This is a genomic window from Streptomyces sp. SM18 (assembly GCF_002910775.2).
Classification (GTDB): domain Bacteria; phylum Actinomycetota; class Actinomycetes; order Streptomycetales; family Streptomycetaceae; genus Streptomyces; species Streptomyces halstedii.
Genome location: NZ_CP029342.1, coordinates 6,004,308 through 6,061,978 on the forward strand (window position 1 = coordinate 6,004,308; position 57,671 = coordinate 6,061,978).

Below are 57,671 nucleotides of genomic sequence, written 5' to 3' on the forward strand. Positions count from 1 at the left end.
GCGGGACTGCGCGCTGGCGATGGACCACGTCGTCGCCGCCGCCGACCGGCTGTTTCGGTCGGCGGGCACCGGGGCCCACTCGGTCTCCGCCCCGATGCAGCGTTACTGGCGGGATATCCACTCGATGGCCTCGCACGTCGTGCTGCAGTTCGACGCCGCCGCCGGGACCTATGCCAGAGAGATCTGGTAAATCCGGCGGCACCATCCTCGATACCCAGATCCGGCGCCTCGGGGCGCCCCGGTCGAGAATACTTTGTTCGCGTTGAAGACGGGGATTCATGCAACATCCAGCGGAAATCAATGTCCTAGGGTCGATGTCCATTCGTCTGAATGGCAAATCGATCGTGCCGACGGCCGGAAAGCCGAGGCAGCTGCTCGCCCTCCTCTCTCTGCACTGCGGCCGGATTCTGCCCGTCTCCACGCTGATGGAGGAACTCTGGGGCGACGCCATCCCGCGCAGTGCGTCGACCACCCTGCAGACCTACATCCTCCAGCTGCGCAGACTGATCGCCGAGACATTGCCTCACGGGTCACAGCAGTCCGCGAAGGACCTGCTGGCGACCCACTTCAACGGTTACCAGCTGACATTGGCCCCCGCCGCGTTCGACCTCCGGGAGTTCGAGCGGCTCGCGCTCCTCGGTGACGCCGCGCTCGAACTCGACAATCCCCGGGACGCGTCGGTGTACCTGAACGAGGCGCTCGCGCTCTGGCGCGGCCCCGCGCTCATGGACGTGCCGAGCGGCCGGGTGCTGGCCATGGAGGTGATCGGCATGGAGGAGGCCAGGATGCGCGTGCAGGAGCAGCGGATCATGGCCGACTTACACCTCGGCAAGAACAGCGTGCTGATCCCCGAGCTCTGCCGGCTCGTCGCCCAGCACCCGATGCACGAGACGTTCAGTGCCCTCCTGATGATCGCCTTCCAGCGTTCCGGCGCCGGCTGGCGCGCGCTGCAGGCCTTCCAGCAGCTGCGCAGGACCCTGATCCGAGAGCTGGGCGTAGAGCCTTCCGGCCGTCTGCAAAGGCTCCACCAGGCGGTGCTGTCCAACACCTTGGACGTGTCGTTGCAGGACTTCCGTGCGGCCTGAACACCCACACGGACAGTACGACGAGAAGCCGAGATCCCAGGAGACGAGGAGAGTCTTGTGCCTTCCACATCAGAGACGACCGCTGCCGATCCCGAGCTGACGGAGGTGGCGGACGGTGTGCTTGCCTATGTCCAGCCCGGCGGCGGTTGGTGTGTCAACAACGCGGGTGTGCTCGCCTCCGGCAACGCGGTCGCGCTGATCGACACGGCGGCGACCGAGGCCCGGGCCCGCCGACTGCGGGCGCATGTGGTCACGGACGGCCGGGCCGCGCCCTTCGCGCTGATCAACACCCATTCCCACGGCGACCACACCTTCGGCAACTTCGTGTTCCCCGAGGCGACGGTGTTCGCGCACACCGGGACCAGACGGGAGATGGCCGATGTCGGGCTCCATCTCACCCAGCTCTGGCCGGACGTGGTGTGGGGTGACATCGAGCTAACGCTGCCCCAGGTCACGTACGAGGAGTCGATGACGCTGCACGTGGGGGAGCTGACCGCCGAGCTGCTGCATCCCGGCCCTGCCCACTCCATAAATGACAGCGTTGTCTGGGTGCCGGAGCGACGGGTGCTCTTCACCGGGGACATCGTCATGTCCGGTATCACCCCGTTCTTTCCGCTGGGTTCGGTCGCCGGCTCCCTGCGGACCCTGGACCGGCTCCGTGAGTTCGGGGCGACCACCGTCGTCACCGGGCACGGTCCGGTCTGCGGACCGGAGGTGTTCGACGTGACCGAGGACTATCTGCGCTGGGTGCAGGACCTGGCCCGGCAGGGCGTGGCCGCGGGCGTCGCGCCGAAGGACGTGGCGCGCGAGGCCGACCTCGGCCCGTTCGTGGAGCTGGCGGAACCCGCCCGGCTCATCCCCAACCTGCACCGCGCCTACGTCGAGGAACTCGACGCGGCACGCGGCGGTGCGGCGGACGTCAAGGCGATGGTCGACCGCATGGGCGAGATCTTCCAGGAGATGATCGACTACAACGGCGGCCCGCTCGTCTGCCACGCCTGACCGCCGGCCTCCGGCGCGGCTTACGCGCACGGCCCGTCCACGCCGGTGGACGGGCCGTGCGGCGTCGGGTCAGCAGGTACGGCGCCAGTAGACGCTGTACGCGTCGATCTCCACCAGCGGGTCCGCCTCCAGGCCCTCCTTGGCCCGGAACGCGTGCACCGCCTCCTTGCAGGACGGGATCATGTAGTCGTCGATGATGACGTATCCGCCCACCGAGAGCTTCGGGTACAGGTGGGTCAGCGCGTCCATGGTCGACTCGTAGAGGTCGCCGTCGAGCCGCAGCACGGCCAGCCGTTCGACCGGCGCGCCCGGCAGCGAGTCGCGGAACCAGCCGGGCAGGAACTCCACCTGGTCGTCGAGGAGCCCGTACCGGCGGAAGTTCTCGCGCACCGTCTCCTCGGAGACACCGAGCACCTCGTTGAACGCGTGCAGGTTCAGGTCCCGGTCCAGCGGGTGGCTCCCCTCGCCCACCTCGGGAATCCCCTCGAAGGAGTCGGCGACCCAGACCTTGCGGTCCGCGACGCCGTACGCCTTGAGCAGCCCACGGGCGAAGACGCACACCCCGCCGCGCCAGACACCGGTCTCGATGAAGTCGCCGGGGACGCCGTCCGCGATGACCTGCTTGAGGCACATCTCGACGTTGTCCAGCCGGGGCATCCCGACCATGGTGTGCGCGACGCTCGGCCAGTCCACCCCCGCGTTGCGCGCCTCCCGGTCGTGGCCATCCCCGCTGACCAGCGGGTTGGGGATGGCGGGGTCCTCATAGATGACGTTGACGAGAATCCTCTTGAGCAGGGACAGGTACAGGTCAGCGGTGTCGGGCACGGTCGGAGTCTCCACGGATGGCATCCCCTGGGATCGGCGGTCGGGTCGGGTGGTGTGGGTCATGGACGGCGGGCCGGCCGCCGGGCGAGGTCCGCGACGACCCGCTCGACGATCGCGGCCGGACTCGGCTGGGCGGCCATCTCGTCCCGTACCGCCGCGGCGGTACGGGCGAACGCCTCCTCGTCGAGCAGGCGTTCGGCCAGGGCGCGCAGAGAAGGGACGTCCGCTGTCCCGGGGGCGAGGGAGAGGCCGACCTTGCGGTCGACGACCCGCCGGGCGCACAGCGCGTTGTCCGCGCCCTCGGGAACGATGAGTTGCGGTACCCCGTGGTGCAGGGCTGCCGCCGTGGTGCCCGAGCCGCCGTGGTGCACGACCAGCGAGCAGTCCCGGAGGATCCCCGACAGCGGGACGAACCCGGCCGGGTGGACGTTCTCGGGCAGCGGGCCGAGCAGGCTTAGATCCGTCTCGCTGTCGGCGAGCACGACGTCGGCGTCCAGGCCGGACAGCGCCTCGATCAACGGGCCGAGACCGCCACCGCCCGGCAGCAGGGGGGCGATCGTGCCGAGGGTCAGACAGATCCGCGGCCGGGCCGGCCGGAGCATGGCCCAGGAAGGCAGCGTCGCACCGCCGTTGTACGGCACGTACCGCATCGGCAGCCATGGGACGCCGTCCTCGGCGTCCGGCTCCTCGCCGGCGAGGCCGCCCATGCTCGGGGCGCGCGGATCGATCCGAGCGAGCAGCTCGGGTTCGCGGTCGCCGAGCCCCAGTCGTGCGCGCAGGGCGGTCACCACGGGGGAGTCGTCGGGCACGAGTCCGGTGCGCGCGCCGTGGTTCCCGCCATGCCGGAACCCCTCGTCACGCGTCGACCAGGAGACCCGGTTGCCGACCTCAAGTGCCGGTGTGTCCAGCGCCACCGCGGCGAGCCGGCCCGCGACGTGGTCCGAGCAGTGGACGACGAGATCGGGGCGGAACGCACGACCCGCGGCGACCGTGCCCTCGGTCATGGCCAGGACGAAGAGCTCGAACGGCCGCATCGCGTCGACCAGTTCCCAGTACCCCTCCGGGGTGTCTCTGGCCTCCGGTCGCCGGCCGGCCGCACCTGCCACCAGGTCCTCGCCCACGTCCCGCTCCGGGAAGACGTCCGCGACCAGCAGACCCGACTCGGCGGCGACCTTGGTCATGTAGGCGGTGGTGGCGAGCAGGATCTCGTGGCCGGCCGCTCTGGCCGCCCAGGCCAGCGGGACGATCGGCAGCATGAGCCCGTATCCGGGCGCGGCCGTGAAAAGGATGCGCATGTCCGAAACCCTTCGGCGCGTTTGACGGGGAATCTTCTGGAATTCGACAGGGGGCCGGTGGTGGGCCGGGCGGCGCAGAATTGTGCCGGGCCTTCAGACCCCGGCTCCGGTGCTGCGGTAAACGGCCTCGACGAGCCGGGAAGCCCTCTCGTCCATGCGCCCGATCTCTGCGGATCCCGCGTTCTGGACGTACGCGAAGGCCAGGTCCCGCTCCGGGTCGGCGAACGTGAAGTTGCCGTTCGCGCCGCCGAGGCCGAACGCGGTGCCCAGGCCGGCGGACGCCGGGAACAGCGGACCGTCGGGCAACATGACCCCCAGTCCCCAGGTGGTGGGCAGCAGCGTCGTACGACAGGTGCCGCTGGAATGGACCGTGCGAAGCTCGCGGGCGACCTCGCGGCTGGTCAGCCGGAACCCGTCGACCTCGCCGACGAACGAGGCGAGGAACCGGGCGAGCGAACGCGCGCTCGCCAGCCCGTCGTACGACGGGTTCTCCGTGACGGGGTCGGGCGCGAGATCCAGCGCCATGCTGCCGATGGTTGCGCGGTGGCTCAACGAGGCCGGGTCGCCCAGGGCGGTCAGGAAGGCGATCTCGTCTCCCGGGTCGGCCCCGGCCATGACCGCCTCCGCCTTGGACTCCAGCATGGTCGCCAGATGGGCGGCGTCGGGATCCGGCAGCCCGATGTAGCAGTCAAGACCGAGCGGGGCGGCGATCTCGCGGGCGAAGAACGCGCCCACGGTGAGGCTCGTCGTGCGCCGGACCAGCTCGCTCACGAGATGCCCGATGGTGGTGGCGTGGTAGCCGTGGGCGGTGTCCGGCTCCCACTCGGGCCGGGCCGCGGCCAGCGCCTCGGCGACCGGGGTGTGGGCCCGCAACGATGCCTCGGTCAGCGGGGCGTGGTCGAGGCAGACAACCCCGGACCGGTGGCTGAGCACCATGCGCAGGGTGATCCCGGCCTTGCCCTCGGCGGCGAACTCCGGCCAGTGGTCGGCCACCGGCGTGTCCAGGTCCAGTACCCCACGGTCGACGAGCAGCAGGGCCGCCCCCGTGACCAGCGCCTTGGTGGGCGAGGCCAGGATGGCCAGGGTGTCCGGCCGCCACGGGTCCGTACGTGCCTCGTCGGCGAAGCCGCCCCTGAGATCGACCACCGGCCTGCCCCGGTGGTACACGCATACGCCGGCCCCCACCTCGGCGCCCGCGGCGAAATTCGCCAGGAACGCGTCGCCGACCTCGGCGAAGGACGGCTCGACCGTCCCGGCCCACGGGAAATCCTGCACGGGTGCCCAACCTTCCGAGTCCACGACGTCTCTCCCCCCGATCATGTGGGCGCCGCTCGCTGCTCACTCGAATATGGGTAACGGCGCGCTCGCGGGAAAGGGGAACACCGCATGAGGGGGCAGAAAGGGGCGGGATGCTTCTGGCAGTATCGGTCCCCTGTCGGTTTGTCGGCAGTACGTATGCCCGAAAGGGAATAGCGCACACTTTCCGCCGCAGGAGGTGACCGATTGTTCTCCGAGATAGCGGAATTCCATGCCTGGTACCGAGACCGGCGCCTGGCACAGGATTACCGGACGAGCAAGATCCCTATCGATGAGATCGACGGCTGGCTGACCGATCCGGACTCGGGGAACCTTGTCCACCGCACCGGCCGGTTCTTCACCATCGAGGGCCTCGACGTGACCCGCTCGGGGCGCGCCGTGGAAGCCTGGCAGCAGCCCATCCTCGTCCAGCCGGAGCGAGGCGTACTGGGCATCCTCGTCAAGGAGTTCGACGGCGTCCCGCACTGCCTGCTCCAGATCAAGATGGAACCGGGAAACGTCAACGGGCTCCAGATGTCCCCCACCGTGCAGGCCACACGGAGCAACTTCACCGGCGTGCACGGCGGCAAGCCGGTGCCGTACCTGGAGTACTTCACCGCACCCCGGCGCGGCAGGATCCTCTCCGACGTCCTCCAGTCCGAACAGGCCTCGTGGTTCCTCGCCAAACGCAACCGCAACATGATCGTGCAGGTCGTCGAGGACGTCCCCGTCCTCGACGACTTCTGCTGGCTCAGCTTCGAACAGATCGACCAGCTGCTGCGGGAGCCCAACCTCGTCAACATGGACACCCGCACGGTCCTGGCAGGCGCCGCCTCGCAGCGGTTCCGACGGACCGACCTGACCGCCGACACCTTCCGCGGCGCGATGGCCCGCTCCTGGTCCCCTCGGGAACGTTCCCTGCACGCCACCGTCGAACTGCTCAGCTGGTTCACCGAGGCGAAGGGCCGCTGCACGCTTACCCGGCAGCGCATGCCGCTCGCGAAGCTGAGCGGCTGGTCCCGGGTGGACGGCGAACTCGTCCACGACCGCGGCCAGCACTTCGCGGTGGTCGGCGTGGACGTACAGGCCAGCCACCGGGAGGTGACCGGCTGGCAGCAGCCGATGTTCCAGCCCCGCAGCCAGGGCGTCATCGGCTTCCTCACCCGGCGGGTCGAGGGAGTCCTGCACCTGCTGGTGCAGGCCCGGACCGAGACCGGGGCGCTCGACAGCGTCGAGATGGCCCCGACTGTCCAGTGCCAACCGGACAACTACCGCCTGCTCCCGGACGCCCGCCGGCCGCTCTTCCTCGACGAGGTCCTCGGCGCGCCGCCCGAGCGGGTCCGCTTCGACTGCGTCCACTCCGAGGAGGGCGGCCGCTTCTACCACGCCGAGAACCGCTACCTGCTGGTCGAGGTGGCCGACACGTTCCCCATGGAGGTCCCGCAGGACTTCGCCTGGGTGACGCTGCGCCAGCTCACCGAGTTCGTGCGGTACGGCAACCATCTGAACGTGGAGGCCAGGAGCCTGCTGACGTTCTTCGGCTTCTACAAGGAGGACGAGCGTTGACCACCTACGTCTGGGACTACCTCGCCGAGTACGACGCCGAGCGCGGCGACATCCTCGACGCGGTCCAGCAGGTCTTCGGATCCGGCCGGCTGGTGCTCGGCGAGAGCGTGCACGGCTTCGAGGCCGAGTACGCCGCCTATCACGGGCTGCCGCACTGCGTCGGCGTCGACAACGGCACCAACGCCGTCCAACTCGCCCTGGAGGCTCTCGGCATCGGCCGCGGCGACGAGGTGATCACCGTCTCCAACACCGCCGCACCCACGGTCGTCGCCATCGACGCCGCCGGAGCCACCCCCGTCTTCGTCGACGTCCGGGCCGAGGACCACCTCATGGACACCCGCCTCGTCGAGGCCGCGATCACCCCGCGCGCCAAGGCCGTCCTGCCGGTCCATCTCTACGGCCAGTGCGTGGACATGGAGCCGCTGCGGCGGATCGCCGACGCCCACGGACTGAGCGTCGTGGAGGACTGCGCGCAGGCCCACGGCGCGCGCCACCGCGGCCGCCTCGCCGGGACGATGAGCGAGGCCGCCGCCTTCTCCTTCTACCCGACGAAGGTGCTCGGCGCCTACGGGGACGGCGGCGCTGTGGTCACCGCCTCCTCCGACATCGACGGCGCCCTGCGCAGACTGCGCTACTACGGCATGGAGGACGTGTACCACGTCGAGCGGACCCCCGGGCACAACAGCCGCCTCGACGAGGTGCAGGCCGAGATCCTGCGGCGCAAGCTGACCCGGCTGGACACCTACATCGCCCGGCGCCGCGAGATCGCCGACCGCTACGCCGAAGGACTCGCCGACCTCTGCGAGCCGAGCGGCCTGGAACTGCCGGCGGTGGCGGAGGGCAACGACCACGTCTACTACGTGTACGTCGTCCGGCACCCGCGCCGCGGCGAGATCATCAGGCAGCTCGCCGAGCGGCACGACATCTCGCTGAACATCAGCTATCCCTGGCCGGTGCACACCATGCGCGGCTTCGCGCACCTGGGCGTGCCACCGGGCTCCCTCCCGGTGACCGAGCGGCTCGCGCGGCGGATCTTCTCCCTCCCGATGTACCCGTCCCTGTCGGAGGGGCTCCAGGAGAAGGTGATCGCCGCGCTCCGCGACGTCCTGCGCTCCCTGTGACCCCCCGAGTGAAAGGCCATCCCATGCCCACCGTCGCGGACACTGTGATCTACGCGCGAGCGGACATCTACCACGACTTCTACCAGGGCCGAGGCAAGGACTACCGCGGCGAGGCCGCCCGCGTGGTCGACCTTGTCAGGGCCCGCAGGCCGGACTCCGCATCCGTGCTCGACGTCGCCTGCGGCACCGGCGCTCACCTGCGCGAACTGGCCGGCTCCTTCGACGAGGCGGTCGGCGTGGACCTCTCCGAGGAGATGCTCGCCGTCGCGGCGCGCCACGCCCCCGGCCTGTCCTTCCACCAGGGCGACATGCGCGATTTCCGGCTCGGCCGCCGCTTCGCCGCGGTCACCTGCATGTTCAGCTCGGTCGGCTATCTCGCCACCGTCGAGGACCTCCGCCGTGCGGTACGCAACCTCGCCGACCACCTGGAGCCCGGAGGCGTGCTGATCGTGGAACCCTGGTGGTTCCCCGACGACTTCCTTTCCGGCTGGGTGGCCGGCGACGTCGTCACCGTGAGTGGACGGACCATCTCCCGCGTCTCCCACTCGGTGCGCGACGGATCGACCAGCAGGATGGAGGTGCACTACACCGTGGCGGCCACCGGGATGGGCGTCGAGCACTTCACGGATGCCCATGTGATGACGCTGTTCGACCGCGAGACCTACGAGGCTGCCTTCCACGGGGCGGGTCTGCGGACCGAGTTCCTGAGGCCCGAGCCGCACACGACCGGCCTCTTCGTCGCCACGCAGCGGGGCGGCACGCCGTGAAGGTGCGCGAGCTGGGCATCGCGGGCGCCTACGCGTTCACACCCGAGGTCTTCCATGACGAACGGGGGTCGTTCTGCTCACCGCTCCAGGAGATCCCCCTCGGGGACGCGGTCGGCCGGGCGCCGTTCCCGGTCGCCCAGGCCAGCACCAGCCGGTCACGGCGCGGTGTGGTGCGCGGGGTGCACTTCACCGCCCTGCCCCGTTCGATGGCCAAGTACGTCCAGTGCGTCGCCGGCCGGGCGCTCGACCTTGTGGTCGACGTCCGGGTCGGTTCGCCGACGTTCGGACGCTCCGAGGCGGTGGAACTGTCCCCGTCCGAGCCCACGGCGCTGTACCTGCCCGTGGGGGTGGGCCACCTGTTCGTCGCGCTGGAGGAGGACACGGTGATGGTGTACCTGCTGTCGACGAGCTACCGGGCAGACAGGGAACGCGCGCTGCACCCGCTCGACCCCGACCTCGGCCTGGCACTCCCCGCGGGACTCGACCCGCTGATGTCCGCACGCGACCGCGAGGCGCCCTCGCTCGCCGCCGCGCTGGCCGCGGGGCTGCTGCCGGAGTACACCGCCTGCCGAGCTGAGGAGGCCCGCCATGACCGGAGCTGACCGACCGCTCGTCGTCGTGCTCGGCGCGTCCGGGTTCGTCGGCTCCGCCGTCACCAAGGTCCTGTCCGAACTGCCGGTGCGGGTCCGGGCCGTGGCCCGCCGCCCGATGACCATGCCCGAAGGGGTCGAGGCCCACCAGGCCGATCTCACCCGGCCGGGCATGCTCGCCGAGGCGGTGGCGGACGCCGACGCGGTCCTTCCGTTCGCTGCCCGGATCCGCGGCGCCGCCGGCTGGCGCGTCGCCGAGGACGACGACCTCGCCGAGCGGACGCACGTCGGCCTGATCCGCGACCTCGTCGCCGCGCTGTCCCCCCACCGCGGCGTCCCGCCCGTCGTGGTCTTCCCCGGCAGCAACACCCAGGTCGGAAAAGTCGCCGGGGATCGCGTCGACGGCACGGAGGAAGACCACCCGGAGGGGGTGTACGACCGGCAGAAGCTCACCGCGGAGCGGCTGTTGAAGGACGCCAACCGGCAGGGCAGGCTGCGGGCGACGAGCCTGCGGCTGCCACCCGTGTTCGGCGCCCCGGCCGCCCCCACCACCGACGACCGAGGCGTGGTCTCCACCATGATCCGCCGCGCGCTCGCCGGTGAGCCCCTCACCATGTGGCATGACGGAACCGTCCGCCGCGACCTGCTGTATGTCGAGGACGCGGCGCGGGCCTTCGTCGCCGCGCTGGACCACGTCGACCGGCTCGCCGGCCGGCACTACCCGGTGGGCTCGGGACAGGCCGCGCCCCTGGTCGATGTGTTCGGCGACATCGCCGAGGCCGTCGCACGGGCCACCGGGGCGCCACCGGTACCCGTCGTCTCCGTTCCGCCGCCCCCGCAGGCCGATGGGACGGACTTCCGCAGCGTGCGGGTCGACCCGTTCGCGTTCGTCGCGGCGACCGGGTGGCGGCCCCTGGTGCCGTGGGGCGAGGCGCTGGCGCGGACGGTGGCCGCGCTGGCCACCGTGCGGTGAGCCGATGCCCGCGCTGAGGATGGCTGTGATGGGCTGCGCGGACATCGCGGTGCGCAGGGTGATGCCCGCGATGGCCGGCTCCGCCCGGGTGGAGCTGGTGGCCCTGGCCAGCCGGGACGCGGACAAGGCCACGGCCGCCGCCCGCCCGTACGGCTGCCGCGCGGTCCACGGCTACCAGGGGCTGCTCGACGATCCCGGTGTCGAGGCGGTGTACGTGCCGCTGCCCTGCGCGCTGCACGCGGACTGGGTGGAGGCCGCCCTGAGGGCCGGGAAGCACGTCCTGGCGGAGAAGCCACTGACCCCCGCCCCGGAACGGGCGGCGGAGTTGTTCGCGCTGGCACGCCGGCACGGTCTTGCCCTCATGGAGAACATCATGTTCCTCCACCACCCCTTGCACGTGGCCGTGCGTGACCTGCTGGAACAGGGGACCATCGGTGAACCCCGGTCGTTCCGGGCCGAGTTCACTGTCCCCCGCCGGGCGCCGGACGACATCCGCTACCAGTCGGCCCTCGGCGGTGGCGCCCTGTTCGACACCGGGGTGTACCCGGCGAGAGCCGCACTGCTCCTGGTGAGTCCGGAGTTGACGCCGGTGGCGGCCGCACTGGTGCGCGGCCCCGGATTCGCCGTCGACACCGCGGGAGCGGCGATCCTGCGCTCGCCGGCAGGCGTTCTCGTCCAGCTTGCCTTCGGGCTCGACCACGCCTACCGCTCTGCGTACGAGCTGACTGGCACCCGGGGACGGATCGTCGTCGATCGCGCCTTCACCCCGCCCGCGGACCACGCGCCCGTCCTGCGCCTCGAAACCAGGATCGGAGTGGAGGAACGGCGGCTGGCGCCGTACGACCAGGTGGCGGCGACGCTGGTGGCCTTCGCCGACGCGGCCGCGGCCGGGCGGTCGCCGGACGCCCACGACAGTGTGCGGATGGCCGGGCTGCTCCACGACATCCGGGAGCGCGCGGGGAGCACGCCCTGATCGGGCGTGCTCCCCGGCCCCGCGTCATCCCTCGTCGGTCGCCCGCAGGCCGTCCCCACCCCAGTCCACCCGTGTCATCTCCTCGTGGCTCATCAGCGTCCGGGGGATCCACGAGGGGCTGGGGCCCTCTGCGTTCACCCCCTTGTCGAAGACCGCCATGCTGCGGTAGAAGTGCGCGCCCGTGAGGGTGCGGGTCACCTCGTCCGGTGCGACGCCGCCTTCCTCTTGGTCCTCGTACGTGAGTCCGTCCACGAGCCGCTTCAGGTAGCCCAAGCTGGTGGCTGGATCGTCGCGGCGGCGCGAGCTGCCGCCGTACCCGGCCCAGTACGAGGTCTGGAGGTCCTCCACCACGTAAAGACCGCCGGGCCGCACCAGGGGGAAGAGCGTACGGAAGGTGGTGATGACGTCGGGGCAGTAGTGGCTGCCGTCGTCGATCACGATGTCGATGGGTCCGATCCGCTCGCCGAGGGACGTCAGGAACTCCGGGTCGGAAAGGTCGCCCTGGATGGTGTGGATGCGCGGTTCGCGCAGCGCGGACTTGTCGAAGACGTCCACGCCGTGGACGAGCGCCCGGGGGAAGTAGCGCTTCCACATCCGGAGCGAGGCACCGCCCGCTGCCGGATCGCCGTACCCGCCGATGCCGAGTTCGACGATGGTCAGCGGACGGTCCCGCAGCGGGGCGAAGTGCCGTTCGTAGTGGGGGGTGTAGTAGTGGAGGCCCCACTTGTCCGAGCCGTTGCGCAGGGACAGGTCGGCCAGGTCCGCGGGTTGCTCGGTGGTGCCGCGCACGAGGCGCCGCACCACGTCGAAGACGTGCATGGAGGAGCTGAGCGCCTCGACGTCCTCCAGGTCGTTCCAGACGATGCTCAGGTTCTGGCAGCCGGCGGAGCGCCACCCGCCGAAGACGGCGCGCACCAGTTCCAGGAGGTCGACCTTGACGGTTGCGTGCGCGGCCTTCGGCGCACCGGGGTGGTGACCGGTGGTCTTGCCGGCCACCACGTGATGCGCCACGACATCGCCCTCGAAGGCGAGGTCGAACCGTACGGTGACCGGAGTGCGTTCCGCCCCCGGCACCTCGTCGAGGTCCGCCCGGTCGACGAGTTCGCCGACGACCAGGCCGGCCGCCCGTACCACGCCCAGCTCGTGGAGGATGGGACCGGCGTCACCCTCCGCGGCGAGGATGAGCCGACGCAGATCGTGTAGTTCCCGATTGGCAGTCATACCGGCCGATGCTGGTGGCCCGCGCTATAACCCGCCTTGAGCCGTCGCGTACGACGGCTCGCCCGCTCAGGGGCGCCGGGCCAGCACGATGTGCACACTGCCGCCGCTGTAGACCTCCTGCTGCGACCGGCTCACCCGGAAGCCCTTCTCCTCCAGCAGGTTCACCACCTCGGTCAGCCGCCCGTGGACGTCGTGCACCTCGACCGCGATGTTCCGGACCTTCGGCCAGTCGTCCTCTCCGATGCCCCGCAGTACGGCGAGCTCGGACCGCTCGACGTCGATCTTGAGCAGGTCCACCGAGGCGAGGCCGTGCTCCGCGATCAGCTCGGACACCGTCGTCACGGGTACCTGGTACGTCTCCACCCGGCTGCGGAAGCCGTCCCAGTAGGCATCCCGCTCCTCCTGCGGCAGACCGAGGTTGGTGAGCACGGCGTCGATGTTGCGCCGGTCGTCCTTCTCGTCGACCTCCAGGGTCGCCATGGTCTCGTCGGCCGGGTAGAAGGTGAACTCGGCCGTGCCCGGGACGTCCGCGACCGCCTTGTTGACCGCGATGCCGTCCGGCAGGTGATCGGCGAAGTTGCGCGCCAGACAGGCGAAGGTGGGGGCTGCGGGCTCACAGGCGACGACCCGCACTCCGGGCACCTGGTCGGCGACGAACAGCGAGCTCAGACCGACGTGGGCACCGATGTCGACCAGCGTGTCGCCCGCCCGCAGGTTCTGCAGCTCGTTGAGGTAGATGCTGGTGGAGACCTCGTACCAGACGATCTTCGTGGTCTCCTCGCTAAGGCAGTGCAGCACGCGCCCGTCCGGCAGGATGTACGTCTCGGGGGCATGCTGTCCGGAGCCCGGGACCGTGTCCGTCATCGTGCGTCACCTTTCGTCGAGGACCGCTTCCGCCCGCCGACTGTGCCCCCCCGCGCTATCGAGCGACTCGATCACGCCTCGCGGCCCTCCTCGCCGACGCCTCCACAGAGCGTCGAGCGGTCTTCGAGCCCACGCGCACATCCTCGGGTGCGGATGCCCCGGTGGAGTACTCGGCGCTGACAGCACGTCAAGGTTGTGGAGGACACGACACATGCATCTGGCTTTCCTTACCCCGAACGCCTACGGACACGTCCTGCCCCCGTTGCCGCTGGTGCGGGAACTGGTCCGGCGAGGGCACCGCGTCAGCTTCGCGGTCGGGCCGGGCCTCGCGCACCTCGTCAAGGAGACCGGCGCCGACCCGATCGTGCTGCCCACGGACCTCCAGGACCCCCCGATGACCGAGCACTTCACCACCGAGAACCTGACGCAGGTGCTCCGGATCGGGCTCGACGAGCGCCGCGCGTCCATGCCGGTCCTGATGGAGTACTTCCGGGGCGACGAGCCCGACCTCGTCTGCACCGACCAGCTCGACTACAACGGGCGGCTGCTCGCCGAGACGCTGTCGGTGCCGTACGCCTACCTCATCCCCACGATGGCGACGAGCGACGAGTCGTCCCTGTACGACCTCCTGATGTCGGAGCCCCTCGACCCCACCTATCCGCCGCTAGTCCGGGCCCAGCGGGAGTCCATGGACTTCTTCGCCTCCTACGGCGTGTACGAGGAGCTGAACGCCGCCGAACCGGCCCCGCTGAACCTGGCCTTCGTCCCGGCGGAGTTCCAGACCGGCGCCGACGGGTTCGACGAGACCTTCCACTTCATCGGCCCCGGCATCGGCGATCGTGCCCATGAGGGCGCGTACCGGTCGAAGGACCCCGACGCCCCCCTGCTGTACATCGCGCTCGGTACGATCTGGAACGACCGGCCGGAGTTCTTCGGCCACTGCATGGACGCGTTCTCGGGCACCGACTGGCACGTCGCGATGGCTGTCGGCGGCAAGGTCGACCTCGGGAGGCGGCCCGTACCGCCGAACTTCGACATCCACCGCCACCTGGCCCAGCTCGCCGTCCTGCGGCAGGCCGAGGTCTTCCTCACCCACAACGGCATGGGCTCCACGATGGGAGCTGTGTACTGCGGGGTCCCGATGGTCTCCGCCGCACAGGTGCCGGAGCAGCTGGCCAACGCCCGGCGCGTCGAGGAACTCGGTCTGGGCAGGATCCTCACCGACATGTCGGCGGACGGCATCCTCGCCGCCGTCACCTCGGTCGCCGGCGATGCAAGGATCCGCCGGGCAGTGGACGACCTGTCCCGTCGGGTGAACGAGGGTCCCGACGGCGCGGCGCGCGGCGCCGACCTCCTGGAAGCGTACGTGCGATGAGGATTCTGTTCGTCACTGGCGGAAGCCCCGCGACGGTCTTCGCCGTCGCGCCGCTCGCCGTGCAGGCCCGGCTGTCCGGCTACGACGTCCTGGTCGCCACCACCGAGGAGATGTCACCGTTCGTCACCTCCGTGGGCCTGCCCGCGGTGCCCGTCACCGACGGCACCATGCTCCGGTTCATGTTCCATGACCGCGACGGGCAGCCGCTCACATTGCCGGCGGACCCCGCGGAGCGGCTCTTCTTCAACGGCCGCGGCTTCGGCAGGCTCGCCACCGCGAGCCTGCCCGGCCTGCGCGCACTCGCCGCCGACTGGCCGCCCGACCTGGTCGTCGGCGGCTCCCTCTGCTACGCGGCTCCGCTGCTCGCCGCGGAACTCGGCATCCCGTCGGTCCGGCACACCTGGGACCTGGGAGAGCCGCCCGGCATCGACCGGGGTGCCGACGCCGAACTCGCCCCCGAACTGGCGCTCCTGGGCCTGGACGGCATCCCGTCGACCGACCTGTGGGTCGACATCTGCCCGCCCAGCCTGCGCGACCCCGCGCCGGGGCCGCGTCAGGACATGAGGTTCGTCCCCTACAACGAACAACGGGCACTGGAGCCGTGGACGTACCGCCGGGGGCCGCGACCACGGGTCTGTGTGACCGCCGGCAGCCGGGTCTCCCAGGACGACGAGGTCGCCTACCTACGGGAACTCGTCGACAGCATCGCCGGCCTGGACGTGGAGGTGGCCGTCGCCGCCCCGCACGCCGTCGCCGAGCGTCTGCGCGCCGACGCGCCCGGCGTCAGGGCCGGCTGGCTGCCGCTGGACACCCTGCTCACCACCTGTGACCTCATCGTGCACCACGGTGGAGGGCAGACCGCGCTCAGCGCCCTGAACGCGGGCGTTCCCCAGCTGCTCATCCCGAACATCCCCAAGATGTTCCCGCCCTGCGACCGCATCGCCGCGCACGGCTCGGCGATCACCCTGACGCTGGGCGAGCAGCACCGTGACCGGCTCCGCGAGGCCGCGGAGGAGCTGCTGTACACCCCCTCCTACCGCGACCGGTCCCGATCGGTGCGGGCGGAGATCGCCGCCCAGCCCTCCCCGGCCGAGGTCGTCGGTGCGCTCCAGGGCCTGGTGGACACGCACGCCGTAGCCGGGCGGAACGGCGGGGTGCGGCCGTGAAGGCACTCGTGCTCGCCGGGGGCGCCGGCACCCGACTGCGGCCGATCACCCACACATCGGCGAAGCAACTGGTGCCGGTGGCGAACAAACCGGTGCTCTTCTACGGCCTTGAGGCGATCGCCGACGCCGGGATCACCGAGGTCGGCATCATCGTGGGGGACACGGCCCAGGAGATCCACGAGGCCGTCGGCGACGGCGCCAAGCTCGGGCTGGACGTCACGTACATCCCGCAGCGAGCCCCGCTCGGCCTGGCTCACGCGGTGCTCATCGCCCGCGAGTTCCTCGGCGACGACGACTTCGTGATGTACCTCGGGGACAACTTCATCGTCGGTGGCATCAGCGAACTGGTCGAGGAGTTCCGCACCGAACGGCCGGACGCCCGCATCCTCCTCACCCATGTCCCGAACCCGGGCGCCTTCGGCGTCGCCGAACTCGACGCGGACGGCCGGGTGATCGGTCTGGAGGAGAAGCCGGCCCGGCCCAAGAGCGATCTGGCCCTGGTCGGTGTGTACCTGTTCACGGCCGCCGTCCACGAGGCGGTCCGCGCCATCGAGCCCTCCTGGCGCGACGAACTGGAGATCACCCACGCCATCCAGTGGCTGATCGACACCGGTCGTGACGTCCAGGCCACCACCATCTCCGGGTACTGGAAGGACACCGGCAACGTCACCGACATGCTGGAGGTGAACCGCTCCGTCCTGGAACGCGTCGACCCGCTCGTCGAGGGCTCCGTGGACGAGGCCAGCGAGGTCATCGGACGGGTGCGCGTCGACGCCGGGGCGCGGGTGACCCGCAGCCGCATCGTGGGCCCGGCGATCATCGGCCCGGGGGCCGTGATCACCGACTCCTACGTCGGCCCCTTTACCTCCGTCTCGGAGAACTGCCTCATCGAGGACTGCGAGATCGAGTACTCGATCGTCCTTCAGTCCGCCTCCGTGAAGGGCGTGCGCCGAGTCGAGGCGTCACTGATCGGCCGCCACGTCGAGGTCACCCCCGCGCCCCGTAACCCCGCCGCCCACCGCCTCGTGCTGGGCGACCACAGCAAGGTGCAGATATCCTCATGACCCCTCCCACGAACATCCTGGTGACCGGCGGTGCCGGCTTCATCGGCTCCCACTACGTCCGTACGCTGCTCGGCCCGCCGATGCTCCCGGAGAGCCGGGACGACGTACGGATAACCGTGCTGGACAAGCTGACCTACGCGGGCAACCCGGCCAACCTCGACTCCGTGCGCGACAGCGGCCGCTTCGCGTTCGTCCACGGCGACATCTGCGACACCGGACTCGTCGACGAACTCGTCGCCGCCCACGACCAGGTGGTCCACTTCGCCGCCGAGTCGCATGTCGACCGTTCCATCGTGGGAGGGGGCGAGTTCGTCAGGACCAACGTCGTCGGAACCCAGACCCTCCTTGACGCGGCCCTGTGCCATGGGATCGAGACCTTCGTGCATGTCTCCACCGACGAGGTCTATGGCTCCGCCGACGCAGGCTCCTGGACGGAGAGGGAACCGCTCAGGCCGAGCTCACCGTACTCGGCGACCAAGGCGTCCAGCGACCTCATCGCCCTCGCCCACCACCGCACCCACGGCCTGGACGTGAGAGTGACCCGCTGCTCCAACAACTACGGGCACCACCAGTTCCCCGAGAAGCTCATCCCGCTGTTCATCACGAACCTGATGTCGGGCCGGAAGGTCCCGCTGTACGGCGACGGGCGCAACGTCCGGGACTGGCTGCACATCGACGACCACGTCCAGGGCATCGAACTGGTGCGCACCCAGGGCTGTCCGGGCGAGGTCTACAACATCGGTGGCGGCACCGAACTGTCCAACAGGGAACTCACCGAGCGGCTCCTCGACGAGTGCGGTGCGGGCCCGGACAGCGTGGAACACGTCGCCGACCGCAAGGGGCACGACCACCGCTACTCGGTGGACTGCACCAAGATCCGCGCCCAGCTCGGCTACGCACCCCGCAGGGACTTCGCCGAGGCGCTCGCCGAAACCGTCCGCTGGTACCACGACAACCGCGCCTGGTGGGAATCCTTCCGCGTCTGATCCCCCGCCCTGCTTCCCCTGCTTCCCGGAAGGCTTCCCAAGAGGTGGTCATCACCCAGTCCGTCCCACCCGCCGCCGGGAGCGGGGGTGGGCAGACGACCGTCGTCGTCATCGGAGCGAACGGCCTGCTCGGCCAGGACATGGTGCGCGTGCTGCGCGCGGCGGGACACCGGGTCCTCGCCCCGCCCCGGCCCGTCCTCGACATCACCCGGCGTCGGTCGGTTCACGACGCCCTCCGCACCCATCGGCCGGATGCCGTCGTCAACTGCGCCGCCTACACGGCGGTCGACCGGGCGGAGACGGACGAGGAGCACGCGTACCTGTTGAACGCGGAAGGCCCCGCCCTGCTGGCCGAGCAGTGTGCCGACGCCGGCAGCAGGCTGATCCACATCTCCACCGACTACGTCTTCGACGGCGCCACCGAGACGCCCTACCCGGAGAGTGCGGAGACCGGCCCGGTCAACGCCTACGGACGCGGCAAACTCGCCGGAGAGCGAGCGGTGCTCGACGTGCTTCCCGACAGTGGCTGCGTCCTGCGCTGCAGCTGGCTCTACGGCGCGGGCGGCCCGAATTTCGTCCGCACCATGATCCGGCTCGCCCGCGGGAAGGACCCGGTCGACGTGGTGGACGACCAGTACGGACAGCCGACGTGGACGTCGGACGTCGCAGACGGGGTCGAGGGCCTGCTGTCCCGGCCGTCCGTGTCCGGGATCCTGCATGCCAGCAACGCGGGCGAGACCACCTGGTACGGGCTGGCCCGCGAGGTGTTCCTCCTGCTGGGTGAGGACGCCGACCGGGTACGTCCGATCCGGACCTCGGACCTGGCCCGCCCAGCCTCCCGCCCCGGGCGGTCCACCCTCGCGCACCATCGGTGGTCGGCGGCTGGCCTGCCCGGCAGACGCCACTGGAGGGAGGCGCTGCACACCGCCTGGCCCGTTCTGAATGGCTCGGGAGATTGACGATGCAGAGACTCACCATAGCCGGAGCCTGGCTCCATGTTCCGGTGGTGCACGCGGATGAGCGAGGCAGTTTCCATGAGGCCTTCCGCGCGGAGGAGTTCGCGCGATCGGTGGGCCACACGCTCGAACTCGCTCAGGTCAACGTCTCCGTCTCGCGGCGGGGCACGGTACGGGGCATCCACTTCGCCGACGTGCCTCCGGGGCAGGCCAAGTACGTGACGTGTGTGCGCGGGGCGGTGCTCGACGTAGCCGTGGACCTCCGGGTCGGCTCCCCCGGATTCGGCACCTGGGAGGCCGTCGAGCTGACTCAGGACAACAGGCGCTCCCTCTATCTGTCCGAAGGACTGGGGCACGGCTTCATGGCACTCACCGACGACGCGACGGTGATGTACGTCTGCTCCCAGGGCTACGCGCCGCGCCGCGAGCACTCCGTCAATCCTCTGGACCCGGCCCTCGCCATCGGCTGGCCGACCGGCCCCTACCCGCTGCTCTCCCCGAGGGACGCGTCGGCGCCGACCCTCGCGGAGGCCCTGGAGTCCGGCATTCTCCCCAGGTACGAGGACTGCGCGTCGCTGTCCCTGGGGGCGTAGGCGCCCGATCGGTCTCCCGGAGGGGTGGGTCACGCCCGCGACGAGGCCGACGGGCCGGTTGCGGCTCCCCCTTTTTCAGGCGGACGTGAGAGCAGTCCACGCACGCGGGACCAGTCGAGTGCGCCAGCCGCGTTCAGCTTCGCGAGCAGGATCCGGTGCAGTTGCTTGAAGAGTCCCGCCTGTTGCCATCGGTCCAGGCGCCGCCAGCAGGTCTGTCCAGAGCCGAATCTCAGCTCTGGGGACAGGAGTTGCTACGCGATGTCTTGGCGCAGGACGTACAGAATGCCTTGCAGGCACAGCCGGTCCGGGATGGGCTTGAGCCCCGGAGACCGCTTCGGCCAGGGTGGCAGCAACGGTTCGATCAAAGCCCACAAGTCGTCGTCCACGATCCACGGCGAGTCGTCACACCCCCCGAACGATCACATCGTCACAGCGGTCCGCCCGGCCAGGGCACTTCAACGAGATCCTGTTACGAGCTCTTGACGAGCTCGTGCACGGTAGGCGGTGAGACGTCGAGTCCTGGATTGTTGATCATGGTCGGGTGGCAGGGAACGTGTCTCGTGCAGTGATCATCAGCAACCGCCGGATCACGGGCTTGTCGGCCGAGTGATCGCTGAACTTGGCGCTGAGCTGGGTCCGTTGTGGCATGAGCGTCACCGGACCATGCTGACCTCTCGACCGCGGAAGCGGGCCGTAGGCGCCGGTGCTAAGCACCAGTTGGTGTTCGTCGACCGGCTCCTGGCCACTCTCGTCCATCTCCGTCACGGTGTCACTCATGATGTGCTGGCCTGCTGGTTCGGCGTGGACCGCTCCACCATCACCCGGGCCATCGGGGAGGTGCGGCCTCTGCTTGCCGAGCGGGGATGCACTGTCAGCCCTGACGTGCGACTGCGGACCCTGGCTGAGGTAGTCGACAACCTCGGCGCCGGTGGGAGGACCGGGATCATCGATGGCACGGAGATTCGGGTTCGGCGGCCCACCACCGGACGCAGGGACCGGGGCGCGGTCCTCGGTCCGCTGGAGCAGCAGATCGAGCATCTTGTAGTTCGTGATGAGCAGGTCGGGCGGCGACTGCCGCATCTCCTCGCGCCGCGTCATCACCCGGCGGAAGTCGGTGTCCGGCCGGTCGCCGATGTAGAGCCCCGCGGTCACCTGGGCCAGGTCCGGCTGTGCGAGGTACTTCCCGATGCGGCCGGCCTGATCGGTGGCGAGCGCGTTCATCGGATAGAGGAGCACGGCCTTGACCCCGCGCCGGCCGAGTGCCTTCTCACGTCGGCAGTGGTCGAGGACGGGGACGAGGAACGACTCGGTCTTCCCGGAACCCGTCCCCGTCGTGACCAGCGTCGGCAGGGCGGGCCCGTGGAGTGTGCTCAGCCGCTCGTACGCCTTCGCCTGATGCCGGTACGGGGTGAATCCCGGGTTCCACTCCAGGTGCTTCTCCCAGCCGTCAACGGCCTTGTGGAAGGGGGTCCTGATCCGTAGATAGGGGCCACGGAACATCCCGGTCTCGGGATGTTCGAGGAACCGCTCCAGCGCCCGACGGGTGTCCTCGTCGGTGAGCGCGTACGTCGTCGTGAGGTACTGCGTGAGACCGCCGCGCAGTTGCGCGGCGGCCAGCGTGGGCCTCACGGCGGTCTCCTTCGCTTCGTGCCAGGGCGGTGAGCTGCGTCAACGGTATATGCCGCCTCGGACAGGCGGTTCCGCAGTCCGGTTGACTAAGACCGGGACATGGCCGAATAGGAACCGATCCGAGTCTCGAACCCTTCCATTCCCGCCGTGGAGGCCACGGCTTTCGCGTAAAGGGAGGTCCGGGACCTCCGCAAGATCTACCATTCGCGAGCCGATGAGGGGGAGTTTTGGGCTGGCGCGAGGAGATCACCACGGCGATCGACGAATGGATCGCCGTGGAAGGGGGAGCAGGTCAGCGCCCGCGGTGGCGAAGGATCGGCCGCGCGGCCCGGGCCGGTGAACCGGGCCGCTATGCAGTGGATCTGCGCGGCACCGAACTCAACCCCGACCAGCTCGAAAGCCTGCGCCTCGCCGGGCCCGAGGAATCAGGTGTGGAAGCCGGCTTCGCCGTCACCGAAACCATGCAGAGCGGTTCGTCGCTGACCGTCGCAGTCGCCGAGTTCGCGGACCCGGTCGACCCCTTCCTCTAGGTTCTGCAACAGCCCCCCACCTTTCTGCTGGAAACCCTGAGGGACGGCATCGCCAGGTTGGGGGACACTCCGCTCGGCAGCCTACTTGCTTCCGGCAGTCCCGCCGGAGAGCCCGCCCGGACCGAGGTGCCGGCCGGCCTCTTCCCCGAGCAGCAGGATGCGTATCTGGCCTGCCTGGGAACCGGCGTACGCCTCGTGTGGGGCCCACCCGGCACAGGGAAGACGATGGTGCTCACACTGGCCATCAGCGATTTGATCGCCGCAGGCAAGAGGGTCCTGCTCGTCTCCGCGACCAACATCGCCGTGGACAACGCCCTGAAGGGCGTCCTGAGGGGACACCGCCACAACAGCGGGGAAATCGTCCGCGTGGGACCGCCTCAGCTGAAGGAGATCGCCGACGACCCGCACGTGTCCCTGCCTCTCATGGTCCGGGCCCGGCTGGCCGACGTCGAGGGCCGGCGAGCCCAGGTGTCGGCCGACTTGCTGGGGATCCGCAGTCGCGCGGAGGATCTGGCGGAGCTGGAAGCGGGCCTCGTACGGTTCGACGCGGAGGCTTACGTACAAGCGAGGGACATGGTGGCCGAGCCGTTCGGTGATGCGGCGTCACGCGATCAACGGGTGTCGGAACTGAAGAAGGCCGCCCGGGAGGTCGGCCAGAGCCTGGCAGCGGCCGAGCAGGACCTGACCAGGGCGCTGAAGGACCGGGACGACGCCGCGGACTCCCGCCACCTCTGGAAGCAGGTCGACGCCCTCCTCGACGAGGCCGACGGCGTAGAACACGCTGCCACGGCAGCCGAGTCCGCCGCTCTTCAGAACCAGGAGCGGCTGCGCGAGACGCAGCGCACCCTGCGCGAGGTCGAGAACCGGACAGGGCTCGCCAAGCTGCGTTCACGAGCTGAGCGAACCGAGGCCCAGGCCGCGTGCGGTGACGCGGGAGTCCAGTTCCGAGAGGCGCACCACCATGCCCTCAAGGCCCGCGACATCGCGGATCGCCGCCGGGCCCAGATCGCGGTCCGGGCCGAGGAGATGACTCGGGCGATCCCCTTCTCCGACACCGAGATCGACCGACGTGACAAGGCGGCGCGCGCCGCCGCCGCCCGCCACCGCACCCTGACCCGGTCGCTGGGCGAATTTCGTACGGCTCTCGCCACGGCTGAGGACGAAGCCGGGCGCGCGCACCTCGCCGAGACGCTCATCGCCACCGCCGAGGGACAGGGCTGGCCGGCCCGGCATCGGAAGGCCGCGGCCCTGCGCCCCGTCGTCGCGTCCGAAGCGGCTCGGAAAGGTTCGCTGGAGGAGCGGTACAAGCAGATTCAGGAGGAGTACGAGCGCCTCGCCCGCGACGCGCAGGGCGAGATCATCAATAACGCCCGTCTCGTCGCCACGACCCTGGCCCGCTTCCGTACCAACCGGCATGTCTTCTCCGGCCACTACGACGTGGTCCTCATCGACGAGGTCGGAGCCGCCTCCCTGCCCGAGGTCCTGCTCGCCGTCTCCCACGCCCAGCAGGCGGCCGTGCTCCTCGGCGACTTCATGCAGTTGGGCCCGGTTGTCCCCCGAGTGCTGAAGGACAAGAGGCGCCCCGACATCCAGCGCTGGCTGGTTCCGGACGTGTTCCAGCACTGCGGTATCACCGACCCGGCGGCAGCGCAGACACACCCGGCCTGTACGACTCTGGTGACCCAGAACCGGTTCGGTCGTGCCGTGATGGGCCTCGTGAACGGCCTGGCCTACGGCGGTGTGCTCCAGGCCGGCCCCGTCGTACCGAGTTCCAGGAGCCCTGAGGACCCGGAGATCGTCCTCATCGACACCGACGGGCTCCACGAACTCGCCCATGTCCATCTCACGGGCCCGAGCAAGGGCTGGTGGCCCGCGGGCCCACTCATCTCCCGGGCCCTGATCGATCTGCACGGCGGGGACGGCGAGACGACGGGCGTCGTGACCCCGTACGGAGACCAGGCCGAGGCCACGCTGGAGGCGCTTCGCGACGTCGAACGGGATGGTGGTCCGAGCGCCGAGGTCGGCACCGCGCACCGGTTCCAGGGCCGGGAGTTCCCCATCGTCGTCTTCGACACCGTCGAGGGCGAACACAGCCGGCCGCTGTGGATGGCGAAGGCTTCGCGCGCACCGGAGGCGAGCGACTGGATGCGCAGCGGGATCAGGCTGTTCAACGTGGCCATGACCCGTGTACAGACTCGCGTGTACGTCATCGCGAGCGCCACACGCATCCAGGAGGTGGCACGGAAGGCGCCGGACTCCCCGTTCGGACAGCTGGACGCCCTCATCGGCTCGTCCGGAGTGCGGGTTCTCCCCGCCAAGTCCCTGATTACGCCGCCCGAGCTGAACGTGCCACGCGGGGAGTTCGGCGACCGTCTGGCGGAGGTCCTCTCACGGCACGTGGAGGTCAGTGACGTCGACGACGAGACGACGTTCTACGCGTCCTTCGTCGCCGCCATCAGAAGCGCGCGGACATCCCTGTGGCTGTGGACCCCCTGGGTGGCCAGGCGCGTCCGGATGATCCTCCCGGAGCTGCGCGCGGCGGTCGACCGAGGTGTACGGGTGACCGTTTTCGTCCGCGACCCCAGTGACCAGCTTCAGAAGAAGCCGGCGAACCTGTCTCTCGTCGAGGACCTGCGTGCGGTCGTCCATACGGTCGTCCCGATGCATGTCATGCACCAGAAGATCGTGGTCGTGGATGAAAAGACCGTGATGCTCGGCAGTCTCAACGCCCTGTCGCAGAGCTGGACCCGCGAGGTGATGGTCACGATGCGCGGCGCCTACTTCGCCCGCAAGATCCTCACTCACGAGCATGCCGAGGTCTTCGCCCGCCCGCCGAAGTGCCCCCGGTGTGGGCAGGACGACATCGAGATCAGGCGCGGTGCGAAGGAGAACTGGTATTGGCGCTGCTACAACAGCCGGTGCCCGACGGGTGGCGGCAACAAGGCATGGAAGAAGGACATCGAGCTCTGGCACCGGCCGAGGGGGTAAGGGGCCCGCCGTCAGCAGCGGATCAGCGGCAGGGTTCGCAGGCGCTCGTCGATCGACCCCGCGACGAAATCGGGTACGGGGCACTCTCGTTTGACCTCCGGCCAGGTGGTGGCCAGAGCGTCGACCGTCTCGCGTACCGTTGCGGTGATGAGTTCCGCGGGCAGCTTGAGGGCCGACGACATCGCACGGAAACTCTCAAGTGTGATGAGGGCGGAATTCGTGGTGCCGCTCAGAGGGAAGGCGAGCTTTTGGTCCGCCTTCGGGTACGCGCCGACGCATACCAGATCGTAGGCCGGTGAGAGCCGAGCCGACCGGCCGTCCGGATAGCGCAGCGTCCAGTTCTTCAGATGCGCGTCGGCGTTCCCCATCGCGATCATGGCGACGAGCCGCCTGAGATACTCGACGACGTCATCCGGCGGGCATACCGCGCTGACCACGCGACCGAGGCCCTCGTAGTTGGCCCGGTCGTACTTGGACTCGATGGCCACTTCGCGTACCTGGGCGAAGTCCTCCTGGTGTACGCGGCCCCCAGTGGTTCGGTCGAAGCGGCGGACTGCGAGGACGGGCTCTGCGGGGTCGACAAGACGCTCCGGCAGGTTCCTCACCTTCGAGCCCTGTACGAGATCTACCTCGGGCACGTCGATGCCGGACAAGCCTGCCCAGCGCAGCATGGCGTACTCGTTGGCGGGTACGGCCGGGAAGCGCTCGTCCGGGAGTTTGACGATCCAGTCGCCGCCGCTTCCCGTGGCGGGAAGCACCAGCGCCTTGTCCTCGAAGCGCATCGAGAACTTGGGCTGGACGCCGGCCAGAGAGAAGCGCAAGGCGTGGTCGTGGCTGCAGACCTCGGGCTGATCGTGATCGGGGAGTTCGTCGAGCGCAGCATCCGGAATCACGCGTACCGCCCCCGGCAGGTCCTCGCCCAGGTGGTTCAGCAGCACGAAGTCGTGGATCCGCTGCTTGCCGAGGTCAGCGGCCACCAGCCGCCGGAGGCCGCTGCCCTGCTCGGGGAGTAGGTTCGCGAACCATTCGGGCACGCTGCCGCTGGCTGTGCGACGTTTGCGTGGATCGCGTTCGAACCCCTGTCCAAGCACTGGGTGGGCGGCTGACAGGTCCGAATACTCGAACCAGGTGTTTCCCTTGTGATAGCCCAGCACCCCGACACGGCGGTCGTTCAAGAAGACGGTGGCGGTCACATCAGGCTGCATCGGTACTGTCTCCCCACAGGTCCTCGCCCGAGAAAAGCATCTCGGCCTCCGGCCCATCGGCAAAGCCGAACAGGGCCATACGCTGCACGTGCTCAGAGATGGTGGCGCTGGCGATCTGCGCACGGCGAGCGAGGAACGCGTCGTAGTCGGCGGAGCCCAGCAACTCCACGCATCGCTCGTCCATGCAGTGTGAGCGCAGCACCGAATGGTCCCACTTCTCCTCGAACAGTTGCCAGAGATTGATCTTCGACGACGGATGCAGCAACTTCCCGGCCATGGTTCGGTCGTGGGGCAGGATGGACAGCAGGGGGGATCCTCCGCTGTCGAGCATGGCCGTCAGCAGGCGCGAGTCGTCGAGCCGGGTCCCCGCCGGGTAGTAGTTGCCGTCCGGGTCCGTCGCCCCGTCAAGGAGGACAGGATGCGCTGAAAGCAGTCCGAGTACGTTGATTTTAGCCTGCGCCCGGTTCAGGGCCGTCTGGGTCAGGTCCGGCTTCCACAACTCTCCGCCGATCGGCAGTAGTTCCAGCATCCGCGTGGCACTCGCGACCGGGTCGTGATCCACAGCGCTGGCATTGCGTCGCAGCGCGACAGTGTTGCCCTGTGGGGCTGCGCCGACCACGGCGCCTCGCCAGATCCAGCGGCGCAGGAGTTCGGCTCCGCGCCCCTCTGGGCGCTGGAACAGGGCGGTGAAGCGGGCGAGTACGGGAATGTAAAGGGCGTAGGGAAGCAGCCGGAGATGCGGGATTCCGGCGTCGTTCCGCAGGAAGTCGACTACCAGACGTAGGGACTTCTCGGTCTGGGCGAAGGCCTGGAGCCGGTCCTCGTCGTTCTCGAACTCCTGTCGGAAGTCCCGGTCCACCTTCCCGCCACGCACTGCCATGACGCTCTGCATCAGTATCTGCGGGCTGAACGCACCGAAGTCGAGCGCCGCTACGCGTTCGCGGAGGGCATCGAGGTCGGACGGTTGCACATCCAGTGGAGCGGAGTGCAGGGCCTGAAAGATCTCGGCTCTCTTGAGAGTCTTCCCGAAGGTGTTCATGCGGTCGAAGATCTCGCGCAGGGCTTGCTCGTCGTCGCCCTCGATTTCGTACATCGGGATCTCGTAGGTGCGGATGGCGGTGGCCACCGCATCGCACAAGTCGTACTCCTCGTCTGTGAGCCAAGGGCGTTCCCGCTGCCAGGCGATCAGGCGCCGGTTGTCGCTCGCGACCCACACCGGCAGCCAGTGATCCCGCGGAGGCTGGGAGTGCGGCGCTGACAGGAAGCGCTTGTGCTGGTCCTTTTCGCGGAGATCGTAGAAGATCCGGAACCGCCGGTCCACCGTCTCCTCTGAGGCCGTGAGCGCACCGATGAGTGTCGTCAGCCGCTGTTGCCCGTCGACCACCCATAGGGCGTCGGATCGTTCCGGTGCGTTGAACCGGAGTTCTCCCAAGGTGATCTCTGCCGCCGCCGCGGGCTTGCGCCACATCAGCAGGTTTCCGATGGGATAACCGCGCAGGATGCTGTCGAAGAGCCGCTCGGAGTCGGAGGCCTCCCAGCGGTACGAGCGCTGGAAGCGCGGGATCCGGATTCGCCCGCTCTGCGCCCACTCGACAAGTGTCGGCGGGTCTACGCGACCGACCTTCGGCTTGGTCACTCCTGCCATGATCCTCCTCCTGCAACGGTCACATCGTAGGCTGGGCGCGCGGCGCGGCCCGTACTCATCGCAGGTCGTCCAACGGGATTCCGTCTTCCGTGGTGAAGGCCTTCCAGCCGTTCTGCGCGTTACCCGCGAGGCTGGTGGCCGCCCCCGAGGGGGTGTCGTGGACGGATCCGTCCTCCAGTCGGAGAGCGCCCGTCTCCAGGAGCTCCGCGTAGTGCACCCGGTTGAGATTGCGTCGCCGCCACACCAGCCGCTGCCCGGGCCGGAGTCGTCCGTCCGCCAGGAGGGGGCCGAGCGTGTGCTCGCGTGATGGGGACTCAGGAGCACTGCCGCCCGCAGGCCCCGGCTTTTCCGGGAGGCCCAGGATCCGCCGCAGGGTGCTGTTCGGAGTGTCCACGAAGGGCTTTGCCCGATTCTGCAGCTCTTCGTAGACCTGGTCGTCCACCCGGATCGTGGGACTCAATTGAATTTTCCTTTCACTGGTGACACTGTGACAGTGAAAGGCTAGCGGGCTCGACCTCGCCCTGCAACCGGTTTGATCGCATATGCCGTCGAAGGCCGACGAGGGGTGGAAAAATGCGGTACGACCAGCGTGTGCTGGTACTTGTCGAGGTACGCGGGGAGCAACGCGACTGGGACGAGGCGGAGCGGGTGTTCGACCAGCGAGGATGGCCGGTCGTGACTGCGTTCGCCCGTGGTGAGGGCCCGTCGCGAAGTGTGCTGCGCGAGTCCGGCTCGGCACGGTTGTACTCCGTCGAGGTGCGGTTCTTCGGAGCCCGGAACCGGCGCACCGAGCTGGCGACCGCCTGGCGGGTGGAGAAGCTGGCAAGGGTGGCCGGTCTGGAGATGTACGCCCGGCGCTGCGGGCTGGTGGACCGGCCCCGGGAGCGGCTGACCGGCTGGCGGGTGCATACGGTTGATCACAGGCCACCGCGCGCACCCGCCCCGGGGCCGCTGACGCGCACAGCGAGACTGCGCCGAGCGGTCGCAGTGTCACGCGCGCATTTCGGAGAGGTGCTGCTATCACGACACCGGAATGGTGGTCACGGGTACGGCATCGGAAGCCCGTCGGCTCTCCCTGATGAACCTGCCCGGAGGCTCCGCTCCCGGGGCTGCCATCGATGTACGGCCGTTTTACGGCCGGGAGCGAAGCCACATCGTTCCGCGCCGAGAGGAGGACGGGTGGCACCGTACGTTCCGCATAGTGGCCTGGCTGCTCGCGATGGTCTTCTGCGCGGCGGTCGCCCGGCAGCACAGCGGTGTGCGGACATGGGTGTGAGCCGGCGTCGCGGTGCTGTGCTTCGTCGGGGGAGCCCGGGCAGCTCATGGCCTGTTCGCGGCCGGCGGCCGTGTGGGGAGTCTCCTCGTGTGCGGTGCGCTGTACGTGTGTATTCAGTTGACGGTGGTGGTGGTGTGTGGGTTGGGTGCGCTGGACTCGGCTCGGGAGGCGGTGGAGGACTTCCGTACGGTTGCGGTCCGAGGGACGGCGCCACTTTCGTACTTCGGGATGGAACCGGAGTGGATATGCGTCGAGCCGACGGTTAGGGGAGCGGGTCGAGGAGAAAGCTGTCGGCGAGGGCCAGGCCGCGCTCGGCCTGGGGCAGTGGGGTTTTGCGCAGGATCGCTTCGAGGAAGAGCCGGCTGCGGCGGAAGTTCGGTGAGTCGTCGCTGATCAGCGTGGTCTTGGCGGGGTCCATCAGCTCGATACCGGGCGCGCCGTCGCGGGTGCGCTCCAGGCCGGTAAAGAAGACGGCCTCCTGATCGCGGACGAACTCGGAGATCCCGACGGCCTCGATGCGGTCGCCGTCGTGATCGGTCCGGGTGACGTTCTTGACCAGCCATTCCTCGTCGCGCACGACGATCTGGGCGCCGGGCGGGAGACTTGTACCGGTGCCCGGGGCGGGCTGCCCACCGGACGGCCGACTGGACTGCTGGGCGGTCACCCGCGGTACCTCCTGATAGCTGCTGAACTGTGTAGATCTTCGTGCGGGCCACGGCTCCGGACAAGGGGCCAGGGCCATCTCGGTCCGGCGCGCCCTGGAGCCTCGCGGCCTGCTGCCCCGCTCAGAACGGCGCCGTCGACGCGTACGTCTCCCGCAACCGTGCCGCGATCCGGAGCGCGGCGGCGGAACGGCGGGGGCCGGGAGGCGGCGGAGGCGTGGGCTGTGGTGCGGCTTCGGCCGTGGGCTCGGCGTCGGGGGCGGTCACCGCTGCCGTCGGGGTGTAGCCCGGCGGGTGGGTACGGGTGGCGGACGGCTGCGACAGTGGGACGGACGGCGCCGTGGCCGCCGGTTTCGGGGCGAGGAGAGTCCACGCCTCGGCGAAGGTCTCGGCGTCGGTGGGCCGCAGAGCCGGGGCCGGTACGGGGGAGGGTGCCGGCGGTGCGTACGCGACCTGGGCGAGGGAGGCCAGCTGCCGTCGGGCCTGGGCCACGGTCGCCCCGTGCGCCTTGATGACCGCCACGCACCGGGTGACGACCTCGTCCATCGTCGGACGGTCGTGCTGCGCGTACCGGAGCATGGACGACAGGAGACCGACCAGTTCTCCGGGTGCTCCCGACAGGTCGGGGGCCTTGTCGGGGTTGATGATGTGGCTGAACAGCACCTGCACGTTGTCGGCCTGGTACGGATAGTGGCCCGTGCTCATGAAGAGCAGGACCGCCCCGAGCGCATACACGTCCACCGGGGCCGTCAGCGGCTTCTCCCCGTTCGGCCGAGCAGGATGTTCGCCGGCTTGAGGTCCCTGTGCAGCAGCCCTTGGCTGTGGACTCCGGCCAGAGCTCGGCAAGGGTCGCTCCGAGCGAAGCGGCTGCCAGGGGCGACAGAGCACCCCGGGTGTCGAGGAGCCGACGCAGGTCGGGTCCCTCCACATACTCGGTCGCGAGCTACGGCTGCTCCGACTCCGTGTCGGCCTTCACGAACGCGGCGACGCGCGGTCCCCAGACCGTCTTGAGGACCTCGATCTCCTGGGCGAACCGCTGCCGGGTCTCCGAATTGACGACCGTGGGTTTGATCACCTTCACCGCGACGGCTTCCCCGGCGGCGGACTCGCCGAGGTAGACCTGGCCCATGCCGCCGTGGCCGATCTGTCCCAGCAGCGTGAACCTGCCCAGCTCGGCCGGATCGTCCGGGCTCAGCGGCGTTGCGTTCACTCTGGTCCCCACCTCGAAGGTCTGCCGAAGGCTGTGCGATGGCCGCGCGCGTACGGTCGCGCGCCTGCAGCCAAGGGTATCGGCGGTATCCGACAGAAGGTCCCGTTCGGGGCAGGCCACCCTTGCCCCGAACGGATACAGCCTGCGGGCGGTCGGGAGACGCCCCTTCTCCGGCTTCGTCCTGACATCCTGAACCGGTCAGAACGGGGTAAATCGGCCGGATATTTCGGTCTCTTTCCGAGGTTGCCGCGCCTCAGGGACAATGGCGGCGATGACTGTCACCGCCTCCAGTGCTTCCGCCGGCCCCCTTCCCGAGCCGTCGGGCTTCGGCCCCTTCGCTCATCTCACGGTGCCGAACACCCCGCTCTACCGCCACGTGATGCGGGCGTTCCTGACGGCCAAGGAGCGGTTTGCGGTCCACCTGCGGCCCGAGGACGTGCACACCACGCTGCCGGCGGATGTCCGTCCTGCCGAGCCGGACGCCGTCGTCGGCGCGCTCGACAGGCTCGTCGGCTGGGGCAATCTGCGGGCCGATCCCGATACCGCCCGGGTGACCGCGGTCGAGGACTTCTACCGGAAGCGGTTCATCTACCAGCTCACGAGGGAGGGGGAGGCCGCCGAGGAGGCGCTGTCCGCCTATGACGAGGCGCTCGGGCGGCGCGGTGCCCTCCAGGCCGTGGCCCTGCACGACATCGTCACCCAGCTTCGCGCCCTTCTCGTCCTGGCTGCCGAGGAGCAGCCGGATCCGGCCAAAGCGCATCTGGCGCTCGACGCGCTGGCCAGCCGGTTCGCCGCGCTCGCCGACAACGCCCGGGCCTTCATGGGATCGCTCCAGCAGACCATCGACCTGCACGATGTCGAAGAGGCGGTCTTCCTCGCGTACAAGGATCGGCTCATCCAGTACCTGGAGCGGTTCATCCAGGACCTGATCACGCTGGGCGGACGGATCGCGCGGCTGATCCTGGAGCTGGAAGAGGACGGGAGGGTGGAGCCCCTGCTTCGCGCAGCCGCCGGACGGGAAGCCGTCGACGCCTCGCCCGAGGAGGCCGCGAACGCGGAGCGGGAGATGTACGAGCGGTGGGCCGCCCGCTGGTCGGGGCTCGGCGCGTGGTTCATCAGCAGGGACGGGCGCGAATCGCAGGCCAGGCTCCTGCGCGGCCGGGCACTGGGCGCGATTCCCCAGCTCCTCGCCGTCGTACGAGCGCTGAACGAGCGCCGGGCCGGGCGCTCCGACCGGTCGGCCGACTTCCGTACGCTGGCGCGCTGGTTCGCCGAGGCGCCCGACGACGATGCCCGGCACCGGCTGTGGCGGGCCGCTTTCGGCCTCTATACGGCCCGGCACCTCACCGTCGACGCCGACACCCTCGCCGCCCGGGCGGCGAGGCCCGTCCCGGCCGCCACTCCGTGGGCCGCGGCCGAGCCGTTGCGCATCAGCCCGCAGCTGCGCCGCACCGGCAGCTACGAGCGACGCGGCAAGCCCCGCAAGGTCGAGGACCGGGAGGAGCTGCGGCGCTCGCTCGCCGAGACCGCCGCCAAGCAGGCCGCCGAGACGGCCGCCGCCCGTGCCCGGCTCGTCACCGAAGGCGTCACGCGTCTGTCCGCCCTCGGCGACCTCGACCCGGCCTCCTTCGGGCTGTTCCTCCAACTGCTCGGGGACGCCCTGGCCACATGGCGGCCCGGCATGCGGCACACCACAGCCACCAGCAACGACGGCTCCATGGAGATCAGACTCACCGCACTCGCCGACGGTACGACCGCCGAGGTCCGTACCCCCGGCGGAGTCTTCAGCGGCCCGGACCACCTCATCGAAATCCTCGACCTGACGGACGGAGACGGCCTGGTGGGCGGAGACCGTCCGACGGACGGAGAACCCCGGCGATGACCACACCACTCGCCGAAGTCCTGGACGGCCAGCACGCCGCCGAGCTGCGCAAGGCCGCCCGCGCCCTGCTCAAGCAGCCACTTCTGCTCGCGCGCGGCCGCTACGCAGACGATTTCCGCCTCGCCCGCCGGCACACGTCGGAGCTACGGGAGTGGTTCGACCGCAACACCGGCTGGGCGCTCCAGACGGACACGGAAGCCGTGCGGCTGCGCAAGAGTCCCGGTGTCCTGACCGACCCCACCCACCCCGCACGGGACACGACCCACGGTGCTGCCCCCTTCACCCGACGCCGCTACGTCCTGCTCTGCCTCGCGCTCGCCGCCCTCGAACGCGGCGAGGCACAGATCGCCCTGGGGCGCCTCGCCGACCAGATCGTCCTCGACGCCGCCGATCCCCGACTCGCCGCGACGGGTATCGAGTTCGCCCTGGAACGCCGAGACGAGCGCCTCGATCTCGCCGCCGTCGTACGGCTGCTGCTCGGCCTCGGCGTGCTGAGGCGGGTCGCGGGCGAGGAAGAGGCATATGTCAGAGGGGCGGGCGATGTCCTGTACGACGTCGAACGCCGGGTCCTCGCCGGGCTTCTGGCGTCCCGCCGCGGGCCCTCCACCGTCCACGCCGAAGCCTTCGACGACCGGCTCGCCGAGCTCGTCGCCGAAACGGCCATGGACAGCGACGAGCTGCGCTTCCGCGCGGTGCGCCGCTCGCTCACCCGCAGGCTCCTCGACGATCCGGTGCTCTACTACGACGACCTGAGCGACGCCGAACTCGGCTACCTCACCCGGCAGCGCGGCTTCCTCACCGCCCGGATCACCGAGCTGACCGGACTGGTCGCCGAGGTGCGGGCCGAGGGGATCGCCATGGTCGACCCCGAAGACGACCTCACTGACCTCCGCATGCCCGAACAGGGCACCTACGGCCATGTCACCCTGCTGCTCGCCGAGCACCTGGCCGCCGCCGACGGCCCCGTCGCTCTCGACGAGCTTGCCCTCCGAGTCCGTGAACTCGCCTCCCAGCATGGCGGATTCTGGTCGAAGTCCGCCCGGGAGCCAGGCATGGAGACCGAGCTCGTTGAACAGGCCGTCGCCCGGCTGGCCGCGCTCGGCCTGGTCTCCCGTACCCCCTACGCGGTCGTGGTGCGACCCGCCCTAGCCCGGTACGCGGTCGGCGAGACCGTCATCCGCGAACCCGGCTCCGCCCCCGTGCCTCCGCAGCGAAAGGCCACCTCGTGACCCGCCTCCCCACCCCGCGGCGTTCCCGCTGGCAACCCCTGCGCATCGGGCTCGTCGACCTGTTCCACTACGACGTGGAGGAGTTCCGCTTCCGGGACGGGCGCCTGCTGCTGCGCGGCAACAACGGCACCGGTAAGTCCAAAGTGCTCGCCCTGACCCTGCCGTTCCTGCTCGACGGCGACCTCAGTCCGCGTCGTGTCGAACCCGACGGCGACCCGGGCAAGCGGATGGAGTGGAACCTGCTCCTCGGTGGCGAGCACCCGCACACCGAACGACTCGGCTACACCTGGATCGAATTCGGCAGGCTCGACGACGCGACCGGCGAGCAGCACTTCCGCACGCTGCTGTGCGGGCTCAAGGCCGTCAGCGGGCGGGGCATCGCCCGACACTGGTACGCCGTCACCCGCCAGCGCGTCGACCACGGCTCGACCGAACGAACGGAGGAGAGCTTCCGGCTCCTCGACGCCACCGGCACGGCCCTGTCCAGGGACCGTCTTGCCGAGGCCGTCGCCGGGCACGGCATGGTGTACGACCAGGCCAAGGCGTACCGCAGGGCCGTCGACGAAGCGCTCTTCGGCCTCGGAGAGCAGCGCTACGCGGCCCTGGTCGACCTGCTCATCCAGCTGCGCCAGCCTCAGCTCTCCAAGCGGCCCAACGAAGCCGCTCTCTCCCGCGCCCTCACCGAGGCGCTGCCGCCCGTGGACCAGGCCGTCATCGCCGACGTGGCCGAGGCTTTCCGCTCCCTGGACGAGGAGAAGGACGAGCTGGCCGCCGCGTCCGCCGCCGAGCGCGCCGCCTCCGCCTTCCTGGAGTACTACCGGCGGTACGCCCGGATCGCCACCCGGCGCCGCGCCCGGCTCCCTCGCACCGAGCACTCCCGCTACGAGCGCGTGCAGCGAGATCTGGCCGAGGACCAGGAGCGCCGAACCCGGGCAGAGGAGAAGCGAGCGGCGGCCGAAGAGGAGATCAGCTCCCTGGCCGAGACCGGTGAACGTCTGCGGGCCCAGGAGGCAGCGCTGCGCGAGGCGCCCGAGATGCGCGACGCCCGAGAGCTGGAGCACGCCGCCCAGGCCGCGACGCGAACCGGGCAGACGGCGAACCGGGCGCGGGAGGACCAGCAGCAGGCGGACGCCCTTTACACCAAGGCCCTCGGGCGGCTCGGCACCGCCGACAACCGGCTGCGTGCGGCGCGGGGTCGCGCTGAAGAGACCTGTGCCCACGTGCGGGAGCAGGCAGCCGCCGCGCATGTCGCCCTGCCGGCGGACGACCCGCTGCCCGAGCCCGAATCGCGGCGGGCCGTCGAGGAGGCCACGGACCGCGCCCGGCGGGCGCTCGGACACATCGAGGGCCGTCTCGAAGTGTCCGAGCAGGCCGCCGCCGAGCACCGCCGGGCATCGGGCCGTCTCGACGAGGCGGAGACCGACCTCGCGCTGGCTGCCGAGACGCACGGCGAGGCGGAGGAGAACGCGGCGCGGGCGGGCCGGGCCCTCCTGGACGACGTACGCGAACGCGCCCGCGCCTGGAAGGAGCTGTCCTACGCCGACGCGACGGGCCTCCTGGACGAACTCCAGGAGTGGACCCGCCACCTCGACGGCCCCTACCCGGCGCGGGTCTCGGCCACCCGGGCGCACACCGCCCGCTCGGTGGACCTCGCCGACCAGGCGGCCGAAGCCGCCCGCGCGACCACGGAGCTGGCAGAGCGCACCGCCGAGGCCCGTCGCGAGCTGACCGCACTCGAAGCCGGCGCCGGACGCGAACCCCGGCCCCCGGCGACGCGCACCCCCGGCCTGCGCGAAACGCTGCCGGGCGCGCCGCTCTGGCGCCTGGTCGACTTCCGTGACGAACTGCCCGAAGCCGGCCGTGCCGGGCTCGAAGCGGCGCTCGAAGCCTCCGGCCTCCTCGACGCCTGGGTGCTGCCCGACGGCTCCGCCCTCGCCGTGGACGGACACGATGTCCTTCTCTCCCCGTCGAACGGACCGGTGAGGGGCCCTTCACTGGCAGACGTTCTGGGCCCCGCCGTGGAGTACGGCGATAGGCGGGCCGCTGTCCTGGACGAGACGACGGTGACCCGACTGCTGGCCGCCATCGGCCTCGACGGCGGGGGAGGAGCCACGACTTGGGCTGCACCCGACGGGCGCTTTCGGGTCGGTGCGCTCACCGGTACGTGGGCCAAGCCCGCCGCCACGTACATCGGCGAGGGCGCACGCGAAGCAGCGCGCCGGGCCCGGGTCGCGGCGCTCGGCATTGAGCTCATCTCTCTGCGCGAGGAGTCGGAGAACCTCGCGGCTCGGTCCGCGGCGATCGCGGCACGCCGGCGCACGCTCGACGCCGAGCTCGCAGACGTCCCCGACGAGTCGCCGCTCACCAGGGCACACGCGCTCGTCAGCGCCGCCGCCGAGACCGTACGCAAGGCCCGTACCCGGTACGAGGGGCGGGCCGCCGAAGGCATCGAGGCGGGCGAGCTCGCCGAGCGGGCTGCCGCCGAGCTCACCGAGGCTGCCGCTGATCTGGGGCTGCCCGCCGAACGGGCCGGGCTCACCGCCGTGCGTCACGCCCTCGGCTCCCTCGCCACCGCGCTGGCGGCTCTGTGGCCCGCGCTGCGCGAACAAGGGGAGGCCGCACGACAGGTGGACGACGAGCGTGCCGAGGCGGCCGAGGCGGAGCAGCGGGTCGTCGACCTCGCCCAGCGGGCGGAAGAGGCGGCGCGCGAGGCGGCGGCGGCCGATGAGCGGCACCGGACTCTGCGTTCCACCGTCGGCGCCGCCGTCGCCGAACTCCAACGGCGCCTCGCCGAGACCATCCAGGCACAGCGGATCTGTGAGACCGACCGGAAGAACGCCGGGCAGCGTCACGCTCAGGCGGACCGGGAGGCGAGCCGGGCCGAGGGGCGGATCGAGCAGCTGGAGAAGGACCTCGCCGAAGTCGTTGACGCGCGGGCGGAGGCCATTGCCGCGCTCCGGCGCTTCACGGCCACCGGCCTGATCGCGGTCGCGCTGGCCGAGGTCACCGTCCCCGCCTCGGACGACGGCCACTGGGCCGCGACCCCGGCCATCGCGTTCGCCCGGGCCATCGACTCCGGCCTGTCGTCCGTCGACGACACGGACGCGGCCTGGGAACGCGTCCAGCGCCGACTCAGCGAGGAACTCAAGGCCCTTCAGGACACCCTGTCCCGGCACGGACACAGCGCGTCCGCCCGCATGGTCGAGGACGGCATGGTCGTCGACATCGTCTACCAGGGCCGTGAGCGCGCCGTGCCCGAACTCGCCGAAGCACTCGCCACGGAGGTTGGCGAGCTCACCCGCATCCTGTCCGCGCACGAACGCGAGATCCTCGAAACCCACCTGATCACCGAGGTCGCCGGCACCCTCCAGGAACTCATCGGTGCCGCCGAACGACAGGTGCGGGACATGAACACCGAATTGGAGGATCGCCCCACCTCCACCGGGATGAGACTCCGGCTGGTGTGGCGGGCCTCGCGCAAGGCCCCGTCCGGACTGGCCCAAGCCCGCGAGAGGCTGCGCCAGTCCGCGGACGCCTGGACGTCGGAGGATCGCGCGGCGGTGGGCGAGTTCCTCCAGGCCCAGATCGCCCGCCAGCAGTCCGACGACGGCCCGGGCAGCTGGCTCGAGCACCTCACTGCCGCGCTCGACTACCGCTCCTGGCACGAATTCGGCGTCGAACGCCACCAACACGGGCGCTGGGTACCCGCCACCGGCCCCGCCTCCGGCGGTGAACGCGTCCTCGCCGTGTCCGTACCGCTGTTCGCCGCCGCCTCCTCCCACTACGCCAGCGCGGGCAGCCCGCACGCGCCCCGCTTGGTCACCCTGGACGAGGCGTTCGCCGGCGTGGACGACGACTCCCGAGCCAAGTGCCTCGGCCTCCTGAGCGCCTTTGACCTCGATGTGGTCATGACCAGCGAACGGGAGTGGGCCTGCTACCCGCAGGTGCCCGGCATCGCCATCGCTCAACTGTCCCGGATCGACGAGGTGGCGGCGGTCCTCGTCACCCGGTGGGAATGGGACGGCACGCGACGGCAGCGCCGCGAGGACCCCGTACGTGAGGCCCTCCAGGACGCGCCCGGCGTTGAGGAGCCCGAGTCGCTGTGGGGCTGACCCACGGGCCTGAGCCCGGCACCGAAGCAGTCGACAGCCCGCGGCTGGCCAGGCTGCTCGGCACGCCGGACCTCTCCTGGCTCGTCGAACGAGCACGCCGACGACTGGTGGCCGGGCAGCCCATGACTGGTTCCGTGTCCCTGGCCGATCCCACCCCGGCCCAGCGAGCAGCGGCCGAACGACTTCTCGCCCGGGCCCCCGGTGGCGGCAGGTCTCTGACCGTACGGCTGGAAGCGGTCGACGCTGTACTGCGTCGTTCGGGCGCCAGCCCGAACGGCCTCGCCGCCGCGGTCGCGGCGCTCACCGGGCCTGTCACATCGCTCGTCCAAGCCCGCCAAGAGGAGGAGGAAGCCTGGGGGAGGGCGCACACGCCGCTCGACCAGCTCGTCGCTACGGTCCCCGCGCTTGCGGAGTGGGCGGCCCGGATACGGGCCGACGGCCTGGCGCGGCGTCTGGGGCGCACACCAGAGGTCACGTTCGACCTGCTCACCGGTGTGTGTACCGCCCTGTACGCACTCCCCGCCGTCCCGGTCGTTTCGCTACCCGCCTTCGCTGCCCGGGTCCTCGGCTGGGCTCACGCCCTTGACGACGGCACACCGCTGGCCACCCTCACCCTGTCCGGGGCACGTGCGCTGACCGGTTTCCACGATGGTCAGGGCGCCGAATGGCGACGTGAGGCCTGGGCCTCGGTGGGGTTGTTGCGGGACGAGCTGTCCTCGACCGTCCTGACCCTGAACCTGCGCGGCACCCCGGCCCTGGACCGCCTGGCCGAAGACGGCGAACCCTGTGTGCTCACCCTTCGCCAGCTCACCCGCAGACCTCCGGCCGTCGCCGATTCCGTGGTGTGGATCTGCGAGAACCCGACCGTCCTCGCGGCGGCGGCCGACATGCTCGGCCCTGCCTGCCCGCCCCTGGTCTGCCTCCAAGGCCAGCCTTCCGCCGCCGCCCTCACACTGCTCCGGGGGTTGCACGACCACGGAGCGACCCTGTACTACCACGGGGACTTCGACTGGGGAGGGCTCCGGATCGCCGGCGTCCTTCGCCGCCGCGTCCCCTGGCTGCCCTGGCGCTACACGGCCGCGGACTACCGTGCCGCCGTGCTCCGCTGTGCCCAACCTCCGTTGTCACCGCTCGTCAGCACCCCGACGGAGACCCCCTGGGAGCCCGCACTCGCTACGGCCGTCGCCGAACTCGGTGTTCGTGTCGAGGAGGAGAGGGAGCTGGAGCTGCTGTTGTCCGATCTCACGTGAGGATCGTGACCGTCCGGCAGGGGCAGGGGCAGGGGCAGGGGCAGTTGAGAGTGAACCGTTCCGGGTTCGGCGGCCTGTTCACCGGCTATCAGCCATGACGCTCGTTTGACGCTCCAGGCCGCCACACGCAGCACGGCGAGCCGAGAAATGGCCTCTGAACTCGGCTTTTCCGCCACCTGCTCAGGCCGACATCTTTCGATGACTCATCGCCTGAAGAGCGCGGTAGACGGAAGCCGTCGCTCCTGGTTCACAGTCCCAGAAAAGTCCCAGGGACTCCGCCACACCCCGCCTCGACCCGCATGTGTGCAGGTCAGAAGGGGTGTGGCGGTGCCATTTTTGCGGGCTTTCAGATGTCCCGGAAGATCTCGATCTGCGCCCCCACCGAGTTCAGCCGCTCCGCCAGCTCCTCGTACCCCCGGTTGATCACGTACACGTTCCGCAGCACCGACGTGCCCTCGGCCGCCATCATCGCCAGCAGGACCACCACCGCCGGGCGCAGGGCGGGCGGGCACATCATCTCGGCGGCGCGCCAGCGGGTCGGGCCTTCCACCAGGACGCGGTGGGGGTCCAGGAGTTGGAGCCTGCCGCCGAGGCGGTTGAGGTCGGTGAGGTAGATGGCGCGGTTGTCGTAGACCCAGTCGTGGATCAGGGTCTGGCCGTGCGCGGCGGCGGCGATGGCCGCGAAGAAGGGCACGTTGTCGATGTTCAGGCCCGGGAACGGCATCGGGTGGATCTTGTCGATGGGCGCCTCCAGTTTGGAGGGCCGGACCGTCAGGTCCACCAGGCGGGTGCGGCCGTTGTCGGCGGCGTACTCCGTGGTGCGGTCGCAGTCGACGCCCATCTCCTCCAGGACCGCCAGCTCGATCTCCAGGAACTCGATCGGCACCCGGCGGATCGTCAGCTCCGACTCCGTCACGACGGCGGCGGCCAGCAGGCTCATCGCCTCGACCGGGTCCTCGGAGGGGGAGTAGTCGACGTCCACGTCGATCTCCGGCACACCGTGCACGGTCAGCGTCGTCGTGCCGACGCCGTCCACGCGTACGCCGAGCGCTTCCAGGAAGAAGCAGAGGTCCTGGACCATGTAGTTGGAGGAGGCGTTGCGGATGACGGTCGTGCCGTCGTGCCGGGCGGCGGCCAGCAGCGCGTTCTCGGTCACCGTGTCGCCCCGCTCGGTCAGGACGATGGGGCGGTCCGGCCGGACCGTGTGGTCCACCTGCGCGTGGTAGAGCCCGTCGGTGGCCGCGATGTCCAGGCCGAAGCGGCGCAGGGCGATCATGTGCGGCTCGATGGTCCGGGTGCCGAGGTCGCAGCCGCCGGCGTACGGCAGCGTGAAGCGGTCCGTGCGGTGCAGCAGCGGGCCCAGGAACATGATGATGGAGCGGGTCCGGCGCGCGGCGTCCGCATCGATGGACTCCAACTCCAGTTCCGCGGGCGGCAGGATCTCCAGGTCCACGCCGTCGTTGATCCAACGGGTGCGCACCCCGATGGAGTTGAGGACCTCCAGCAGCCGGAAGACCTCCTCGATACGGGCGACCCGGCGCAGCACGGTGCGGCCCTTGTTGAGCAGGGACCCGCAGAGCAGGGCGACACAGGCGTTCTTGCTCGTCTTGACGTCGATGGCGCCCGAGAGCCGCCGGCCGCCGACGACCCGCAGATGCATCGGCCCGGCGTAACCGAGCGACACGATCTCGCTGTCGAGGGCTTCACCGATGCGGGCGATCATCTCAAGGCTGATGTTCTGGTTGCCGCGCTCGATGCGGTTGACGGCGCTCTGGCTGGTGGCGAGCGCCTCGGCGAGCTGTGTCTGTGTCCAGCCCCGGTGCTGACGGGCGTCACGGATGAGCTTGCCGATACGTACGAGGTAGTCGTCTTCCATACCTGAACGCTATCTCAGATATGAGATGAAGGCTCAGCCGGGGGTGTGTAGTTCGGGTGGGCGTCGGGCGGCCCGGCCGTGCGGGGGCGCTGTCTCGACGGTCGTTCAGGCCGAACGCCGCCGCGTGCGGGGCTCGGCCGAACGGGTGATGCCCGGCGGGCCCTCGTCGCGGGCGGGGCGCGGCCGCTCGCCGCGTTCGCGTCGGCCGGCGCGCGGATCTCCTGGTGCCGCCTTTCCCTGGGAGGGGGACAGTGGGTGAGGGTTCCGCGGTGCGGAGATGTCCGGTCCCCGGGCATGACCGTGCCGCGGTGATGTACTAGAGTTATCTCGACATCGAGATATCTGCCGAGGCGCACCGCAGCCGCCGCTCGGTAAGGGTTACCTAACTAATCCTTACCTTAGCGGATGGTGGGGGCCGCAGGCGGCACCGAGCGGCGCCGGCCGCCTATGAGGCGCGGCGCGGTTGAACGCGCACATTGAAGAAGGAGACTGTCGTGTCGGCGAACAGCTTCGACGCCCGCAGCACGCTGCGCGTGGGCGACGAGTCGTACGAGATCTTCAGGCTGGACAAGGTCGAGGGCTCCGCGCGCCTCCCATACAGCCTGAAGGTGCTGCTGGAGAACCTGCTCCGCACCGAGGACGGCGCGAACATCACCGCCGACCACATCCGTGCGCTGGGCGGATGGGACTCCCAGGCCCAGCCCAGTCAGGAGATCCAGTTCACGCCGGCCCGCGTGATCATGCAGGACTTCACGGGCGTTCCGTGCGTGGTGGACCTCGCCACCATGCGTGAGGCCGTCAAGGAGCTCGGCGGCGACCCGGCGAAGATCAACCCGCTGGCCCCGGCCGAGCTGGTCATCGACCACTCCGTCATCGCCGACAAGTTCGGCACCAACGAGGCGTTCGCGCAGAACGTCGAGCTGGAGTACGGTCGCAACCGGGAGCGCTACCAGTTCCTGCGCTGGGGCCAGACCGCCTTCGACGAGTTCAAGGTCGTCCCCCCGGGCACCGGCATCGTCCACCAGGTGAACATCGAGCACCTGGCCCGCACGGTCATGGTCCGGGGCGGCCAGGCCTACCCCGACACCCTCGTCGGCACCGACTCGCACACCACCATGGTCAACGGCCTCGGTGTGCTGGGCTGGGGCGTCGGCGGCATCGAGGCCGAGGCCGCGATGCTCGGCCAGCCGGTCTCCATGCTCATCCCGCGCGTCGTCGGCTTCAAGCTGACCGGCGAGCTGCCGGCCGGCACCACCGCCACCGACCTCGTGCTGACCATCACCGAGATGCTCCGCAAGCACGGCGTCGTCGGCAAGTTCGTCGAGTTCTACGGTGAGGGCGTCGCCGCCACCTCCCTCGCCAACCGCGCCACCATCGGCAACATGTCGCCCGAGTTCGGCTCCACCGCCGCGATCTTCCCGATCGACGACGAGACCCTGAACTACCTGCGCCTGACCGGCCGCGACGCCCAGCAGGTCGCCCTGGTCGAGGCGTACGCCAAGGAGCAGGGCCTCTGGCTGGACCCGGCCGCCGAGCCGGACTTCTCCGAGAAGCTGGAGCTCGACCTCTCCACGGTCGTCCCCTCCATCGCCGGCCCGAAGCGTCCGCAGGACCGCATCGTCCTGGCCAACGCCTCCCAGCAGTTCGCCCAGGACGTGCGCAACTACGTGGACTGCGTCGACGAGGCGGGCAAGGAGTCCTTCCCGGCCTCCGACTCCCCGGCGATCGCTCCCGGCGGCCCGTCGAACCCGGTCCCCGTCACCGCCCCCGACGGCACCACGTACGAGCTGGACCACGGCGCGGTCACCGTCGCCGCGATCACCTCCTGCACCAACACCTCGAACCCGTACGTCATGGTCGCCGCCGCCCTCGTGGCGAAGAAGGCGGTCGAGAAGGGCCTGACCCGCAAGCCGTGGGTCAAGACCACCCTCGCCCCGGGCTCCAAGGTCGTCACCGACTACTTCGACAAGGCAGGCCTGACCCCGTACCTCGACAAGGTCGGCTTCAACCTCGTCGGCTACGGCTGCACCACCTGCATCGGCAACTCCGGCCCGCTGCCGGACGAGGTCTCCAAGGCGGTCAACGAGCACGACCTGGCCGTGACCTCGGTGCTCTCCGGCAACCGTAACTTCGAGGGCCGGATCAACCCGGACGTCAAGATGAACTACCTGGCGTCCCCGCCGCTGGTCGTCGCGTACGCCCTGGCCGGTTCGATGAAGGTGGACATCACCAAGGACGCCCTCGGCGTCGACCAGGACGGCAAGCCCGTCCACCTCGCGGACATCTGGCCCACCGAGGCCGAGGTCAACGACGTCGTGGCGAACGCCATCGGCGAGGACATGTTCAACAAGTCCTACCAGGACGTCTTCGCGGGCGACGCCCAGTGGCAGGCGCTGCCGATCCCCACCGGCAACACCTTCGAGTGGGACTCCGAGTCCACCTACGTGCGCAAGCCCCCGTACTTCGAGGGCATGACCATGGAGACGAGCCCGGTCGAGGACATCGCCGGCGCCCGTGTCCTGGCCAAGCTCGGCGACTCGGTCACCACCGACCACATCTCCCCGGCCGGTGCGATCAAGGCCGACACCCCGGCCGGCACGTACCTCACGGAGCACGGCATCGAGCGCCGCGACTTCAACTCCTACGGCTCGCGCCGTGGCAACCACGAGGTCATGATCCGCGGGACCTTCGCCAACATCCGCCTGCGCAACCAGATCGCGCCGGGTACCGAGGGCGGCTACACCCGCGACTTCACCCAGGCCGGCGGTCCGGTGTCGTTCATCTACGACGCCTCGCGGAACTACCAGGCCGCGGGCACCCCGCTGGTGATCCTGGCGGGCAAGGAGTACGGCTCCGGCTCGTCCCGCGACTGGGCCGCCAAGGGCACCGCGCTCCTCGGCGTCAAGGCCGTCATCGCCGAGTCGTATGAGCGCATCCACCGCTCGAACCTCATCGGCATGGGCGTCCTCCCGCTCCAGTACCCGGAGGGCCAGACCGCCGAGACCCTCGGACTGACCGGCGAGGAGTCCTTCTCCTTCACCGGAGTGACCGAGCTGAACAACGGCACCACGCCGCGCACCGTCAAGGTCACCACCGACACCGGTGTGGAGTTCGACGGCGTCGTCCGCATCGACACCCCCGGTGAGGCGGACTACTACCGCAACGGCGGCATCCTGCAGTACGTGCTCCGCAGCCTGATCCGCAAGTAAGGACCCAGGAAGCGCGTGAGGGCCGCACCCCGTGGGTGCGGCCCTTCGCCGTGCCCCGCCCCCTGCTCCCCGAGGCCCACGCCGGGCCCCGTCCCCTGCTCCCCGAGGCCCATGCCGGGCCCCGTCCCCCGTCCCCGCTCCATGGTCCGGCCCCGTCCGGACGCTAGGCTCGACAGGCCATGAACAAGTCCCTCACCTCGCCCGCCGCCAAGGCCGGGCACGAGTCCGTGCGGCGCCACAACCTCAGCCTGGTGCTGCGCACCGTGCGCGAGGAGGGCGAGGTCACCCGGGCCAGGGTGGCGAGTCTCGTCGGGCTCACCCGGGCCGCCGTCTCCTCCCTCGTCGAGGAACTCCTCGAACTCGGCTGCCTGAGCGAGTCCGGCAAGACCTCCAGCGGCTCCGCCGGACGCCCCGGCACCGTCCTCACCGTCTCCCGTACGGGTCCCGCCGGGCTCGGAGTGGAGATCAACATCGACTACGTGTCGGTGTGCGCCGTCGATCTCACCGGTACCGACCGGGTCCGGGTCACCGAACACACCGACCACCGCGGCGTCCCGCCCGCCGAGGTGCTCGCCCACGCGGCCCGGCTCACCAACCGGGTCATCGCCTCCACCCGCGAACAGGACCTGCGCGTCGTCGGCGTCGAACTGGCCCTGCCCGGCCTGGTGTCCGGCGGCGTCGTCCGCCAGGCGCCCAACCTGGGCTGGAGCCGGGTCGCCGCCGAGGGCATCTTCGGGCAGGCCCTGGGCACCCTGCGCCCGACCGGGGGCGCGCTGCCCGTCGGCTCCGACAACGAGGCCAACCTCGCCGCCCTGGCCGAGTACTGGTTCGGAGGGCTCGGGGGCATCCGCACCTTCCTCTATCTCACCGGTGAGATCGGCGTGGGCGGCGCACTCGTGCTGAACGGTCAGATGCTGCGGGGCGCCCACGGGTTCGCGGGGGAGATCGGCCATGTGGTCGTCGACCCGCAGGGCCCCCTGTGCCGCTGCGGTGCGCACGGCTGCCTGGAGCAGTACGCCGGACGGGCCGCCCTGCTCGCGGCGGCCGGGATCGATCCGGGCCAGGGGGTACGGGGCATCGCGGAGCTGGAGCAGCGCGCCGCCGCCGGGGACGCCAGGGCCGTGGAATCCCTCGCCACGGCGGGGGACCGGATGGGAGTGGTACTGGCCGGCGCGGTCAACCTCTTCGACCCCGAGGCGGTCGTGCTGGGCGGGATCTACCGCACCCTCATGCCGTGGCTGGAGCGGTCCGCCGACGCCCAGCTCACCACCCGGGTGGTCTCGGGCCGCTGGCACGCCGACGGCAGCCGGCTACGGGCCTCGTCGCTCTCCGGGGACGCGGCCAGGGGCGCGGCGGCCCGGGTGATGTACGAGCTGATGGAGAACCCGGCGGCGTACGCGGTGCGGTGACGGTGCACGCGCGCTCCTGTCGCACGCCCGTTCCTGTCGCACACACGCGAGCGGGGGCGTACGCGCCGTGGTGCGACGCGTACGCCCCCGCTCGGGAAGCCCCTGGACGGAAGCCCCGGACCCGGCCCCCCGGACCCGGCCCCCTGGACCAGCCCCGGAGCCGCCCCGGACCGGCCCCCGGCTACGGCCGGTGGGCCGCGATCAGCTGCTGATACCAGCGGTAGCTGTCCTTCGGGGTGCGCTCCAGGGTGTCGTAGTCGACCCGGACGATCCCGAACCGCTTCGCGTACCCGAGGGCCCACTCGAAGTTGTCCAGCAGCGACCACACGTAGTAGCCCCGGACGTCCACGCCCGCGTCCATGGCCGCCCGCAGCGCCGTCAGGTGGTCGCGCAGGTACTCCACCCGGTCCGTGTCGTGGACCGAGCCGTCCGCCTCGACGGTGTCGTACTCCGCCGAGCCGTTCTCCGTGATGTGCACCGGTGGAAGCGCCTCACCGTACGTCTGCTTCAGCGCGGTCAGCAGGTCGGTGAAGGTGTGCGGGACGACCGGCCAGCCCATCGCCGTCCTGCGGACGTCCGGGTAACTCCCCTCCGCGTACCGGTTGTCCGTGGCCACCCGCAGCGCGGGGTCGGCCTCGCGGTGCGGGGCGGCGGCGATCACGATCGGCCGGTAGTAGTTGATGCCGAGGAAGTCCAACGGCTGGGAGATCAGCTCCAGATCGCCTTCCCGGCGGAAGTCCGCACCCGTGATCAGCTCGCCCCAGGTCTCCTCCTCGGTGGCCGGGTAGCGGCCCGCGAGCAGCGGCTCGGTCCACACCAGGTTGTGCTGGGTGTCGGCCCGGACGACGGCCGCGAGGTCGGCGTCCGACTCGGTGGCCGGCACGTTGCGGTCCAGGTTCAGCGTGATGCCCGCCTCCCGGACCCCCGCCGCGCGCAGTGCCGTCATCGCGTGGCCGTGGCCGACCAGCAGGTGGTGCGCGGCGGCCAGCGCCCCGCGCCCCTCCTGGGCGCCCGGCGCGTGCCGGCCCACGGAGTAGCCCAGGAACGCGCTGCACCAGGGCTCGTTGAGGGTGATCCAGCGCGGCACGCGGTCGCCCAGGTGCTCGGCCATGAGCGCGCTGTACTCGCCGAACCGCTCCGCCGTCTCCCGTATTCGCCAGCCGCCCTTGTCCTCCAGGGCCTGCGGCAGGTCCCAGTGATACAGGGTGGCCGCCGGCTCGATGCCCGCCTCCAGGAGGGAGTCGACCAGCCGGGAGTAGAAGTCCAGCCCCTTGGGATTGACCGCCCCGCCGCCGTCGGGCTGGACGCGGGACCAGGAGACCGAGAAGCGGTACGAGTCCACGCCCAGGTCGCGCAGCAGCGCCACGTCCTCGGGGTAGCGGTGGTAGTGGTCGCACGCCACGTCACCCGTGTCGCCGCCGTCCGTGCGCCCAGGGGTGTGGCTGTAGGTGTCCCAGATGGACGGGCCGCGGCCGTCCTCCTGGGCGGCGCCCTCGATCTGGTACGAGGCCGTGGCCGCGCCGAAGACGAAACCGGACGGGAAGACCGGGAAGTCACTCATGGAAACCCTTACTTGACGGAGCCGCCGGTGATTCCGGCGGCGATGTACTTCTGGGACAGGACGAGGAGGACCGCGGCGGGCACCGCGGAGAGCACCGAGGCGGCCATGACCGAACCCCAGTCGCCGACGTGCGCCCCGATGTACTGGTAGATGCCGAGCGTGATCGGCTTGACGTCGTCCGTGGTGTTCAGCGTCAGCGCGAACATGAAGTCGCTCCACGCGTAGAGGAACGAGAACAGCCCGGCGGTGATCAGGGAGTTGCGGCTCATCGGCAGGACGACCCGGACGAACGTACGGACCCGGCCCGCGCCGTCCACCTCGGCGGCCTCGATGACCTCGCGCGGGATGGACACCATGAACGCGCGCATCAGCACGATCGCGAACGGGATGCCCAGCGAGGCGTCCGCCAGCATCAGCCCGAAGTAGGAGTTGACCAGCCCGAGGTCCACGTACGCGCTGTAGAGGGCGTTGGCGATGACGATGCCCGGCACCATCTGGGTGATGAGCGTGCCGAAGACGATCGTCCTGCCGCCGCGCAGCCCGAACTGCGCCAGCCCGTACGCGGCGGGCGCCGAGACCGCCAGGCAGATGGCCACCGCGCCGAGCGCCACGGCCAGTGACGTCAGCAGGTTGGTGCCCTGGTCGGCGAGGGCCGAGGAGAAGCCGGAGAGGTCCACCCCCGTCGGCACCGGGGCCACGTCGACCAGCGAGGCGTCCGGCTGGAGCGCGGTGTTGACCATCCAGTACAGCGGGAACAGCATCACGGCGAGGATGACGACGCCGAGGACGGTGGCACCCCAGCGGCGCCCGGTGCGGTGGACGGTGGCGGGAGCCGGGGCGGCGGGGGTCTGGGTGGTGGTCGCCATGCCGGTCACTTCCCCTCGTTGCGGTTGGCCCGCAGGTAGAACACCGCGAAGACGGCGGAGATCAGGATCAGGACGTTGCCGACGACGGCACCGGCGCCGAAGTCCATCTGGACGAAGGAGTTCTGGTAGGTGAGGGTGCCGAGCGTCTGTGTGGAGTCGGCGGGTCCGCCGTCGGTGAGCGCGAGGACCAGGTCGAGGATCTTGACCGTCGACATGAAGCCGAGCACCAGCACCACGGTGATGACGGGCTTGAGCACCGGCAGCGTCACCGAGCGGAACGTTCGCCAGGCGGACGCGCCGTCCAGGGCCGCCGCCTCGTGCAGTTCCTTGGGGACCTCCTGGAGTCCGCCGTAGAGGATCACCATGTTGAACGGGATGCCGATCCAGATGTTCACCAGGATCACCGAGACCAGTGCCATGCTCGTGCTGGTCAGCCAGGGGGTGTCACCGCCGAGACCCAGCGTGCCCAGGAAGGAGTTGAGCACCCCGGTGTCCTGGTCGAAGATGCGCCGCCAGACGATGCCGGAGACCACCATCGGGACGAGCCACGGCAGCAGGATCAGCGAGCGCAGGATCCCGTTCAGCGGGAAGCGGCGGCTGAAGAAGACGGCCAGGGCGAGCCCGATGCAGAACTGCCCGGCCAGCGATCCGACGGTGAAGAGGATCGTCTGCCACAGGGCCTTGCCGAAGAGCCCGTCGTCGAAGACGTTGCGCCAGTTGTCCAGGCCGTTGAACGGCGCCTCGCCGGTGAAGAAGGTGGACGGTGAGTAGTCCTGGAAGCTCATCACGATGTTGCGGACGAGCGGGTAGCCGAAGAACAGGGCCATGAAGATCACGGCGGGGGCGATGAACCCCCACTGGGCGAGCTGCCGGCGCCGCTTGGCGCGCAGCGGGCTCGGCGGCTTCTCGGCCGCACCGGCGCCGGCGGTCTTCGGGTCGGCCGGGAGCGCGGCGGAGGCTGTGGTGGATGCCATGGTTCGTTACCTCAGTTCCCGCTCGTGACGCGCTGCTGGGCGCGGCTCAGCGCGGCTTCGCTGGACTCGCCGGTGAGGGCGGACTGGAAGGCGCTCTGCAGGGCGAGCGACACCGACGACCACCGCGCGCCGACCTTCGCGGTGCGGGACCGGGCCGTGGAGACCTGTCCGGCCAGGGCCGCCAGCTCCGGGGCCTTCGTACGCCAGACGGCGGCGGCCTTGGTGTTCGCCGGGACCATCCAGCTGTTCAGGGCGTAGGTGATCTGCTCCTGCTCACCCGCCATGCAGCCGATGATCTCGGCGGCCTTCTTCTCGCGCTCGCCGTCACCGGTGTTGGGCACGGTCAGGATTCCGCCGCCCAGCGGGCCGACCGAGTCGTCGCCCGCCTTCGGTACCGGGATCTCGGCGATGCCCCAGTCGAGGCCCTTCTTGGCGTTCAGGGTCTCGACCTGCCAGGGGCCGTTGATCATCATGGCCGCGTTGCCCGCCATGAACTGGTCGTTCACATCGGCCTGGGTCCAGTTGACCGTGGACTTGGAGAGCGAGCCGTCCTTCAGCAGCGCCTTCCAGTAGTCCAGCGCGCCGGCCACCTCGGGGCTGTCGAGCTTCGTCTCGTCGCCGCCGTTGGACCACATGAACGGGGTGAACTGGAAGACACCGTCCTCCGCGCCGCCCGCGCTCAGCGCCAGCCCGTACCGCTTGCCCTGGGTCAGCTTCGCGGCCGTCTCCCGCATCTCGTCCCAGGTGGTGGGCACCGCCAGCCCGGCCTCGTCGAGGGTGTCCTTGTTGTAGAACAGCGCCAGGGTGTTCACCGTGCGCGCCGCCCCGTAGTACTTCCCCCCGTACGAGCCGAAGTCGACGATGCCGTCCGGGATGTCCGTCGTGGTCAGCCCGAGGTCCTTCAGCGGGATCAGGCCGCCGGCCTCGGCGAACGTCGGCATCTCGGAGGCGTCCAGCTGGAGGACGTCCGGCAGCGACTTCGAGGACGCCATCCGCAGCGCCTTCGTCATCAGCTGCGAGGCCGGCACGCTCTGCTGCTCGATGGTGATCCCGAGCTCCTTGCCGCACCGCTTCAGGGTGTCCCCGTCCCAGCGGTGGTAGGACTCGTCGGTCGAGGAGTTCATGACGGTGTAGACGTCCGGGTCCTGCTGCCGGCCGCAGCCCGAGAGGACGGTGCCGGCGACGATCGCGGAGACGACGGTGAGGGGGACGACGATCCGCCTGGTGCGGCGGCCGCGGCGTCGGGTCCGCCCGTCCGGGGAGGGTTCTGTCACGGTGGTGCCCTTGCGGTGAGAGGGTGGCCGGGCCCCATGGGAACGCTCCCACGGGAGTTCGTCAAGCCCCGGCGCCGGATCCGGCGGTGTCACGGCGGGGGAGGACCGGGGGTGTCCGGCGGCTGACCGCCGCCGGACACCGGGTGTCAGCGGACGTTGAGGAGGTGGTCCATGGCGAGTTGGTCGAGGGTTTCGAAGGCCATGGAGCGCTGGGCGGCGGTGTCGGCGTCGAAGTCCTCGTAGGCGGTGCGGTCGGCGAGGAGTGCCTTGAGGCCGTCGTCGGCGGTGGGGCGGGCGAGTTCGTCCAGGCGGGAGGCGGTCAGGGCGTCCTGGACGGCGGGGTCGGCGCGGAAGGCGGCGGCGCGTTCCTTGAGGATGAGGTAGTTGCGCATGCAGTTCTTCGCGGACTCCCACACCCCGTCGATGCCGTCGGTGCGTACCGGCTTGAAGTCGAAGTGGCGCGGCCCGTCCCACCCGGCGCTCTCCAGGAGATCGACCAGCCAGAACGCCTGGCGCAGGTCGCCCGCGCCGAAACGGAAGTCCTGGTCGTACTTGATCCCGGACTGGCCGTTGAGGTCGATGTGGAAGAGCTTGCCCGCCCACAGGGCCTGCGCGATGCCGTGCGGGAAGTTCAGCCCGGCCATCTGCTCGTGCCCGGTCTCCGGGTTCACCCCCACCAGCTCCGGCCGCTCCAGCCGCTCGATGAACGCCAGAGCGTGCCCGATCGTGGGCAGGAGGATGTCCCCACGGGGCTCGTTCGGCTTCGGCTCGATCGCGAACCGCAGGTCGTAGCCCTGCCCGGTGACGTACTCGCCCAGCAGGTCGAAGGCCTCCTTCATCCGGTCCAGCGCCAGCCGCACGTCCTTCGCCGCCCCCGACTCCGCACCCTCACGCCCGCCCCACGCCACATACGTCCCCGCACCCAGCTCGACCGCGAGATCGATGTTCCGGATCACCTTCCGCAACGCGAACCGGCGCACGTCACGGTCGTTCGACGTGAACCCCCCGTCCTTGAACACCGGATGCGTGAACAGATTCGTCGTCGCCATCGGCACCTTCATCCCGGTGCGCTCCAACGCCGCCCTGAACCGCCCCACCAACCGGGCCCGCTCCCCCTCGTCCGCACCGAACGGAATCAGGTCGTCGTCATGGAACGTCACCCCGTGCGCACCCAGCTCCGCCAGCCGCTCCACCGACTCCACCGGATCCAGCACCGGCCGCGTCGCCTCACCGAACGGATCGTTCCCCCGCCAGCCCACCGTCCACAGACCGAACGTGAACCCGTCCTCAGGAGTGGGAGTGAAGCGCTCCGGCATAGCTCAGCCTCTTGTCCGACGAGGGCCGCCCGGCTGCTCCGCCGGTCGGACCCAATTTGTTTGCTTGGAGTACTAATACGCCATCCCGTTCGGGGTTTCTAGACCGTTTCCGTAATGTTTCGGTCACATGGCGCGAACATGGCTGCTCGGAAGCGCTTCACCTGGGGTGACTAGCCGGGCAATGCGGGAATTCCCGCCATGCACCGGCCTGTCGGCCATATTTGTTTTGTGTACGATCAAAATCGAGAGGACCCGCAGCCGCGCTTGCCGCAGGCGCCCTGACGTCCCGCAGTCCAGCACCTTCCCATCGGCTAAGGACCCCCCATGAAGTTCACCGACGGCTTCTGGCAGTTGCGCAGCGGTGTGCACGCCTCGTACGCCACCGAAGTCCGCGACGTCCGCCTGGACGACGACCGTCTCGCCGCCTACGCGGCCGTCAAGCGTGTCCAGCGCCGGGGCGACACGCTGAACGCTCCGCTGATCACCGTCGAGGCCCACGCGCCCGCCGAGGGCGTCATCGCGGTGCGCCTCACCCACCACGCGGGCAAGCGCCGCAGGGGCCCCGACTTCGCGCTGCCCGGAGCGGCGGCACCGGCCGACGGCCGGGCCCCCGGGTCCGCCGCGACGACCCGTACCGAGGGCGCCACCGCCGAACTGACCAGCGGCCCGCTCACCCTCAGGCTGCCGACCGAGGGCGCCTTCGGCCTGGAGTTCCTCGACCAGGACGGGCGGGTCCTGACCGCCGCCGGGCCGAAGGGCAGCGCGTTCGCCACCCTCGACGACGGCAGCCACCACATGGTCGCCCAACTCGCCCTGGGCGTGGGCGAGACGGTCCACGGCCTCGGCGAGCGCTTCACGCCGTACGTCAAGAACGGCCAGACCGTGGACATCTGGCAGGCGGACGGCGGCACCAGCAGTGAACAGGCGTACAAGAACGTCCCGTTCTACCTGTCGTCCCGGGGTTACGGGGTCTTCGTCAACCATCCCGGCAAGGTCTCCTTCGAGGTCGGTTCCGAGGCGGTGGGCCAGGTCCAGTTCAGCGTCGAGGACCAGTCGTTGGAGTACTTCGTCGTCGCGGGCCCGACCCCCAAGGACGTCCTCGCCCGCTACACCGCCCTCACCGGCCTCCCGGCCCTCCCGCCGGCCTGGTCCTTCGGCCTCTGGCTGAGCACGTCCTTCACCACCTCCTACGACGAGGCCACCGTCACCTCGTTCGTCGACGGCATGGCCGAACGCGGCATCCCGCTCAGCGTGTTCCACTTCGACTGCTTCTGGATGCGCGAGTACCAGTGGTCCGACTTCGAGTGGGACCCGGCCGTCTTCCCCGACCCGGAGGGCATGATCGCCCGGCTCAAGGCCAAGGGACTGAGGATCTGCGTCTGGATCAACCCGTACATCGCCCAGAAGGGCGCCCTGTACGAAGAGGGCGCCCGCGAGGGCTACTTCGTCAGGACCGCCGACGGCGACATCTGGCAGTGGGACAAGTGGCAGGCCGGCATGGCGCTGGTCGACTTCACGAACCCCGAGGCCACGGCCTGGTACCAGGACAAGCTAAAGGGGCTCCTCGGCCAGGGCGTCGACGGCTTCAAGACCGACTTCGGCGAGCGCGTCCCCACCGACGTGGTCTGGCACGACGGCTCCGACCCGGAGCGTATGCACAACTACTACACGCACCTGTACAACCAGGCCGTCTTCGAACTCCTGGAGGAGGAGCGGGGCGCCGGTGAGGCCGTCCTGTTCGCCCGTTCGGCGACCGCCGGGGGCCAGCAGTACCCGGTCCACTGGGGCGGCGACTGCTTCTCCTCCTTCGAGGCCATGGCCGAGTCGCTGCGCGGCGGACTCTCCCTCTCGCTGTCGGGCTTCGGCTTCTGGAGCCATGACATCGGCGGCTTCGAGGGCACCCCCGACCCGGGGGTCTTCAAGCGGTGGCTCGCCTTCGGCCTGCTCTCCTCGCACAGCCGGCTGCACGGCTCCTCCTCGTACCGGGTGCCGTGGGAGTTCGGCGAGGAGGCGGTGGACGTGGCCCGGCGGTTCACCCGGCTCAAGCACCGCCTGATGCCGTATCTGTACGGCGCCGCGGTCCAGGCCCACCGCACCGGCGTACCGACCATGCGCCCGCTGCTGCTGGAGTTCCCCGACGACCCGACCGCCCGGGTGGTGGACCGTCAGTACCTCCTGGGCCCGGACCTCCTGGTCGCCCCGGTCTTCACCGAGGACGGCGAGGTCGAGTACTACGTCCCCGAGGGCACCTGGACCTCGCTGCTCACCGGTGAGACCGTCACCGGCCCCGCCTGGCACCGGGAGACCCACGGCTACGACAGCCTGCCGCTGCTGGTCCGCCAGGGCGCGGTGCTGGCCCTCGGCGCCGACGACTCCCGCCCGGACGGCGCGTGGCTCGACGGCCTCGAACTCCGGGTGTACGCCCCCGCCGGAAGCGGCGACTTCACCCGTACGGTCACGGTCCCCGACCACACGGGCGCGGTCGCCGCGACGTACGAGGTGGTCCGTGAGGGGGGAGAGGTCCGCGTCGTCACCGACACGGACCGGCCGTACACGGTCACGGTCGTAGGCTGATCCTTCGGGCCGGCCCCGACCGGGGCCGGCCCACCGGCACGAGCGTCACGAAGGTGGAGTCCATGGGCGAGCTGCTTCTGATCCGGCACGGCGAGACGGAATGGTCCCGCTCCGGACAGCACACGAGCTACACGGACCTGCCGCTGACGGACCTCGGCGAGCGCCAGGCCCGCGCCCTCGTCCCCGTCCTCGCCGAACGCCGCGTCGGGCTGACCCTGGTCAGCCCCCTTCTGCGGGCCCGCCGCACCGCCGAACTCGCCGGCCTGGCCACGCCCCGCGTCACCCCCGACCTGCACGAGTGGGACTACGGGGCCTACGAGGGCGTCACCACGGTGGACATCCGCCGCACCCGGCCCGACTGGAACCTGTGGACCGACGGTGTCGCCCCCGGCCCCGAGGAGCACCCCGGAGAATCCCCGGCCGAGGTCGCGGCCCGCGCCGACCGGGTCCTGGCCGAGGTGCGGGCGGCGGCCTCCCGCATCGGTGACGACGACATCGCGCTGGTCGCCCACTCCCACTTCCTGCGCGTCCTCACGGCCCGCTACCTGGACCTGTCGGCCACCGGCGGTGAGCTCTTCCAGCTCGCCACGGGCGCCGTCTCCCGTCTCGGCCGGGAACACGGCAAGCCGGTCGTCACCGCGTGGAACGTCGCCATCCCGAAGAGCCTCTTCGACGCCGTGGGGTGCTGAGCGGGGGCCACCCCCTCCCGCCGGCCCCGCGGGCGGACGCGCGGAGGCCGGTACCTCGCCCCCGGGGTACCGGCCGTTCCGAACCGCCGACGGCGCTCAGGCCGCCATCTTCTTCAGTGACGTCAGGTGGGCGAAGACGACGACGTTGGCCGAGTAGCCGTTCTTCTTGTCGAAGCGTCCGCCGCACGTCATGAGCCTGAGTTCCGGACGGCCGGTGGGCCCGTACACCTTCTCGTCCGGGAACTTGTCCTTCGTGTACGTCTTCACCTCGTCGACGGTGAAGACCGCGGTCTTCTTGTCCGCCCGGGTGACCTTCACGGTGTCCCCGTGGCGCAGCGCGTTGAGGTTGAGGAAGATCGCGGGCCCTGTCTCGGTGTCGCGGTGGCCGACGATCAGGGAGGTGCCCGCCTCGCCGGGGGACGGGCCGTCCTGGTACCAGCCCACCAGCTTGGGCTCGCTCAGCGGCGGGGCGCCGAGCCGCCCCTTCGTGTCGAGCCCCAGACCGGTGACCGGCGCCTCGATGAAGATGGCGGGGACGGCGACCTTGACCGGGCGGGAGTGCACCAGGGGCGCGTGCGAGGCCGGTACCTTCTCCGGCGGCTTGTGCGGGGCCCGTCGGAAGGGCTGGGCCCCGCCGCCCGCGGCGTCACCGCCGCGGGCGGCGGTGACCGACGGGTCGTCGGGCGAGTCCGAGCTCGCCCAGACGATGCCGGTCACCAGCGAGAAGGTCACGCTCAGCGTCATGGTGAGACGGCACGCCCGGCTCGGGCCCCGCCGTCGCCGCCGTCGGCTGCCGGCCCTATGCCTCGTCGCGGGCACGACGGCGTGCGGATCGGCGGACCATGACCAGCCCCGCGATACCGACCGCCCCGGCGGCCAGCGCTGCGGTGGTCCCGAGGTTCGAGTCGCTCTCGGAGCTGACGCTCTCCATGTCCGGGACGCCGCCGCCGCCCGCGGGGACCGCGCCGGACGGCTTCTCCCAGCCGCCCTTCTCGCCGCCCTTCGAGGCGCCCGACTCCGAGGCGCCCCGGCCGTTGTTGTCCGCGCGGCTGCCGTTGTCGGCGGGCTTGGAGCAGTCCACCTCGAAGCTCTTCTGCTTCGGGCCGGCGGGGACGGTCCACACCAACTGGTAGGTGCCCTCGGGGAGCAGGTACTCCTGGCTGCGCGCCGAGCCGTTCACCAGCGGCAGCGTGCTCTGCAGGGTGTCCCCCGGGGGGACGGTCGGGGGCTGTGCGGTGATCGTCCAGGGGACGGAGGGGAACGACTCGAAGTTGCTGGCGACGAGGACGAACTTGCAGACCTCGACCCCGTCGCGGTCGCCACGCGAGTGCCAGCCGACCGAACGGACGTCGATGTCACCGCTGTCACCGGGGAGGGCGTAGGCGGCGGGTGCTCCGGCGAGGGTGGCTCCGGCGACGGCGACCGCGGCGGCCACCGTGGTGCCCGCGCGGACGCTGCGGGAGCGGACGGAAGCGGAAATGCGCATGCTGGGCTCCTTCAAGCCGAGATGATTGTCGTACTGATCACCTGATCGCCTAAGAGATGCCATGGATCATCAAAAAAGTGTGTCGGGACACCGTAAAAAAGCACATAAGTACCCTGACTAGCCGATAGCGGGCGGCGTGGGGTGCGCCGGTCACACAGAAGGACGGACCACCCCCGTGCTGCGGGGTGGCCCGTCCTCGGCGCGGTGTCCGCGTCGGTCAGAAGGGTCGGCCTCGGTCAGAAGGGCCGGCTCAGGAGATCAGCTCCACCTCCGCGAGGACCGCCTTCCCGGTGCTCACCAGCCGGTACTTCGCGTACGTGCCCGGCGCCGCCACCGAGAACACCCGGGTCTGCCGGTCCCAGGCGAACGTCTGTCCGGACCGCTTGTCCAGGTTCTTCCAGGTGGTCCCGTTCGACGAGCCCTGGAGCACCCAGCCGGTGGGGGCCTGGTCCGCCGCGGCCGACGTCAGCGTGTACTGGACCGCCTTCGTCCGCGCGGGCACCGGAAGCTCGACCGACTCGACGGCCGCCGAGGTGGCCGAGGTGTTGTCGAACAGCGCCCCCTCGCCCTTGAGGACGTCGCCCCTCGGGGAGGGCACCTTGTCGTCCTGGGTGACCGAGACCGGGGCCGCGTTCTTGCCCGTGCCCCACGCCGACGGCCTGGGGCCCATGTCGAAGTCCAGCACCCCGCCCTTGGCGAGCAGGTCGTGCGGCAGCGAGGTGGAGGTCCACTTCTTGCCGTTGACCTTCAGGCCCTGGACGTAGATGTTCTTCGCGCTGTTCCTCGGCGCCTTCACGACCAGGTCGCGGCCGTTCTCCAGGTGCACGGTCGCCTTGGTGAAGAGCGGCGAGCCGATCGCGTACTCGCCACTGCCCATCACCAGCGGGTAGAAGCCGAGGGAGGAGAAGAGGAACCAGGCCGACTGCTCGCCGTTGTCCTCGTCGCCGTGGTAGCCCTGGCCGATCTCGCTGCCGGTGTACAGCCGGCCGAGGACCTCGCGGACCTTCTCCTGCGCCTTGTAGGGCTGCGAGGCCGCGTCGTACATGTACGTGGCGTGGTGGGCGACCTGGTTGCTGTGGCCGTACTGGCCCATCCGCACGT

46 protein-coding genes and 2 pseudogenes (2 of these 48 cut by a window edge) are annotated in these 57,671 nt (G+C 70.3%); 26 read left to right on the forward strand and 22 right to left on the reverse strand.

Features of this window, described 5'->3' with window-relative positions; genetic code table 11:
- The 3 genes from B9S64_RS26765 to B9S64_RS26775 form a co-directional block, all read left to right on the forward strand.
- Positions 1-190: the end of an acyl-CoA dehydrogenase family protein gene (locus B9S64_RS26765; protein ID WP_219818815.1), read on the forward strand. Its footprint begins 938 nt before the window's first position; only the last 190 of its 1,128 coding nucleotides appear in the window; its start codon lies off the left edge, out of view; the stop codon is at positions 188-190.
- Positions 191-314: 124 nt separating this feature from the next.
- Positions 315-1,085 (forward strand): AfsR/SARP family transcriptional regulator, encoded by a 771-nt coding sequence (locus tag B9S64_RS26770; protein WP_258038059.1) that lies wholly within the window; start codon positions 315-317, stop codon positions 1,083-1,085.
- Between the two features lie 57 nt (positions 1,086-1,142).
- Entirely contained in the window at positions 1,143-2,087 is a 945-nt protein-coding gene (locus tag B9S64_RS26775; RefSeq protein WP_181012456.1) for an MBL fold metallo-hydrolase, read from the forward strand.
- Positions 2,088-2,156: 69 nt separating this feature from the next.
- Here B9S64_RS26775 and B9S64_RS26780 read toward each other — a convergent pair whose 3' ends face one another.
- From B9S64_RS26780 to B9S64_RS26790, 3 genes are all read right to left on the reverse strand, one after another.
- Positions 2,157-2,912 (reverse strand): TylF/MycF family methyltransferase, encoded by a 756-nt coding sequence (locus B9S64_RS26780; RefSeq protein ID WP_258038060.1) that lies wholly within the window; start codon positions 2,910-2,912, stop codon positions 2,157-2,159.
- A 59-nt stretch (positions 2,913-2,971) separates the two neighbouring features.
- On the reverse strand, positions 2,972-4,207 hold the full coding sequence (locus tag B9S64_RS26785; protein ID WP_181012457.1) for a nucleotide disphospho-sugar-binding domain-containing protein: 1,236 nt from the start codon (positions 4,205-4,207) through the stop codon (positions 2,972-2,974).
- A gap of 93 nt (positions 4,208-4,300) precedes the next feature.
- Positions 4,301-5,482, reverse strand: coding sequence for a serine hydrolase domain-containing protein (locus B9S64_RS26790; protein WP_258038061.1), 1,182 nt, complete (start codon positions 5,480-5,482; stop codon positions 4,301-4,303).
- Between the two features lie 228 nt (positions 5,483-5,710).
- On the opposite strand from B9S64_RS26790, the gene B9S64_RS26795 reads away from it, so the two are divergent.
- From B9S64_RS26795 to B9S64_RS26820, 6 genes are read left to right on the forward strand one after another with little or no spacing between them, the layout of a single operon-like run.
- On the forward strand, positions 5,711-7,069 hold the full coding sequence (locus B9S64_RS26795; protein ID WP_103493688.1) for an NDP-hexose 2,3-dehydratase family protein: 1,359 nt from the start codon (positions 5,711-5,713) through the stop codon (positions 7,067-7,069).
- Positions 7,066-8,190 (forward strand): DegT/DnrJ/EryC1/StrS aminotransferase family protein, encoded by a 1,125-nt coding sequence (locus B9S64_RS26800; RefSeq protein WP_103493689.1) that lies wholly within the window; start codon positions 7,066-7,068, stop codon positions 8,188-8,190. The genes B9S64_RS26795 and B9S64_RS26800 overlap by 4 nt, the downstream gene beginning before the upstream one ends.
- Positions 8,191-8,213: 23 nt before the next feature.
- Positions 8,214-8,957, forward strand: coding sequence for a trans-aconitate 2-methyltransferase (locus B9S64_RS26805; protein WP_103493690.1), 744 nt, complete (start codon positions 8,214-8,216; stop codon positions 8,955-8,957).
- The gene (locus B9S64_RS26810) at positions 8,954-9,559 is read left to right on the forward strand and encodes a dTDP-4-dehydrorhamnose 3,5-epimerase family protein (RefSeq protein WP_103493691.1); all 606 of its coding nucleotides are present in this window, start codon (positions 8,954-8,956) and stop codon (positions 9,557-9,559) included. Before B9S64_RS26805 ends, B9S64_RS26810 begins: the two co-directional genes overlap by 4 nt.
- Positions 9,546-10,520, forward strand: a complete 975-nt coding sequence (locus tag B9S64_RS26815; RefSeq protein ID WP_103493692.1) for an NAD(P)-dependent oxidoreductase — start codon at positions 9,546-9,548, stop codon at positions 10,518-10,520. The genes B9S64_RS26810 and B9S64_RS26815 overlap by 14 nt, the downstream gene beginning before the upstream one ends.
- Positions 10,521-10,524: 4 nt before the next feature.
- The gene (locus B9S64_RS26820) at positions 10,525-11,493 is read left to right on the forward strand and encodes a Gfo/Idh/MocA family protein (RefSeq protein ID WP_103493693.1); all 969 of its coding nucleotides are present in this window, start codon (positions 10,525-10,527) and stop codon (positions 11,491-11,493) included.
- 24 nt (positions 11,494-11,517) lie between these two features.
- On the opposite strand, the gene B9S64_RS26825 is transcribed toward B9S64_RS26820, so the two are convergent.
- Entirely contained in the window at positions 11,518-12,714 is a 1,197-nt protein-coding gene (locus tag B9S64_RS26825; RefSeq protein ID WP_103493694.1) for a class I SAM-dependent methyltransferase, read from the reverse strand.
- A gap of 66 nt (positions 12,715-12,780) precedes the next feature.
- On the reverse strand, positions 12,781-13,578 hold the full coding sequence (locus B9S64_RS26830; protein ID WP_103493695.1) for an FkbM family methyltransferase: 798 nt from the start codon (positions 13,576-13,578) through the stop codon (positions 12,781-12,783).
- A 211-nt stretch (positions 13,579-13,789) separates the two neighbouring features.
- Here B9S64_RS26830 and B9S64_RS26835 point away from each other — a divergent pair, with 211 nt between their 5' ends.
- The 6 genes from B9S64_RS26835 to rfbC are packed head-to-tail and all read left to right on the forward strand — an operon-like array spanning position 13,790 to position 19,718.
- Entirely contained in the window at positions 13,790-14,953 is a 1,164-nt protein-coding gene (locus B9S64_RS26835; protein WP_181012458.1) for a macrolide family glycosyltransferase, read from the forward strand.
- A complete protein-coding gene (locus B9S64_RS26840; RefSeq protein WP_103493696.1) occupies positions 14,950-16,119 on the forward strand; it encodes a nucleotide disphospho-sugar-binding domain-containing protein in 1,170 nt (389 codons plus the stop codon). The genes B9S64_RS26835 and B9S64_RS26840 overlap by 4 nt, the downstream gene beginning before the upstream one ends.
- Positions 16,116-17,183, forward strand: a complete 1,068-nt coding sequence (locus tag B9S64_RS26845; RefSeq protein WP_103493697.1) for a glucose-1-phosphate thymidylyltransferase — start codon at positions 16,116-16,118, stop codon at positions 17,181-17,183. The genes B9S64_RS26840 and B9S64_RS26845 overlap by 4 nt, the downstream gene beginning before the upstream one ends.
- Complete coding sequence (rfbB, locus tag B9S64_RS26850) at positions 17,180-18,169, forward strand: dTDP-glucose 4,6-dehydratase (protein WP_103493698.1); 990 nt, start codon at positions 17,180-17,182, stop codon at positions 18,167-18,169. The genes B9S64_RS26845 and rfbB overlap by 4 nt, the downstream gene beginning before the upstream one ends.
- A 44-nt stretch (positions 18,170-18,213) precedes the next feature.
- The gene (rfbD, locus tag B9S64_RS26855; RefSeq protein ID WP_308460778.1) at positions 18,214-19,128 is read left to right on the forward strand and encodes a dTDP-4-dehydrorhamnose reductase; all 915 of its coding nucleotides are present in this window, start codon (positions 18,214-18,216) and stop codon (positions 19,126-19,128) included.
- A 2-nt stretch (positions 19,129-19,130) separates the two neighbouring features.
- On the forward strand, positions 19,131-19,718 hold the full coding sequence (gene rfbC / locus B9S64_RS26860) for a dTDP-4-dehydrorhamnose 3,5-epimerase (RefSeq protein WP_103493699.1): 588 nt from the start codon (positions 19,131-19,133) through the stop codon (positions 19,716-19,718).
- Between the two features lie 251 nt (positions 19,719-19,969).
- Here the strand turns inward: rfbC and B9S64_RS35570 are convergent, their stop codons facing one another.
- Positions 19,970-20,104, reverse strand: coding sequence for a transposase (locus B9S64_RS35570; RefSeq protein ID WP_181012459.1), 135 nt, complete (start codon positions 20,102-20,104; stop codon positions 19,970-19,972).
- A gap of 277 nt (positions 20,105-20,381) precedes the next feature.
- On the opposite strand from B9S64_RS35570, the pseudogene B9S64_RS35215 reads away from it, so the two are divergent.
- Positions 20,382-20,525: pseudogene (locus B9S64_RS35215) on the forward strand (transposase family protein); the annotation flags it as partial.
- Between the two features lie 195 nt (positions 20,526-20,720).
- On the opposite strand, the pseudogene B9S64_RS26880 reads toward B9S64_RS35215, so the two are convergent.
- Positions 20,721-21,347, reverse strand: a pseudogene (locus B9S64_RS26880) (DEAD/DEAH box helicase); the annotation flags it as partial.
- Between the two features lie 227 nt (positions 21,348-21,574).
- Here B9S64_RS26880 and B9S64_RS35220 point away from each other — a divergent pair.
- Together B9S64_RS35220 and B9S64_RS26885 are read left to right on the forward strand one after the other, a co-directional pair.
- Complete coding sequence (locus tag B9S64_RS35220) at positions 21,575-21,877, forward strand: hypothetical protein (RefSeq protein ID WP_258038062.1); 303 nt, start codon at positions 21,575-21,577, stop codon at positions 21,875-21,877.
- 126 nt (positions 21,878-22,003) lie between these two features.
- Positions 22,004-24,865, forward strand: a complete 2,862-nt coding sequence (locus tag B9S64_RS26885; protein WP_258038067.1) for an AAA domain-containing protein — start codon at positions 22,004-22,006, stop codon at positions 24,863-24,865.
- A gap of 11 nt (positions 24,866-24,876) precedes the next feature.
- Here B9S64_RS26885 and B9S64_RS26890 read toward each other — a convergent pair whose 3' ends face one another.
- The 6 genes from B9S64_RS26890 to B9S64_RS35230 form a co-directional block, all read right to left on the reverse strand.
- A complete protein-coding gene (locus B9S64_RS26890) occupies positions 24,877-26,058 on the reverse strand; it encodes a type II toxin-antitoxin system HipA family toxin (RefSeq protein ID WP_258038063.1) in 1,182 nt (393 codons plus the stop codon).
- A 1-nt stretch (position 26,059) separates the two neighbouring features.
- Positions 26,060-27,715, reverse strand: a complete 1,656-nt coding sequence (locus B9S64_RS26895) for a DUF262 domain-containing protein (RefSeq protein WP_103493702.1) — start codon at positions 27,713-27,715, stop codon at positions 26,060-26,062.
- Positions 27,716-27,770: 55 nt separating this feature from the next.
- A complete protein-coding gene (locus B9S64_RS26900; protein ID WP_146060191.1) occupies positions 27,771-28,175 on the reverse strand; it encodes a hypothetical protein in 405 nt (134 codons plus the stop codon).
- A 1,078-nt stretch (positions 28,176-29,253) separates the two neighbouring features.
- Entirely contained in the window at positions 29,254-29,655 is a 402-nt protein-coding gene (locus B9S64_RS26910; RefSeq protein ID WP_258038064.1) for a hypothetical protein, read from the reverse strand.
- 121 nt (positions 29,656-29,776) lie between these two features.
- Entirely contained in the window at positions 29,777-30,394 is a 618-nt protein-coding gene (locus tag B9S64_RS35225; RefSeq protein ID WP_258038065.1) for a hypothetical protein, read from the reverse strand.
- A gap of 202 nt (positions 30,395-30,596) precedes the next feature.
- The gene (locus tag B9S64_RS35230) at positions 30,597-30,863 is read right to left on the reverse strand and encodes a protein kinase (RefSeq protein ID WP_258038066.1); all 267 of its coding nucleotides are present in this window, start codon (positions 30,861-30,863) and stop codon (positions 30,597-30,599) included.
- Between the two features lie 271 nt (positions 30,864-31,134).
- Here B9S64_RS35230 and B9S64_RS26920 point away from each other — a divergent pair, with 271 nt between their 5' ends.
- From B9S64_RS26920 to B9S64_RS26935, 4 genes are read left to right on the forward strand one after another with little or no spacing between them, the layout of a single operon-like run.
- The gene (locus B9S64_RS26920) at positions 31,135-32,745 is read left to right on the forward strand and encodes a TIGR02677 family protein (RefSeq protein ID WP_103493704.1); all 1,611 of its coding nucleotides are present in this window, start codon (positions 31,135-31,137) and stop codon (positions 32,743-32,745) included.
- A complete protein-coding gene (locus tag B9S64_RS26925) occupies positions 32,742-33,974 on the forward strand; it encodes a TIGR02678 family protein (protein WP_103493705.1) in 1,233 nt (410 codons plus the stop codon). Before B9S64_RS26920 ends, B9S64_RS26925 begins: the two co-directional genes overlap by 4 nt.
- Positions 33,971-38,086: a TIGR02680 family protein gene (locus B9S64_RS26930; RefSeq protein WP_103493706.1), complete on the forward strand. Its 4,116-nt coding sequence runs from the start codon at positions 33,971-33,973 to the stop codon at positions 38,084-38,086. Before B9S64_RS26925 ends, B9S64_RS26930 begins: the two co-directional genes overlap by 4 nt.
- Entirely contained in the window at positions 38,077-39,336 is a 1,260-nt protein-coding gene (locus B9S64_RS26935; RefSeq protein ID WP_219818816.1) for a TIGR02679 family protein, read from the forward strand. The genes B9S64_RS26930 and B9S64_RS26935 overlap by 10 nt, the downstream gene beginning before the upstream one ends.
- Positions 39,337-39,682: 346 nt before the next feature.
- On the opposite strand, the gene B9S64_RS26940 is transcribed toward B9S64_RS26935, so the two are convergent.
- Complete coding sequence (locus B9S64_RS26940; RefSeq protein WP_103493707.1) at positions 39,683-41,212, reverse strand: UDP-N-acetylglucosamine 1-carboxyvinyltransferase; 1,530 nt, start codon at positions 41,210-41,212, stop codon at positions 39,683-39,685.
- Between the two features lie 494 nt (positions 41,213-41,706).
- On the opposite strand from B9S64_RS26940, the gene acnA reads away from it, so the two are divergent.
- Both acnA and B9S64_RS26955 read left to right on the forward strand, forming a co-directional pair.
- A complete protein-coding gene (gene acnA, locus B9S64_RS26945; protein ID WP_103493708.1) occupies positions 41,707-44,421 on the forward strand; it encodes an aconitate hydratase AcnA in 2,715 nt (904 codons plus the stop codon).
- Positions 44,422-44,600: 179 nt separating this feature from the next.
- Positions 44,601-45,830 carry an ROK family protein gene (locus tag B9S64_RS26955; protein ID WP_103493709.1) on the forward strand — a complete coding sequence of 410 codons (1,230 nt, stop codon included), beginning with the start codon at positions 44,601-44,603 and terminating at the stop codon, positions 45,828-45,830.
- 181 nt (positions 45,831-46,011) lie between these two features.
- On the opposite strand, the gene B9S64_RS26960 is transcribed toward B9S64_RS26955, so the two are convergent.
- From B9S64_RS26960 to xylA, 5 genes are all read right to left on the reverse strand, one after another.
- On the reverse strand, positions 46,012-47,391 hold the full coding sequence (locus B9S64_RS26960) for a GH1 family beta-glucosidase (protein ID WP_103493710.1): 1,380 nt from the start codon (positions 47,389-47,391) through the stop codon (positions 46,012-46,014).
- Positions 47,392-47,399: 8 nt separating this feature from the next.
- A complete protein-coding gene (locus B9S64_RS26965; protein WP_103493726.1) occupies positions 47,400-48,257 on the reverse strand; it encodes a carbohydrate ABC transporter permease in 858 nt (285 codons plus the stop codon).
- A gap of 5 nt (positions 48,258-48,262) precedes the next feature.
- A complete protein-coding gene (locus tag B9S64_RS26970) occupies positions 48,263-49,231 on the reverse strand; it encodes a carbohydrate ABC transporter permease (protein WP_103493711.1) in 969 nt (322 codons plus the stop codon).
- Positions 49,232-49,242: 11 nt separating this feature from the next.
- Complete coding sequence (locus tag B9S64_RS26975; protein ID WP_103493712.1) at positions 49,243-50,505, reverse strand: sugar ABC transporter substrate-binding protein; 1,263 nt, start codon at positions 50,503-50,505, stop codon at positions 49,243-49,245.
- A 146-nt stretch (positions 50,506-50,651) separates the two neighbouring features.
- Positions 50,652-51,821, reverse strand: coding sequence for a xylose isomerase (gene xylA / locus B9S64_RS26980; RefSeq protein WP_103490482.1), 1,170 nt, complete (start codon positions 51,819-51,821; stop codon positions 50,652-50,654).
- Positions 51,822-52,145: 324 nt separating this feature from the next.
- Between xylA and yicI the strand changes: the two genes are divergently transcribed.
- Positions 52,146-54,395, forward strand: a complete 2,250-nt coding sequence (gene yicI, locus B9S64_RS26985; protein WP_109492142.1) for an alpha-xylosidase — start codon at positions 52,146-52,148, stop codon at positions 54,393-54,395.
- A gap of 62 nt (positions 54,396-54,457) precedes the next feature.
- A complete protein-coding gene (locus B9S64_RS26990) occupies positions 54,458-55,084 on the forward strand; it encodes a histidine phosphatase family protein (RefSeq protein WP_103493934.1) in 627 nt (208 codons plus the stop codon).
- Positions 55,085-55,180: 96 nt separating this feature from the next.
- Here the strand turns inward: B9S64_RS26990 and B9S64_RS26995 are convergent, their stop codons facing one another.
- From B9S64_RS26995 to B9S64_RS27005, 3 genes are all read right to left on the reverse strand, one after another.
- Positions 55,181-55,828: a class F sortase gene (locus tag B9S64_RS26995; protein ID WP_103493935.1), complete on the reverse strand. Its 648-nt coding sequence runs from the start codon at positions 55,826-55,828 to the stop codon at positions 55,181-55,183.
- A gap of 55 nt (positions 55,829-55,883) precedes the next feature.
- Positions 55,884-56,570: a hypothetical protein gene (locus B9S64_RS27000; protein WP_103493936.1), complete on the reverse strand. Its 687-nt coding sequence runs from the start codon at positions 56,568-56,570 to the stop codon at positions 55,884-55,886.
- Positions 56,571-56,820: 250 nt separating this feature from the next.
- Positions 56,821-57,671 carry the end of a GH92 family glycosyl hydrolase gene (locus tag B9S64_RS27005; protein ID WP_103493937.1) on the reverse strand. Its footprint extends 2,998 nt past the window's final position, so only the last 851 of its 3,849 coding nucleotides appear in the window; its start codon lies off the right edge, out of view — the gene reads right to left on this strand; the stop codon is at positions 56,821-56,823.

Bases quoted from the DNA above. Each gene is read 5' to 3' on its own strand.
- B9S64_RS26770 (WP_258038059.1), top strand. From the start codon at position 315: ATGTCCATTCGTCTGAATGGCAAATCGATCGTGCCGACGGCCGGAAAG.
- B9S64_RS26785 (WP_181012457.1), bottom strand. From the start codon at position 4,207: ATGCGCATCCTTTTCACGGCCGCGCCCGGATACGGGCTCATGCTGCCG.
- B9S64_RS26805 (WP_103493690.1), top strand. From the start codon at position 8,214: ATGCCCACCGTCGCGGACACTGTGATCTACGCGCGAGCGGACATCTAC.
- B9S64_RS26815 (WP_103493692.1), top strand. From the start codon at position 9,546: ATGACCGGAGCTGACCGACCGCTCGTCGTCGTGCTCGGCGCGTCCGGG.
- B9S64_RS26820 (WP_103493693.1), top strand. From the start codon at position 10,525: ATGCCCGCGCTGAGGATGGCTGTGATGGGCTGCGCGGACATCGCGGTG.
- B9S64_RS26825 (WP_103493694.1), bottom strand. From the start codon at position 12,714: ATGACTGCCAATCGGGAACTACACGATCTGCGTCGGCTCATCCTCGCC.
- B9S64_RS26830 (WP_103493695.1), bottom strand. From the start codon at position 13,578: ATGACGGACACGGTCCCGGGCTCCGGACAGCATGCCCCCGAGACGTAC.
- B9S64_RS26835 (WP_181012458.1), top strand. From the start codon at position 13,790: ATGCATCTGGCTTTCCTTACCCCGAACGCCTACGGACACGTCCTGCCC.
- B9S64_RS26840 (WP_103493696.1), top strand. From the start codon at position 14,950: ATGAGGATTCTGTTCGTCACTGGCGGAAGCCCCGCGACGGTCTTCGCC.
- rfbB (WP_103493698.1), top strand. From the start codon at position 17,180: ATGACCCCTCCCACGAACATCCTGGTGACCGGCGGTGCCGGCTTCATC.
- rfbC (WP_103493699.1), top strand. From the start codon at position 19,131: ATGCAGAGACTCACCATAGCCGGAGCCTGGCTCCATGTTCCGGTGGTG.
- B9S64_RS26895 (WP_103493702.1), bottom strand. From the start codon at position 27,715: ATGGCAGGAGTGACCAAGCCGAAGGTCGGTCGCGTAGACCCGCCGACA.
- B9S64_RS26920 (WP_103493704.1), top strand. From the start codon at position 31,135: ATGACTGTCACCGCCTCCAGTGCTTCCGCCGGCCCCCTTCCCGAGCCG.
- B9S64_RS26925 (WP_103493705.1), top strand. From the start codon at position 32,742: ATGACCACACCACTCGCCGAAGTCCTGGACGGCCAGCACGCCGCCGAG.
- B9S64_RS26940 (WP_103493707.1), bottom strand. From the start codon at position 41,212: ATGGAAGACGACTACCTCGTACGTATCGGCAAGCTCATCCGTGACGCC.
- B9S64_RS26955 (WP_103493709.1), top strand. From the start codon at position 44,601: ATGAACAAGTCCCTCACCTCGCCCGCCGCCAAGGCCGGGCACGAGTCC.
- B9S64_RS26960 (WP_103493710.1), bottom strand. From the start codon at position 47,391: ATGAGTGACTTCCCGGTCTTCCCGTCCGGTTTCGTCTTCGGCGCGGCC.
- B9S64_RS26965 (WP_103493726.1), bottom strand. From the start codon at position 48,257: ATGGCGACCACCACCCAGACCCCCGCCGCCCCGGCTCCCGCCACCGTC.
- B9S64_RS26970 (WP_103493711.1), bottom strand. From the start codon at position 49,231: ATGGCATCCACCACAGCCTCCGCCGCGCTCCCGGCCGACCCGAAGACC.
- xylA (WP_103490482.1), bottom strand. From the start codon at position 51,821: ATGCCGGAGCGCTTCACTCCCACTCCTGAGGACGGGTTCACGTTCGGT.
- yicI (WP_109492142.1), top strand. From the start codon at position 52,146: ATGAAGTTCACCGACGGCTTCTGGCAGTTGCGCAGCGGTGTGCACGCC.
- B9S64_RS26990 (WP_103493934.1), top strand. From the start codon at position 54,458: ATGGGCGAGCTGCTTCTGATCCGGCACGGCGAGACGGAATGGTCCCGC.
- B9S64_RS26995 (WP_103493935.1), bottom strand. From the start codon at position 55,828: ATGACGCTGAGCGTGACCTTCTCGCTGGTGACCGGCATCGTCTGGGCG.
- B9S64_RS27000 (WP_103493936.1), bottom strand. From the start codon at position 56,570: ATGCGCATTTCCGCTTCCGTCCGCTCCCGCAGCGTCCGCGCGGGCACC.